Here is a 56,394-nt window from a genome sequence, read left to right on the forward strand (position 1 = left end):
CATTCCTGCCGCCCGGACTCCCGGTCGGGCGGGGCGGGCGGACGCACCGGAGCGCCGGAGAGAGTCCGGAGAAGGATCCGGAGAAGGAGTCAGAGCCTGCCGAAGCACCAGACGCCGAGCAGGAGGAAGAGGGTGCCGAAGAGGCTCGTGACCGCCACGGCCGTCCGCGGGGCGACCCCGTACGCGACGGGCTCACGGTGCAGCGCCCGTACGGTGGTCCACAGCAGCAGCGCGGCCCCGAACAGCGTGAACGCCGCCCCCGCGAAGATCGCCGGCCCGCTCTCCATGCCCGTACCCCGTTCCGTCCACGTGCGGTGTTCGTCTCCCGAGGCCGAGGCTGACACCTCCGGGCATCGAGGGTGCGAATTCCGGGTGAACGACGCGGACCGTCCCGTACGGTTTCACGAAGATGGCCGGTAGTGACCCACCCCTCACTTCCCCTCCTTCTCGTTCGTCACGTCCTCCGTCACATCGTGTCGAGGGTGGCCCGGCGCCGGCTGCCGCGCTCGAAGGCCGCGAGCAGGGCGACGGCGAGCAGGCCCCAGCCGGCACCCACCGCGAGCTCGGTCCCGAGCAGTGACCCGTCCAGACCGCCGCCCGCGGTCAGCTGCCGCGCCGCGTCCGCCGCGTGCGTGAGCGGCAGCAGCTCCCCGGCGAACCGCATCCACTCCGGCAGGGACCCCCGGGGCACGGCCGCGCCCGTCAGCAGGAGCAGCACCGAACTCGCCACGTTGGACACCAGGAACACGTCGCGGAAGCGGAGCCCGAGCGCCCCCAGCGCGAGCCCGAAGGCCGAGCAGGCACCGGCGGCGACGAGCAGCACCAGAGCGAGCCCGGGCAGCGCCCCGGCGGGCACGGGCAGCCCGAGCACGAGCGCGGCGGCGGTGAGCACGAAGGCGCTGACGAACAGCCCGTTGAGGACGTACGGGAGGGCGCGGCCGGTCCAGAGCGGGACCCGGTGCCGCGGCGAGAGCAGGACGGCGCCGAGAGTGCCGTACCGCCGCTCGTTGGCGACGGCCATCGTGCCGCCGTACACGCAGGAGGTGGAAGCTGCGAGGACGGCGTTCCCCACGAGATGGAAACGGTCGTCGGCGACGCCCAGTTCCCGGCCGAGGAAGACGAAGAAGAAAACCTGGAGAAGCGGCCCCACCAGCAGAGTTCCGATGAACATCGGCGGGGTCGTCCAGTTGAAGAGGGCCCGGTAGGAGATCGCGCCGCCGACGACGACGAGCCGGGCGGTGCCGAGGAAACGGAACATCTCTGTCTGGCCTTTCAGGTGAGGGCGAGGGTGGCGGCGGCGCGTGCCCGGCGCTCCACCCGTCCGAGGACGAGGACGGCGGCCAGGGCGTATCCGGCCCCGAGCGCGACGGCGGCGAGCAGCGGCGTGAGCACGTCCCCGCCGGAGGTCGCCGCGTGCACGGCCCGCGCGCCCCAGGTGGTGGGCAGCGCCCAGGACAGCGGGTGCGTCCAGGCGGGCAGCACGGTGACGGGCACGAGGAGCCCGGACAGCAGCCAGACGGGGGTGTCCAGCGGGTTGGCCAGGGCGTTGGCGTTGCGCAGCAGGACGAAGGTGGCGGCGAGGAGGAGCCCCATCATGCCGAGGGCGAGGACGCACACCGGCACGGCGAGCAGGAAGAGCAGCGGGTGCGCGAAGTCGAGCGGGACGCCGAAGAGGACCACGCCCCACAGGACCGTCGCGCCCATCGCGTACGTGCCGATGACGGCGGTCGCGAGGGTGATCGGGAGCAGGACGAGCGCGAGCGGGGCCGGCGCCACGACCAGGGTCTCCAGGGTGCCGAGCCACCGCTGGTTCTGCACGGCGCCGCCCGAACCGAAGAGCACCGAGCCCCAGATGCCCATCAGCCCGGCGCCGACGGAGGCGGTGAGCAGCCGGTCGGGGTCGCCCGCCGCCCGGAAGAGGTAGACGGCGAGGGTCGCGTAGACGAGCGGGACGAGGACGGCGAAGGTGATCTCGATCGGGGAGCGCGACATGTACGAGACATGGGTGCGCACGCCGACGAGGATCAGCCGCAGGACGTGCCTCATACGGCCAACTCCTCTGACACGCCCTCGGACACGTCACCGGTCACGTCACCGGTCACCCCGCCGGACACGCCCTCGGACGCTTCCTCGGCAGGCGCCGCGGACTGGTCCGGGACGGCCGCCGCCGCCGTCGCCGCCGCCTCCTCCACGATCGCGATGTAGGCGTCCTCCAGGGAGGGTTCGCGGCTCGTGACCCGTCCGATCCGTACGCCGTCCAGCGCGGTCAGCACCGGTCCGTGCAGCTCGGCGGAGCCCCGGCCGGTCTGCACGGTGACGATCTGGAGCGCTCCCCGGTCCTCGACCGACGCGCCCCGCACCCCGTCGAGGCGCCGCACCCGGTCGAGCCGCTCCTCGTCCACCCCGTACGCCTCGATCTCCAGCACGTCCCGCCCCCGGACACGGGACTTGAGGCTCTCGGGCGTGCCGAGGGCGCGGATCCGGCCGCCCGCGATCACGGCGATCCGGCCGCAGAGCTCGTCGGCCTCGGCCATGTAGTGGGTGGTGAGCAGGACGGTGGTGCCGCTCGCGGCCAGGTCGGCGACCGTACGGCGCAGGTCGCGGGCGGCGACGGGGTCGACGCCGATGGACGGCTCGTCGAGGAAGAGCACGTCGGGGCGGTGGAGGAGGCCGCGGGCGATGTGGAGGCGCTGCCGCATGCCGCGCGAGTAGCCCTCGACGCGCTCCTTCTCCCGGCCCACGAGGCCGACCAGGTCGAGGAGTTCGGCGATGCGCCGCTTCTGGTCGCGGGCCTCGACGCCGTACAGCTCGGCGAAGTAGCGGAGGTTGTCGAGCGCGGAGAGCCGGTCGTACAGGCCGCGGTCGCCGCCGAAGACGTACCCGATCCTGCGGCGTACGGCGACGGGGTCGCGGGCCACGTCGTGGCCGAACACCCGGGCCGTGCCGGAGGTCGGCAGGAGCAGGGTGTTGAGCATCTTGATGGTGGTGGTCTTGCCGGCGCCGTTGGGGCCGAGCAGGCCGAACAGCTCCCCCGGGGCCACCTCGAAGGTGACCCCGCGCACGGCCTCGGTCTCGGTCCGCCGGGGCTTCAGCCACCCGGCCCTGCTGGTGTAGGTGCGGCGCAGCGCGTCCGCCTCGATTGCGAGCATGCGGCGGACGGTAGAAGCCCGCGCAGGGCCGGGGCCATCGATTCGGGAGCCCCCGAATCGTCGCCCGAGCCCTCGAATCGTCGCCCGAGCCCTCGAACCGTCGCCCAGGCCCCCGGCCCGGCCCGGGCCCGCCCCGCCTCCGCGGCGACGGCTCAGGCGACCGCGCGCAGCACGCCCTCCCCGGCGAGCAGTGCGAGCAGCGAACGGCCGGTGTCCGTGAGCTGGTAGTACACCGAGCGCCCGACGCGGTGCCGCGTGACGACACCGGCCTCCGAGAGCACCGACAGGTGCTCGGAGACGGTGCTGGGCGCGAGGCCGAGCCGGTCGGCGAGCCCGGCCGTGGTGAGCGGCCCGCCCAGCTCGCGCAGGACCGCCGCGCGGCCCCGGCCGAGCATCAGGCCGAGCCGGTCCTCGGCGACGGGCTCGGGCGGTTCGCGCAGGGCGGCGGCGCCCCGGGCCTGGAAGCTGAGCGCGAACACCTCGGGGTCGTCCGTCGAGTACAGCCGGCAGCCCTCGGCGAAGACCAGCGGCACGAGCACGAGCCGCCGCTCCCCGGGCGCGTACTCCGCGTCGATGTACTTGGTCAGTTCGAGTACGGGGGGCTGCCATCGCCCCCGCGTCTCCAGGCCCGCGAACAGCGCGTCGACGCCCTCCGTCGCGAACGTCCTGGCCCGGACGAGCACTTCGTCCTCGACGAGCCGCCGCATCGTCGGCCAGTACGGCTCGACCGCAGCCTCCCAGTAGGCCGCGTACGCGTCGGCGAGCGCCGCGCAGGCCGCCTCCGGTTCCTTCAGATAGGGCTGCAGGAAGGGCGCGTCGTCCATGCCGGGATAGCAGACGGCGGCCTGGGCGCGGACGAACTCCGGGTCGGTGGCCCGGAGCGCGGCCAGCTCCTCGTGGACGTGGACCGTGCCGAACGGCCGGGGCAGCAGGAAGTCGGAGACCTCGGCCCGTCCCACGGCGAACAGCTCCCACAGGGGGCGGAGCCGGTCGTCCTCCCGCCACACCTCGCGCGCCTGCCCGACCCACTCCTGGTACGGCCAGGACGGGTGGCGGTGCGGCAGCGCGAGGTGCATCGAACAGAACGCGTCCCGCAGCGGGCTGATCGCGATCCTGGTCGCCCCGAGGGAGGCCTCGTCCAGCTCGATCCGTATCAAGCGCGGCTCTCCCCGCCGAACTCCCCGTGCTCCCCGAACTCTCCGTACTCCCCGGGCGTCTCCCCGACGGGCAGCAGGAAGCCCTCCTCGACGAGCAGCCGGATCGCCTGCGGGGTGCGGTCCCGCAGTATGACCGGGTCCTCCCCCATCAGCTGCCCGATCGCGTCGAGGATGCGGCCGGCGCTGAGGGTGCCGTCGCACACGCCGGCGAACCCGGCGCCGACGTGGTCGACCTTGGTGGCGCGGCGCATGCCCCGGTTCTGCCGGAGCACGACGTGCTCGGGGTCCTCGGCGCCCGGCAGCCCGACCTGCTCCTGCATCACCTCGGGCGCGAGCGTGAAGCGGTCGGCGAGGAGCGCGGCGTCGTCGTGGGTCCGCAGGTAGTCCTGGCGCGCGAAGTGGGCGCGGATGGTGTCGCCGAGGGGCTGCTCGACCGGGTGCGGCCACTCCTCGATCAGGATCGAGGGCTCGGTCTCGCCGGCCTCCACCGCGGCGTTCCGCCGGATGGTGATCCAGCCGAAGCCGATCGCCCTGGTCTTGCGGGCCTCGAACTCGTCGAGCCAGCGCCCGTACGCCAGGCGGTACGCGTCCGGGTCGCCGCGGTGGTCACCGCTGTCCCGCAGCCAGAGCTCGGTGTACTGGGTGACGTCCTGGACCTCGCGCTGCACGATCCAGGCGTCGCAGCCGCGCGGCACCCAGGCCCGCAGCCGCTCCTGCCAGTCCTCGCCCTCCACGTGCTGCCAGTTGGCGAGGAACTGGGCGTATCCGCCGTCGTTGAGCCGCTCCCCCGCCTGCTGCACGAGCGTGCGGCACAGGTCGTCGCCGCCCATGCCGCCGTCCCGGTAGGTGAGCGAGGCGCCGGGGGAGATGACGAACGGCGGGTTGGAGACGATCAGGTCGTACGTGTCGCCGTCGACCGGCTCGAAGAGCGAGCCTTCGAGGAGCTCGGCCTCGCGGGCCCCGGAGAGGGCGAGCGTGAGCCGGGTGAAGTCCAGGGCGCGCGGGTTGAGGTCGGTGGCGGTGACCAGGGTGGCGTGCTGGGCGGCGTGCAGCGCTTGGATGCCGGAGCCGGTGCCGAGGTCGAGCGCGGAGGACACCGGCGTACGGACGGTGATCCCGGCGAGCGTGGTGGAGGCGCCGCCGACGCCGAGGACGACGCCCTCGGCCTTCTTCCCGATGCCGCCGGCGCCGCCGACGGCGCAGCCGAGGTCGGAGACGATGAACCAGTTTCCGCCGTCCTCGCCTCCGTAGGGCCGGACGTCGACCGTGGCGAGCACGGCGTCGTCCTCGTGGATCACCCAGCCGTCGGCGAGGGCCTCGTCCAGCGGGAGCGCGGCGGCGGCGCTCCCGTACGGGACGGCCCGCTGGAGCAGGAAGAGCCGGACGAGGGTCTCCAGCGGCGAGTCGCCGCGGGTGGCGCGCAGGGCGGGCACGGTCTCGCTGCGGGCGAGCGCCGCGTAGGCGGGGGCGCCGAGCAGGTCGAGCAGTCCGTCGGCGGTGTAGTCGGCGGCGAGCAGGGCCTCGCGCAGACGGTCGGCGTGCGCGGGCACCGGGAGGCGGGGAGGCAGGCTGGTCGTACTCACGGATCCCATTGTGACGGCCGCCACCGACATCCGGGCGGCCGACCCGGCGGCGGACGGCCGATCGCCGCCGCCGGGGTGGGGAAGACCTACTCCGAGGACTTCGGGGAGGACTTCTGGGAGGGCTTGGCGGAGGCCTTCTTGCTCGGCCCCGAGGAGCCCGGGTCGGCGTCGGAGTCCGCGTCGGAGTCCGCGCCCGAACCCGAGCCCGCGTCCGCGCCCTTGTCCGAGGAGGTCGAGCCGGCCTTCGGCGAGGCCGTGGCCGATCCGGAGGTCTTCGGCGGGACCGAGGCGGTGGGCTTCTGGCAGCCGGGCTGCTTGGCCATCGCCTGGCCCAGCTCGCCCTCCTCCAGCTTGGCCAGCGCCGCCTGGTCCATCTTCTCGATCTTGGTCAGCCCGTCGGCGACCTTCTGGAGGCCGTCGGCGAACTTCTGCTGGTTGTTCGGGTCCAGCGCGTCGACCTCCTTCTTGAGGCCCATGTAGGCCACCGCGGTGGCGTTGAGCTCCTTGATCGCGTCCTGCTGGACCTTCTCGCCGTTCTCGACGGGCGGGGCACCGGCGGCCTCGACGGCCTTGGCGAGGGCGCGGTCGGCGTCGGCGATGTCCTGGAACGCCTTCGAGTCGGCGGCCTGGATCTCGGCCGGCTTACTGTCGGCGGCCGTCGAGATGATGATCTGGTGGGCGTTGGCCCGCTTCTGGATCTGAGGCTTCGCCTGGTCGCAGAACGTCTTCGCCCAGTCCTCCACCTTGTTGCCCTCGTCGTCGCTGCAACCGGACAGCGCGAGCACCAGTACCGCACCGCCGGACAGTGCGGCCGCAAGCTTCTTGTTCACCGGATCGGTCCCTTCCAAGGCTCTCGGCCCCGGAACATACACGCCGAACGGGCTACTTCCACCTTTCGTGGGAGGGATTCATCCCACATTGCAGTCATTTGAACCAAGGGAGAAGCCTCCCCGGACACCTCCGGCGCCCGGGGAATGAGACGGACGACACGTCAGGAGACGGTCACCGAACGCCGCTTGGAGAAGCGCACCGCGACGACCACGACGAGGACCGCGAAACCGGCCACCGCCGCCCGCAGCCCGTCGCTGGCGTCGTCCCCGTAACCGAACTTCACGACCGCGGGGGCGATCAGCAGCGCGACCAGGTTCATCACCTTCAGGAGCGGGTTGATCGCCGGTCCCGCCGTGTCCTTGAAGGGGTCGCCGACCGTGTCCCCGATGACGGTCGCCGCGTGCGCCTCGCTGCCCTTGCCGCCGTGGTTGCCGTCCTCGACCAGCTTCTTCGCGTTGTCCCACGCGCCACCGGAGTTGGCGAGGAAGACCGCCATCAGGGCGCCCGTGCCGATCGCCCCGGCGAGGTACGCGCCGAGCGGGCCGACACCGAGCGCGAAGCCGACCGCGATCGGGGCCGTCACGGCGAGCAGCCCGGGCGTGGCGAGTTCGCGCAGCGCGTCCCTGGTGCAGATGTCGACGACCCGCCCGTACTCGGGCTTCTCGGTGTACGTCATGATCCCGGGGTGCTCGCGGAACTGCCGCCGCACTTCGTACACCACCGCACCGGCGGACCGGGACACCGCGTTGATCGCGAGCCCGGAGAAGAGGAACACGACCGACGCTCCGAGGATCAGCCCGAAGAGGTTGTTGGGCTGCGAGATGTCCATCGACAGCGTCAGCAGGTCCGCCGCGCCGCCGATCGCGCCGATCCCGCCGGCCTCGGCGACCGCCGTCGCGATGGCGTCCCGGTAGGAGCCGAAGAGCGCCGCGGCCGCCAGGACGGCGGTGGCGATGGCGATGCCCTTGGTGATGGCCTTGGTCGTGTTGCCCACGGCGTCGAGGTCGGTGAGGACCTGCGCGCCCGCGCCGCGGACGTCCCCGGACATCTCCGCGATGCCCTGCGCGTTGTCGGAGACCGGGCCGAAGGTGTCCATGGCGACGATCACGCCGACGGTGGTGAGCAGGCCCGTCCCGGCGAGGGCGACCGCGAACAGCGCCAGCATGATCGAGGCGCCGCCGAGCAGGAACGCGCCGTAGACGGCGAGCCCGATCAGCAGGGCCGTGTAGACGGCGGACTCCAGGCCGAGGGCGACGCCCGCGAGGACGACGGTGGCGGGTCCGGTGAGCGAGGACCTGCCGATGTCCCGCACGGGACGGCGGCCGGTCTCGGTGAAGTAGCCGGTGAGCTGCTGGATGAGCGCGGCGAGGACGATGCCGATGGCGACCGCGACGAGGGCGAGCACCCGCGGATCGCCGCCGTGGCCGGGGATGCCGGGCTCGGTGACGCCCGTCAGCTCGGCGTACGAGGACGGCAGGTACGCGAAGGCGGCGACGGCCACCAGCACGAGCGAGATGGCCGCCGAGAGGAAGAAGCCCCGGTTGATCGCGTTCATCCCGCTGCGGTCGGCGTGCCGCGGGGCGACCGCGAAGATGCCGATCACCGCCGTGACCACGCCGATGGCCGGCACGATCAGCGGGAACGCGAGGCCGTAGTCGCCGAAGGCGGCCATGCCGAGGATGAGCGCCGCGACCAGCGTCACCGCGTACGACTCGAAGAGGTCGGCGGCCATGCCCGCGCAGTCGCCGACGTTGTCGCCCACGTTGTCGGCGATGGTGGCGGCGTTGCGGGCGTCGTCCTCGGGAATGCCCTGCTCGACCTTGCCGACCAGGTCGGCGCCGACGTCGGCGGCCTTGGTGAAGATCCCGCCGCCCACCCTCATGAACATCGCGATGAGCGCGGCGCCGAGCCCGAAACCCTCCAGGACCTTCGGCGCGTCGGCGGCGTAGACGAGGACGACGCAGGAGGCGCCGAGCAGTCCGAGGCCGACGGTGAACATGCCGACGACCCCGCCCGTACGGAAGGCGATCCGCATGGCCCGGTGCGCGACCTCGGTGAGGTCCTTCTCCGGTTCGCCGGGCGCCGGGGTGGCCTCCCTGGCCGCCGCGGCGACCCGCACGTTGGCCCGGACGGCGAGGCGCATGCCGACGTATCCGGTGACCGCCGAGAACAACGCCCCGACCAGGAAGAACAGGGACCGTCCCGCGCGCTGCGACCAGTCGTCGGCGGGCAGCAGCATCAGCAGGAAGAAGACGGCGACCGCGAAGACGGCGAGGGTACGCAGCTGCCGCGCGAGATAGGCGTTCGCGCCCTCCTGCACGGCGGCGGCGATCTCCTTCATCTTCTCGGTGCCCTCGCCGGCCGCGAGCACCTGGCGGACGAGGAGCTGCGCGACGACCAGAGCGCCGAGGGCGACGGCCGCGACGACGACCACGATCGTCCGGTTCCCGCTCGTGAGCACCGCCGCGGCGAGCGAAGTGGGGTCCATGGGGACGGATCATAGGGAGGCAAACCGGCACGAACGGGGACCCTGTCGAGCCACCGCGCGGATGCACCAAGCGGATGCGCCCTTTCGGGCAACGAGAAGAGGCCCCGCACAGGGCGGGGCCTCTTCTCGTCGTACGTGTACCGGTCGGGCGGCGTCAGGACAGGACATCCGCCGGGCTGGTCGGCCAGCTCATGCGGATGGTGCCGCCGTCCTCGCCGGCGCTCACCTCGACGTCGTCGACGAGCCCGCGGATCACCGCGAGACCCATCTCGTCCTTACCGTCGGCGTCGTCGAAGTCGTCGGCCGGGGCCGAGGACCGCGCACCGGGCACACCGGCGGCATCCGCCGCCGCCACGCCCGCGCCCGGCACCTCGTCGCCGACCTCGATGGAGAACGTCTTCTCCTCCTCGGTCAGCACGACCCTGATGGGGGTCGTGACGCCGTTGCTGCGATGCAGCCCGACCGCACGGGAACAGGCCTCACCGACGGCGAGACGCACCTCGTCGAGGACCGCCTCGTCCACTCCGGCCCTGCGGGCGACCGCGGCCGCCACCAGGCGGGCCGTACGGACGTGCTCGGGCTGAGCGCTGAATCGGAGTTCAACGGTGGCCATGCGATCCCCCTGGGTCAGTCGACCGCGTTGACGGCCTCGTCGACCGACGTGTGGATCGGGAACACCTTGGTGAGCCCCGTGATCCGGAAGATCTTCAGAATGCGCTCCTGGTTGCAGACCAGACGCAGCGAGCCCTCATGCGCGCGGACGCGCTTCAGACCACCGACGAGCACACCCAGGCCGGTGGAGTCGAGGAAGTCCACGCCCTCCATGTCGACAACCAGGTGGTAGCTGCCGTCGTTCACCAACTCGACCAACTGCTCGCGCAGCTTGGGCGCGGTATACACATCAATCTCGCCACCGACCTCGACGACCGTACGGTCACCACCAGCGCCGGACACATTGCGAGTCGACAGGGACAGGTCCACGGATCCTCCAGCACCTTGCTATCGGGCGATCGCCCCCTCGGGCCTCCCAGGCGGAGCCAGGGAACTGATCGCCAGCCGCAATGGCATTCAATCACTTACCGGCTGTCATGCACGACGCCTTGGAAGCATTGTCCGTCCTGGCAGTGACACACTCGGTGCCGATGGCCAAGAATCAGCGCCCCCGTCGTCCAGCCGGGGACACGGGCAGTCGCCCCTCCCCCGGCGTGGTCCTCGCCCGGCTCTCCGCGGGCGAGAGTCGGGCCGCGCGCATCACTCATACGGAGCACATGCCCGCCCGGGAGGGCCGTCATGCCGTCTGGCCGCACCTCATCCGTCCCGAGGTGATCAGCGCGATCCAGGAGGCCGGGATCGAGCACCCCTGGGCCCACCAGGCGGAGGCCGCCGAGGCCGCTCTGAACGGCGAGTCAGTGGTGATCGCCACAGGAACCGCCTCGGGCAAGTCGCTCGCCTACCTCGCCCCGGTCCTCACGACCCTCCTGGACGGCGCGGAGGCCCCCAACGGTCGCGGGGCCACCGCCCTCTACCTCTCGCCCACCAAGGCCCTCGCCGCCGACCAGCGCCGCGCCGTACGGGAACTGGCCGGCCCGCTCGGCACCCGGATCCGCCCCGCCGTCTACGACGGCGACACCCCGGTCGAGGAGCGCGAGTGGGTCCGCCAGTACGCGAACTACGTGCTGACCAACCCCGACATGCTGCACCGGGGCATACTCCCCTCCCACCCCAGGTGGTCCTCCTTCCTGCGCGCCCTGCGCTACGTCGTGATCGACGAGTGCCACACCTACCGGGGCGTCTTCGGCTCCCACGTCGCCCAGGTGCTGCGCCGCCTGCGCCGGATCTGCGCCCGGTACGGCTCCGATCCCGTCTTCCTCCTCGCCTCGGCCACCTCCGCCGAACCCGCCCTCGCCGCCGGCCGCCTCACCGGGCTGCCGGTCACCGAGATCTCCGACGACGCCTCCCCGCGTGGCGAACTGGTGTTCGCCCTGTGGGAGCCGCCGCTGACCGAGCTCCACGGCGAGCGCGGCGCTCCCGTACGCCGCACCGCCACCGCCGAGACCGCCGACCTGCTGACCGACCTGACCCGGCAGGGCGTGCGCTCGGTCGCCTTCGTCCGCTCCCGGCGCGGCGCCGAACTGATCTCGGTGATCGCCCAGGAACGGCTCGCCGAGACCGACCGCGCCCTGGCCCGCCGGGTCGCCGCCTACCGGGGCGGCTACCTGCCCGAGGAGCGCCGCGCCCTGGAGCGGGCCCTGCACTCCGGCGAGCTCCTCGGCCTGGCCGCCACGACCGCCCTGGAGCTGGGCGTGGACGTCTCCGGCCTGGACGCCGTCGTGATCGCCGGCTACCCGGGCACCCGGGCCTCCCTGTGGCAGCAGGCGGGTCGCGCCGGCCGCTCGGGCGAGGGCGCCCTCGCGATCCTCGTCGCCCGGGACGACCCGCTGGACACCTTCCTGGTCCACCACCCGGAAGCGATCTTCGAACAACCGGTCGAGTCGACCGTCCTCGACCCCGACAACCCCTACGTCCTCGCCCCCCATCTGTGCGCCGCCGCCGCGGAGCTCCCGCTGACCGACGCGGACCTGACGCTCTTCGGCCCGGCATCGCCCGGCCTGATGCCCCAGCTGGAGGGCGCCGGACTGCTGCGCCGCCGGTCCACCGGCTGGTACTGGACCCGCCGCGAGCGGGCGGCCGACCTCACCGACATCCGGGGCGGCGGCGGCAGCCCCGTCCGGATCGTGGAGGCCGGCACCGGCCGCCTGCTCGGCACGGTCGACGAGGCCGCCTCCCACACCGCCGTCCACGAGGGCGCCGTCCACCTCCACCAGGGCCGCACCTATCTGGTGCGGGAGCTCGACCTGAAGGACTCCGTGGCCCTCGTCGAGGAGGCCGTCCCGCCGTACTCCACCACCGCCCGCGACACCACCTCCGTCTCCGTCCTCGAAACCGACACCGAGATCCCCTGGGGAGCCGGCCGCCTCTGCTACGGCTCCGTCGAGGTCACCAACCAGGTCGTCTCCTTCCTCCGCCGCCGTCTGATCACCGGCGAGGTGCTGGGCGAGACCAAGCTCGACCTGCCGCCCCGCACCCTGCGCACCCGGGCCGTGTGGTGGACGGTCACCGAGGACCAGCTCGACGCCGCCCGGATCACCCCGGAGATCCTCGGGGGCGCCCTGCACGCCGCCGAGCACGCCTCCATCGGCATGCTGCCGCTCTTCGCCACCTGCGACCGCTGGGACATCGGCGGCGTCTCCGTCCCCCTCCATCCCGACACGCTCCTGCCGACCGTCTTCGTGTACGACGGTCACCCGGGCGGCGCGGGGTTCGCCGAACGCGCCTTCCACACGGCCAGGGCCTGGCTGACGGCGACCCGCGAGGCCATCGCCTCCTGCGAGTGCGAGGCGGGCTGCCCCTCCTGCGTCCAGTCCCCGAAGTGCGGCAACGGCAACGATCCGCTGCACAAGCGCGGCGCGGTCCGGCTCCTCACGGAACTCCTGCGGGAGGCCCCGGAAGCCCCGGAGGCCCCGCCCGAGAGCTGACCTCCGGCCGGTACGGGCCGTGCGCCACCCGCGCGGTCACCTCGGCGAGCTCGCCGCGCACGACGCACCGCAGCAGCTCGGTGCCCTGCGCGGCGGCCACCCGGGAAGCGGCGGCACACGCCTCGGACGCGCCCCACAGGGCCCGGTCGGCCGCGGCGAGGGCGGCCAGATCGGCGGCACCCCCGGCCCGATGCCGGGCCGCCACCGCCTGCCCGAGGGCGAGCACCGCCCCGAACACCACACACAAGGCACAGGCCGCGAACGCCGTCCACACGGTCGCCACCCCCCGATCGCCCCGACCGGCCCCGTCGCCCCAGCCGGCCCCGTCGCCCCGACCGGCCCGACCTGCCCGGACTGCACGACCGGCCCGGACAGCCCGACCTGCCCTGCTGCCCGCGATCACGGCGGGCCCCCGCTCTCCAGGCCCTCGCCCACCGTGTCCTCCGCGAGAGCCGCCGCGCCCGCCCGCAAGGTCACTCCCATGCCCCCGGGGCCCGGGGCCGCCACCTCCACCGTCACCCGCCACAGCTCCCCCGACCGCGTCACCGACACCCGGGCCCCCTCGGGCGCGGCGGCCCTGGCGGCCCCCTCGGCGGCTGCGACCGGCTCGGAGCGGGCCGCCGCCCTGGCCCCGGCCCGCGCCGCGTCCACGCACCGGATCTGGGCGCCGGCCGCGGCCAGCGCCCAGAGCAGGGTCACCGCGAACAGTGCGAGGACGGGCAGGACCATCGCCGCCTCCACGGTCACGAACCCCCGGTCAGAACGGCGCATCGAGGGCCTTGCCGATCATCGACTCGAGCGCTCCCGAGACGGTCCCGCTCGTCACGATCTTGTAGAGCACGGCCGCGAAGGCCGCCGCGGCGATCGTGCCGACCGCGTACTCGGACGTCGTCATCCCGGTGTCGGACCGCGCGCCCCGCCGCCGAACCCGCCACCACCCACTCACCGCGCCCCTCACCCCGCCCATCGCCGCACACTTCCCCGCGCCCATCGCCGCGCCCTTCGCCGAACGGGTCGCCGCCGTCTTGTCCGTCATGCCGATCTCCTTCTCCTCGTCTCGCCCTGTCGTCGCGTTCATCGATCCATCAGTCCCGCCGCGAGCCCGATCACCACGGGCGCCACCCCCACCGCCAGGAACGCCGGCAGGAAGCAGAGCCCCACGGGTGCGCTGATCAGCACCTGTGCCCGGCGCGCCCGGGCCGCGGCCGTCCGGGCGCGGCCCGCCCGCAGGCCGGCCGCGTGCCGGGCGACGGCCTCCGCTGCGGGCGCGCCCGAGGAACCGGCCCGTTCCATGCAGCGGGCCAGCCCTTCGGCGCCCGGTATCGCCCCGAACCTCCGCCACACCTCGGCCGGTTCACCCCCGAGCCGAAGTTCGGCCGCAGTGCGGGTCAGGCGCTCGCCCAGCGGGCCGCCGAGCGACCTGCCCACCGCCTCCGCCGCCTCTCCCGGACCCGCCCCGGCGGAGGCGCAAGCGGCCAACAGATCGGCCGCGAGCGGAAGGTGACGAGCCGCCGCCTCGCCGCCGGACGAGGCGGCCGACCGCTTCCGGACGGCTCGTCTCCAGCGCGCCCCGCAGACCGCCAGGGCCCCCGCGCCCAGGCCGCCGAGCCCGCCGAGCAGCGCCCAGCCGACGAGCGCCGCCGCGAGCGGCACCGCCCAGCGCTTCCCCCGGGTCGGCCACCCGCCGCCGGCCTTCCGGGCCACCCGCTTCCCGGGCCGTGGCGCGGGCGTCGCCAGCAGGTTCTCCACCCGGCGCCGCACCCCGCGCGCCCGCCGCTCGCGCACCACCTCCCGGACGGCCTGCGCGCACAGCACCATCACCAGGATCAGGAGCGCCGCGATCCGAAGGGCCTCCGTCATGCCCGCTCCCCTCCCCGGACGATCCGCGCGGCCCACCACAACCCGGCCGCCTCCAGCGCACCGCCCACGACCAGGCACCCCAGGCCCGCCGGCGTGTGCAGGAGCACCCGCAGCGGATCGGCGCCCAGGGCCGAGCCGAGGGCGAGCCCGGCCGCCGGCAGCACCGCGAGGACCGTGACCGTCGCCCAGGCCCCGGCCAGTTCGGCCCGCAGCCGCTCCCGCTGCTCGTGGTGGTCCCGCAGGGCCGCCTCCAGCCGGTCGAGCCCGGCGGCCAGACCCGCACCACCGTCCACGGCCACCTGCCAGCAGGCCGCGAGGCCGGCGAGCCCGTCGGCGCCGTCCCGCCCGGCCGCCCGCCGCAGCGCCTCGGGCACGTCCCCGCCGAACCGGGCCGCCGCGAGCACCACCGCCTCCTCGTCGCCCAGGGCGCCCGTCTGCCGGGCCGCGAAGGACAGGGCCTGCGCGGGCTGCCACCCGGCCCTCAGCTCACCGGAGACGGCCCCGCACAGGGCCACGACCCGCTCTGCGCGCGCCTCCCGCTCCTTCCGCCGCTCGGCCGCCCGCAGCCGCCGCGCCACCAGCGGCACCGCGACCACCCCGGCGAGCAGCGGCAGCGGCGACCCGCCCAGCAGCGCCACCGCCCCCGCCACCGGCAGGCACAGCCATGCGCGCCGGCCCCGGACCAAGGCCCGCCACCGCGCGGCCGCCGCCCACCCCACGCGGCGCCCGTCCCGCTCTCCCGGCTCGTCCAGGACGGCGCCCGCGAGCACCGCCCGGGCGCGGACGGTCCCGCGCCGCCACTCGACGAGCCACCACAGGGCGAGCCCCGCGCAGAAGACCGCCGCCCCTTCCGCCACGGCCCGTACCGACACCAGCTCCACGATCACCACGTCCCGCCTCCGATCAGCGACCGCAGCCGCTCCCAGCCCCGCTCCCGCTCGAATCCGGCCGCACCCCACCGCAGCGCGGGAACCGTCCGTACGAGCCCGTCCCGGTCCCGCTCCAGGACATGGATCTCGGCGATCCGCCGCCGCCCGTCCCGGTCCCGTACGAGGTGGAGCACCACGGACAGGCCGGCGCCCAACTGGCTGTGCAGGGCCGCCCTGTCGAGCCCGGCCGCCGTCCCGAGCGCCTCAAGACGGGCCGGTACGTCCGCCGCGGTGTTGGCGTGGAGAGTCCCGCAGCCGCCTTCGTGGCCTGTGTTGAGGGCGGCGAGCAGGTCGACGGCCTCACCGCCCCTGACCTCGCCGACCACCAGTCGGTCGGGCCGCATCCGCAGCGCCTGGCGGACCAGGTCCCGCAGGGTCACGAGACCGGCGCCCTCCTGGTTCGGGGGCCGCGCCTCCAGCCGCACCACGTGCGGGTGGTCCGGTCGCAGCTCCGCCGAGTCCTCGGCGAGCACGATCCGCTCGCGCTCCCCCACGAGACCCAGCAAGGAGGCGAGCAGGGTGGTCTTCCCCGTCCCCGTGCCGCCGCTGACCAGGTACGACACTCGGGCGTCGATCAGCGCCCGCAGGACCCGGTCGCCGCCCGGCGGCACGGTGCCCGCCTCGGCCAGCTCCTCCAGGGAGTAGGCGCGTGGCCGCACGACCCGCAGCGACAGGCAGGTCGAGCCGACCGCCACCGGAGGCAGCACCGCGTGCATCCGGGTGCCGTCGGGCAGCCGCGCGTCCACCCAGGGCCGGGCGTCGTCGAGCCTGCGTCCCGCCACCGCCGCGAGCCGCTGCGCGAGCCTGCGGACGGCGGTCGCGTCGGGGAAAGACACCGGGGCCCGTTCGAGCCCGGTGCCCCGGTCCACCCACACCCGGTCGGGCGCCGAGACCAGGACGTCGGTGACCGCCGGATCGGCGAGCAGCGGCTCCAGCGGCCCGGTCCCGATCAGTTCGGACCTGAGCCGATCGGCCGCGCCGAGCACCTCCGCGTCGCCGAGGAGCCGCCCCTGGGCCCGCAGCGCCGCCGCCACCCGCGCCGGCGTGGGTTCGGCGCCGCTCGCGGCGAGCCGCTGCCGCACGGCGTCGAGCAGCCCCGCCCCGCCGGCCCCGAACCCGCCGCCACCCGCGGCGTCGGGCCCGGTCATGCCGCACCGCCGGGGGCGAGGGCGCGCTCCCAGAAGGCCGCGCAGAACCGGCCGAGCGCCCCGCGGGGCTCCGCGCCCGGCGGTACGCCCGCGTCCTGGTCGGCGACGATCCCCGGGTCGTAGGGGAGTTCACCGGCGAGCGGCAGCCGCAGCGCGTCGGCGACCCAGCGCTCGTCGAGCCCCGCCGCGTACGGCCCGCGGACCACGGCCCGGAGGTCGCGCACGGCCATGCCGAGGATCGAGGCGACCCGGTGGGCCGCCGCGACGGCCCTCAGCTCCCCCGGGACGACGAGCAGCCCGAGGTCGAGTTGGGCCAGGGCCTCGGTGGCCGCCTCGTCGGTCCCGCGCGGCAGGTCGACCACGACGACCCCGCCGCGGCGGCGTGCGGCGGCGAGCACGGACCGCACGGCCTCGGGCGGCACCGGCGCCGCGGGCTCCCTGCCCCAGCTGAGCACCCGCACACCGCGCACGGCGGGCAGGGACTCCTCCAGGGCGCCGCCGGCGAGCCGTCCCTTCGAGGCGGCGAAGTCGGGCCAGCGTCTGCCGTCCTCCCGCTCGCCGCCGAGCAACACGTCGAGTCCCCCGCCCAGCGGGTCGCCGTCGACGAGCAGGGTGCGCCGCCCGGTCCGCGCGGCGGCCAGCGCGAGGCCGCAGGCCAGGGTGGAGGCACCGGCGCCGCCCCGGCCGCCGACGATCCCGACGGTCAGCGCCTGCCGCCCCACGCCCTCCGCCGCGTCGGCGATGCGGTCGACGAGGACGCTCTCGGCCTCCGGCAGCCGCAGCACGCACTCCGCGCCGACCTCGACGGCCAGTCGCCAGACCCCCGGATCGTCCTGCTCGCGGCCGACGAGGACGACTCCCGGACGACGCGCCGCCGCCCGGCAGCGGGCCGCCGCGTCGTCGCCGACCAGGACGAGCGGCGGGTCGGTCCAGCTCGCCCGCCGCTCCGGCACCCGGTGGTGCACCTGGGGCTCGACTCCGGCCGCCGCGCACAGCCGGAGGAGGTCGTCGAGGAGCGCGAGGTCCTCGGTGACGATCAGCGGACCGGCGCGGCGCGCCTCGTCCGTCCCGCCCGGCGCCGCCGTGCTCCCCGAAGTCCTCCCCGCAGCCCTCGCCGCGCCCCCGGCTCCGGCCCCGGAAGTAGTTGTTCCCTTCACGGCACCCACCCCTCTCGTGATTCCTGTCGTCCGCGAACTTCGCGACAGGAATCACCGTGGGGCCATGCGGGAAATCTTGGAGATCTCACCGAAAAACTGTGGATAACCAAGGCCCTGTGAATATCCGGGCCACCCCTCCGGGGACTCCCCGGAACGCATCCTGCCGGTTACTCTGAGTGATGAATCGAGTGCTCGACGGCAGACCGGCCGGATCGCGGCCGAGGCACAAGGAGAGAGGAGTCGACGATGACGCGGAGGGCCAAAACGGCTCCGGACATGCGACGACCCCCGCCGGGGGGGAGAGCGGGGGTCGTCTTTCCGGCCGACTCGGGGGGGGAGGAGCCGGACCGGGTTAGCACGGTCGCGAACGATCCGTGACTTCCATGGTGTACCCGAGAGCCTTCTCAGGCAAACCCACGCGCCCCAGCGTACGCCGAATGGCGGGCACCTATGCTCTGGCTTGTGGAAAACCACTCCTTGCCGCGCACAGCCGCCTTCTTTGACCTGGACAAGACGGTCATTGCGAAGTCCTCGACGCTGACCTTCAGCAAGTCCTTCTACCGGGGCGGACTGATCAGCCGCCGCGCCGCCCTGCGGACGGCCTACATCCAGTTCGTGTTCCTGGTGGGCGGAGCCGATCACGACCAGATGGAGCGGATGCGCGAATATCTTTCCGCGCTCTGCAAAGGCTGGAACGTCGCCCAGGTCAAGGAGCTCGTCGCCGAGACCCTGCACGACCTGATCGACCCGATCATCTACGACGAGGCCGCCTCCCTCATCGAAGAGCACCACGCCGCCGGCCGCGACGTCGTGATCGTCTCCACGTCGGGCGCCGAGGTCGTCGAGCCGATCGGCGAGATGCTCGGAGCCGACCGCGTCGTCGCCACCCGGATGGTGGTCGGCGAGGACGGCTGCTTCACCGGCGAGGTGGAGTACTACGCCTACGGGCCGACGAAGGCCGAGGCCGTCCGCGAGCTCGCGGAGTCGGAGGGGTACGACCTCTCCCGCTGCTACGCCTACAGCGATTCGGCGACCGACATCCCGATGCTGGAGGCCGTCGGCCACCCGTTCGCCGTCAATCCCGACCGGACGCTGCGCCGCGAGGCCACGGCGCGCGAATGGCCGGTCCTCTCCTTCGACAAGCCGGTGCGCCTCAAGCAGCGACTGCCGGAATTCCGGATGCCGCCCCGGCCCGCACTCGTCGCGGCGGCGGCCGTGGGCGCGGCGGCGGCGGCCGGACTCGTCTGGTACGCCTCCCGGCGCCGCCAGGCCGCGCTCGCCCATCGCCTCGCCGGCGACTTTGCCCGGATTTGAGCAATACGGAAAGAAGCGGAGCCAGCACTTTCGCTTCCCCGCCGACAGGAGTAGAAAGGAATCAGGCCCGCGAGACCGAGGACATCCGAGAGGATCACCTGTTGAGCATGAAGGCCCCACGGACCTAGCACAGAAGCCGAGCACCCACGCGACGTCGACCCGTCGATTACGGGCCAGCCGCACCAGGCCAAGGGCAAAGTTCCCGGCCTGATGGGCACTTATCGAGGACGCATGGTAACTGGGTAGACGTGCCAGCGGCGGTACCAGACCTGGTGCCGCCGCAACCCGTTTCCGGCCCGACTCTGGATCGCAACTGGAGCCGGGCCGGGAGCGGTTCCGGGACCGGACCGCTCCCGTATCGGAACCGGTCCGGCCCCCGGAAGCGGAACCAGAAGCGGAACCGGATTCCGCGTCAGGCCGCGCCGCGCTGGAGCGCCTCGCAGACGGCCGTCGACTCCCGGACTCCCAGCTCGACCGAGCGTCCGCAGTGCGCGATCCAGGCACCCACGCCCTCCGGGGTGCCCGACAGGTACCCCTCGAACGCGGCGAGGTACGCCGCCCGCCCCTGCTCGGCGTGGCCGACCTCGGCCGGGCAGATCGCCTTGGGGTCGAGGCCACTGCCGACCAGCGCGATCCGCTCCGCCGCCCGCGCGACCAGGCCGTTATACGAGGTGAAGGGGCGCAGTGCGAGGAGTTCGCCGTGCACCACCGCGGCCGTCACGAGCGCCGGGGCCTCGCCGCCCGCGACGATCAGCTCCGAAAGCCCTTCGAGACGGCCGGCCACCTCGGAAGGCAGCGGCAGCGGCGCCTCGATCAGCGGCTCGTCGACCGCCTCGCCGTCCAGCCGGGGGCGCCCGACCGAGTCGGCCGAGCTGTCGGCACCGCCCGAGCCGACCGCGAAACCCGTGTCGCCCGAGATCCCCGTGTCGCCCGCGGCGACCAGGTGGAGCCGGGCGAGTACCCGCATCGGCGACTGGCGCCAGATGGAGAGGAGCTGGCCGGCCTCCGCGCCGAGGCGCAGGGCGGCGCCGACCGTGCGGGCCTCGGCGTCGGCGCTGAAGTCGGTGCGCCGCCGGACCTCTTCCAGGGCCCAGTCGGCGCCGGACAGGGCGGCCGAGCCGCGCGCCCCGCGCAGCGCCGCCTCGGAGGAGATCTCGTTGCTGCGGCGGCGCATCACGCGGTGGCCGTAGACCCGGTCGACGGCCTTGCGTACGGAGTCCACCGCGTCGGCGACGCCCGGCAGGGAACTGAGGGCGGCCAAGGGGTCAGAGGCGTGCGTACTCATAAGTAGGGAGGCTACGCGCCCCGGCGGCCCGCCCCACGATGGAGTGGTCTTCTTCACGCACCTTGACCACACCGTGCATTCATGCCGCTACGCTAGGTGAACATGAAGATCGCTTTCGTGGGGAAGGGCGGCAGCGGCAAGACCACGCTGTCCTCGCTCTTCATCCGCCACCTCGCCGCCAACGAGTCCCCGGTCGTCGCCGTCGACGCCGACATCAACCAGCACCTGGGCGCCGCGCTCGGGCTGCCCGAGCCCGAGGCAGCCGCGCTGCCCGCGATGGGCGCGCACCTGCCGCTCATCAAGGAGTACCTGCGGGGCTCCAACCCGCGGATCGTCTCCGCCGACACGATGATCAAGACGACGCCGCCCGGGGAGGGTTCGCGGCTCCTCCGGGTCCGTGAGGACAACCCGGTCTACGAGGCCTGCGCGCGCACGGTCGGGCTCGACGACGGCGAGATCCGGCTGATGGCGACCGGCCCCTTCACGGAGTCGGACCTGGGGGTGTCGTGCTACCACTCGAAGGTCGGCGCGGTGGAGCTCTGCCTCAACCATCTGGTCGACGGGGTCGACGAGTACGTGGTCGTCGACATGACGGCGGGCTCGGACTCCTTCGCCTCCGGCCTCTTCACCCGCTTCGACATGACCTTCCTGGTCGCCGAGCCGACCCTCAAGGGCGTCTCGGTGTACCGCCAGTACAAGGAGTACGCGCGGGACTTCGGCGTCGCGCTCAAGGTCGTCGGGAACAAGGTGCAGGGCCAGGACGACCTCGACTTCCTGCGTGCGGAGGTCGGCGACGACCTGCTGGTGACGGTGGGCCACTCGAACTGGGTCCGCGCGATGGAGAAGGGCCGCCCGCCCCGCTTCGAACTCCTGGAGGCGGAGAACCGCATGTCGCTCCAGGCCCTCCAGGACGCGGCCGACGACTCGTACGCCCACCGCGACTGGGAGCGCTACACCCGCCAGATGGTCCACTTCCACCTGCGCAACGCGGAGAGCTGGGGCAACGCCAAAACGGGGGCCGACCTGGCGGCGCAGATCGATCCCGACTTCGTCCTCGGCGAACCACTGGCCGTCCCGCAGCTCGGCTGACGAAGCCCGGCGCCACACGCCGCCGGACGGAGTCCGGCGCAGCGCCCCGAAGCCCGTGAGGCGCCCCCGGCGCCGAGCGGCGCGAGCGGCGCAAGGACAAAGGGGCCGGGGGCCGACCTGGCGGCGCAGGTCGACCCCGGGTTTGTTCTGGGCGAAGGGGTCAGTGTCGTTCAGCCTGCTTGACGCCGGTCGCCGGGGCGGGCGGCCGGGCGGCCAGGAAGGCCGGCCAGCCGCCCTGCGGGGTCTCGCCGACCTTCAGGGTGCGCATCTTGGCGATGACGTCGGGGTCCTGGGCGTCGAGCCAGTCGGCGAGCTGGCGGAAGGACACGCACTTGACGTCCTTCTGCACGCAGACCGTCGCGATGGTCTCCTCGATGGCACGCATGTACGTGCCGCCGTTCCAGGACTCGAAGTGGTTGCCGATGATGAGCGGCGCGCGGTTGCCCCGGTAGGAGCGCTCGAAGGCCTGCACCAGGCCGTCCCGCATCTGGTTGCCCCAGTACTCGTGCTGCGAGGCGTCGCCCTGGGTCGTGCCGGGGGACTGGTTGACCAGGAAGTTGTAGTCCATGGACAGCGTCTGGAAGGCGCGGCCGGGGACCGGCACGAGCTGCATCGACAGGTCCCACAGGCCCAGGTCCTTCTTGGGCCAGATCTGGTCGTTGACGCCGCTCGTGTCGTAGCGGAAGCCCATCTCGCTCGCCGCCTGGACGAAGTTCTTGCGCCCCTCCAGACAGGGGGTGCGGGCGCCGACGAGCTCCTTGTCGTAGTCGAAGGGCAGCGGCTGCTCCGCACGGAGCCCGGCGTTCGTCTTCCAGTTCTTGACGAAGGACTTCGCCTGGTTGATCTCGCTCTTCCACTCCTCGGGCGACCAGTTGCCGACCCCGGACTCCGGCCCGCAGAAGTGCCCGTTGAAGTGGGTGCCGATCTCGTTGCCCTCCTGCCACGCCGCACGCAGTTCGCGAACGGTGGCACGGATGCCCTCGACGTCGTTGAAGCCGATGTCGGAGCGGCCCGCGCTGTGCTGCGGCGGGTCGTAGAGCTTCCGCTTCTCCTCGGGCAGCAGGTACACGCCGCTGAGGAAGTACGTCATGGTCGCGTCGTACTTCTTGCCGACCGAGCGGAAGTGGGAGAACAGCTTCTGGCTGTCCTCGCCCGCCCCGTCCCACGAGAAGACCACGAACTGCGGCGGGGTCTCCCCCGGCTTGAGCCGCTGCCAGACCGGCTGGTGCGGCTGGGCGCCGGTGAAGGCCGTGGAGCCGTCGCCGATCAGGCGCACCGCGTTCTGTGGAGCCGCGGCCGGGCCCTTCTTGGCACCGGCGCCGGCACCGGCACCCGCATCCGCACCGGCACCCGCCCCGGCCCCGCCCGGCACGCCCTTCGTCGCGGCGCCGTCGGAGCCCGAGCAGCCGGCGAGGCCGGTGATCAGGGCGACAGCGAGGGCGCCGGCGGCGAGCGCCCTCTTGTGGACTGCCTTGTGGACTGCGGTCCTTCTCCCGGCGGCTGGCATCCGCCCACCTCTCCTCAGAGCACGTTCCGTACGAGCGGCGTCAACGTCGCACCGCACCCGCCGGGGAGATGAAACGACAAGCGGCAATCCGTTCGTCTATCACCGGAACCGGTGAATCATTGCCCTGTTTGCCCCGAAAATAATGCCGGAGACTTTACTCTCCATTACGATCCATTTACCGAGCGTTGATCCCACCCCTCCCGGGATCCCGCCGGAATCCCGCCGCTGCACGCCGTGACCCACGGCCGCGACCCCCACGTTCGTCCCGCACGAGCCGCGACCGCGCTGCCCCGGAGGAGACGGGAAACATGACCCTCTGCACCCCTGCCCGCAAGACCACCCGACCCGAGACCACCCGACCCCGAGTCCAGCGGCCCCACAGCCCGCCGGACGGCCCGCGCCGCTTCCGCGTCGCCGGCGCGGACCTGTCCGCCTCGGTCGCCGTCTTCCTGATCGCCCTGCCGCTCTCGCTCGGCATCGCCCTCGCCACCGGAGCCCCGCTCCAGGCCGGCCTGGTCGCCGCGGCCGTCGGCGGCATCGTCGCCGGCCGGTTCGGCGGCTCCCCGCTCCAGGTGAGCGGCCCCGCCGCCGGCCTCACGGTCGTGACCGCGGAGCTCATCCAGCGGTACGGCTGGCGCACCACCTGCGCCATCACCGTCCTCGCCGGACTCGCCCAACTCGCCCTGTCCGCCCTCCGCGTGGCCCGCTCGGCCCTGGCCGTCTCGCCCGCGATCGTGCACGGCATGCTGGCCGGGATCGGCGTCACCATCGCCGTCGCCCAGCTGCACATCGTGCTCGGCGGCACCCCGCAGAGCTCCACCGTGGACAACGTCCTCGGCCTGCCCGCCCAGTTGGCGCGCATCCACCCGTCCGCGCTCGCCATCAGCGCCCTCACCGTGACGGTGCTGCTGTCCTGGCCGAAGCTCCCTGGGCGGGTCGGCCGGCTCGTACGGAAGGTCCCCGCCGCACTCGTCGCGGTGGCCGGGGCGACGGCGGTGGCCGTCGTCGCCGGGCTCGCCGTGCCCCGCGTCGACCTGCCCTCCTGGAGCAGCCACGCGCTGCCCGGCCTGCCCGAGGGCCCGGTCCTCGGCATCGCCGCCGGGGTGCTCACGATCACCCTGGTCACGAGCGTGCAGTCGCTGCTCTCCGCCGTCGCGGTCGACAAGCTGGTCGCCGCCCGCGCGGACCTCGGCCGGAGCGTCCCGCGCTCCCACCTCGACCGCGAGCTCGCCGGACAGGGCGCGGCCAACGTGGTCTCCGGGGTGCTCGGCGGACTGCCGGTCGCCGGGGTCGCCGTCCGCAGCGTCGCCAACGTGTCGGCGGGCGCGGTGAGCCGAGCCTCCACCATGCTCCACGGCCTGTGGGTCGTGCTCGCGGCCCTGCTGCTCGTCCCGGTGCTCGACCTGATCCCGTTGGCCGCGCTCGCCGCCCTCGTCATGGTGGTCGGCATCCAGATGGTCAGCATCACCCACATCCGCACGGTCACCCGGCACCGCGAGGTCGTCGTCTACGCCGTGACGCTGGCCGGTGTCGTCCTCGTCGGCATCCTGGAGGGCGTCGCCCTGGGCATCGCCGTGGCCATCGCCGTCGCGATGCACCGGCTGGCCCGCACCCGGATCAGCCGCGAGGAGCGGGACGGCAGGCAGCTGCTGCACGTACGGGGCCAGCTGACCTTCCTCGCCGTCCCCCGGCTGAGCCGGGCCCTGCACCAACTGCCCCAGGGGTCCCACGTGGTGGTCGAGCTGGACGGCTCGTTCATGGACCACGCCGCCTACGAGACGCTGAGCGAGTGGACGGCCGGGCACCTCGCCCGCGGCGGCACGGTCGAGACGACCGGCCCGTCCGGCGCCCGGATCGCCGAACCCTCCGCCCGTACGGCCGCCGACTCGGCCCCGCCGACCTGCTGCCGGCCCTGGACCCCGTGGCACAACCACCAGTGCGGGGAGCGGCCCGCCGCCGAGCAGGACCGGGCCGCCCCCGAGCCCGCCGCCGAGCCCCGGCGGACGTCGGGGCTGCGGTTGGCCAGCGGCATCGGGAAGTTCCAGCGGAACACCGCCCCGCTCGTGCGGGACGAACTCGCCCGGCTCGCCCGCGAGGGCCAGAGCCCCTCGCAGCTCTTCCTGACCTGCGCGGACTCCCGCCTGGTCACGAGCATGATCACCTCCAGCGGCCCCGGCGACCTCTTCACCGTGCGGAACGTCGGCAATCTCGTCCCCCTCCCCGGCGAGGAGAGCGGTGACGACTCGGTGGCGGCGGCGATCGAGTACGCGGTGGACGTGCTGCGGGTCGAGTCGATCACCGTGTGCGGCCACTCCGGCTGCGGCGCGATGCAGGCCCTGCTGGGCAGCGGCCCGGACGATCCGGCGACACCGCCGACCCCGCTGCGGCGCTGGCTGCGGCACGGCCGGCCGAGCCTGGAGCGGATGGCGAGCCGGCGGCACGCCTGGGCCCGGATCTCCGGGCGGCTGCCGGCCGACGCGGTCGAGCAGCTCTGCCTGACCAACGTGGTGCAGCAGTTGGAGCACCTCAGGGCGTACGAGTCGGTGGCGCGCCGGCTGGCCGAGGGCAGCCTCACGCTGCACGGCATGTACTTCCACGTGGGCGAGGCGCAGGCGTACCTGCTCGCCGGCACGGACGAGGTGCACAGCTACGACGACGTCTTCACCCAGGTCATGCCGACGGACCACTGGGAGCCGGAACGTCCCGAGACGGACCGCCCGGATTCAGCCCGCCCGGAGACAGTCCACCCGGATTCAGCCCACCCGGAGACAGCTCACCCGGAGACGGTTCGTCTGGAGACCGCGCGCGCGTCCTGAACCATCGGCTCCGCCCGTCCGTGAGACTGTGTGGCCCCTTCTCCCACCCGCTCGGGAAGAAGGGGCCACCGCACGTCGATCAGCTCACAGGTCTAAACCAATTCCCTGGAGGCTCTTGTCACCCGGGCCTCTGACTGATGAGCTATGACGCGGGACACATACGCACAGAGGACGCCCTGGGAAAGGGAGATGTCGTGAGCAACGAATCCTTGGCCAACCTGCTCAAGGAAGACAGGCGGTTCGCGCCGCCTGCCGAGCTGGCCGCGGACGCCAATGTGACGGCGGAGGCGTACGAGCAGGCCAAGGCGGACAGGCTGGGCTTCTGGGCCGAGCAGGCCAAGCGCCTGACCTGGGCCACCGAGCCGACCGAAACGCTCGACTGGTCGAACCCGCCGTTCGCCAAGTGGTTCGCGGACGGCGAGCTGAACGTGGCGTACAACTGCGTCGACCGTCATGTCGAGGCCGGGCACGGCGACCGGGTCGCCATCCACTTCGAGGGCGAGCCGGGCGACAGCCGCGCCATCACCTACGCCGAGCTGAAGGACGAGGTCTCCAAGGCGGCCAACGCCCTGACCGAGCTGGGCGTCCGCAAGGGCGACCGCGTCGCCGTCTACCTGCCGATGATCCCCGAGGCGGCCATCACGATGCTGGCCTGCGCCCGCGTCGGCGCCGCCCACTCGGTGGTCTTCGGCGGCTTCTCGGCCGACGCCGTGGCCTCCCGCATCCAGGACGCCGACGCCAAGCTGGTCGTGACCGCCGACGGCGGCTACCGCCGCGGCAAGCCGAGCGCCCTGAAGCCGGCCATCGACGAGGCCGTCGCCAAGTGTCCGCAGGTCGAGCACGTCCTCGTGGTCCGCCGCACGGGCCAGGACACCGCCTTCACCGAGGGCCGCGACGTCTGGTGGGACGACATCGTCGCCCGCCAGTCCGCCGAGCACACCCCGGAGGCCTTCGAGGCGGAGCACCCGCTCTTCATCCTCTACACCTCCGGTACGACGGGGAAGCCGAAGGGCATCCTGCACACGTCCGGCGGCTACCTCACCCAGGCCGCGTACACGCACCACGCGGTCTTCGACCTCAAGCCGGAGACCGACGTCTACTGGTGCACCGCCGACATCGGCTGGGTCACCGGGCACTCGTACATCGTCTACGGCCCGCTGGCCAACGGCGCGACGCAGGTCATGTACGAGGGCACCCCGGACACCCCGCACCAGGGCCGGTTCTGGGAGATCGTGCAGAAGTACGGCGTCACGATCCTCTACACGGCGCCCACCGCGATCCGCACGTTCATGAAGTGGGGCGACGACATCCCCGCGAAGTTCGACCTGTCCAGCCTCCGCGTGCTGGGCTCGGTCGGCGAGCCGATCAACCCCGAGGCCTGGGTCTGGTACCGCGAGCACATCGGCGCCAACAAGACCCCGATCGTGGACACCTGGTGGCAGACCGAGACCGGCGCGATGATGATCTCGCCGCTGCCGGGCGTCACCGAGACCAAGCCGGGCTCCGCCCAGCGCGCGCTGCCCGGCATCTCCGCGACCGTCGTCGACGACGAGGCGAACGAGGTGCCGAACGGCGGCGGCGGCTACCTGGTCCTCACCGAGCCGTGGCCGTCCATGCTCCGCACGATCTGGGGCGACGACCAGCGGTACATCGACACGTACTGGTCCCGCTTCGAGGGCAAGTACTTCGCCGGTGACGGCGCCCAGAAGGACGAGGACGGCGACATCTGGCTCCTCGGCCGGGTCGACGACGTCATGCTCGTCTCGGGCCACAACATCTCGACCACCGAGGTCGAGTCGGCGCTCGTCTCGCACCCGGCCGTGGCCGAGGCGGCCGTCGTCGGCGCCGCCGACGAGACCACCGGACAGGCCATCGTCGCCTTCGTCATCCTGCGCGGCTCCGCGAGCGAGGACGAGAACCTCGTCGCCGACCTGCGCAACCACGTCGGCGCGACCCTCGGCCCGATCGCCAAGCCGAAGCGGGTCCTGCCGGTCGCGGAGCTGCCGAAGACCCGCTCGGGCAAGATCATGCGCCGCCTGCTGCGCGACGTGGCGGAGAACAGGGAGCTCGGGGACGTCACGACGCTCACCGACTCCTCGGTCATGTCGCTCATCCAGACGCAGCTGCCGACCACGTCCACCGAGGACTGAGCCTCAGCAGCCGCGTACGACAGGAACGACGTGAACGCCCGCCCCGAACCGTTCGGGGCGGGCGTTTCCCGTGCCGGGGCACGCCCGGCCCCGATGGGACGAATGCCACAGATATCCATAAAGTGATTCTCGCCGGACACAACCCTCGCTCGTTAGGTAAAGTAAGGACCGCGTCAGGAACGCGACAGAAATACCTAGGTGCGCCGGGAAGTCTGGTCGGCATGTGCTTCGCCCTGCCCGCCCGACGGAGGTTTCCCACGTGTCCGCACCCACCGACCGCAAGTTTCTCGGCCGGCTCTCCCTGCCCGAGCGGCGCTACCTCACGGATGCCCTGCGCACCGAGACCGTCGGCGGCGTGCTCCTCCTCCTCGCCGCCGTGGCCGCCCTCATCTGGGCCAACACCCCCGCGGCCGAGAGCTACAAGACGGTCCAGGACTTCCACATAGGCCCCAGCGCCCTCGGGCTCGACCTGTCGATCCAGCACTGGGCGGCCGACGGGCTCCTCGCGATCTTCTTCTTCGTCGCCGGCATCGAGCTCAAGCGCGAGCTCGTCGCGGGCGAGCTCCGCGACCCCAAGGCCGCCGCGCTCCCCGTCATCGCCGCGATCTGCGGCATGGCCGCGCCCGCCCTCGTCTACGCCCTGGTCAACACCCTCGGCAACGGCTCGATGGACGGCTGGGCCGTACCCACCGCGACCGACATCGCGTTCGCGCTCGCCGTCCTCGCCGTCATCGGCACCTCGCTGCCGTCCGCGCTGCGCGCCTTCCTGCTGACCCTCGCCGTCGTCGACGACCTCTTCGCAATCCTGATCATCGCGGTCTTCTTCACCAGCGACCTGAACTTCGCCGCGCTCGGCGGCGCCGTCGCCGGACTCGTCCTCTTCTGGGTCCTGCTCCGCGCGAACGTCCGCGGCTGGTACGTGTACGTCCCGCTGGCCCTCGTCATCTGGGCCCTGATGTACAACAGCGGCGTCCACGCCACCATCGCCGGCGTCGCGATGGGCCTGATGCTGCGCTGCACCACCCGCGAGGGTGAGAAGCACTCCCCCGGCGAGCACATCGAGCACCTCGTACGCCCGCTCTCGGCCGGCCTCGCCGTACCGCTGTTCGCGCTCTTCTCCGCCGGTGTCAGCATCTCCGGCGGGGCGATCGGCGACGTCTTCACCCAGCCGGTCACCCTCGGCGTCGTCCTCGGCCTCGTCGTCGGCAAGGCCATCGGCATCTTCGGCGGCACCTGGCTCGCCGCCCGCTTCACCAAGGCCGAGCTCAACCCCGACCTGACCTGGCCGGACGTCTTCGCCGTCGCCTCCCTCGCCGGCATCGGCTTCACCGTCTCCCTGCTCATCGGCGAGCTCGCCTTCGTCGGCGACGAGGCCCTCACCGACGAGGTGAAGGCCGCCGTCCTCATCGGCTCCCTCATCGCGGCCGTCCTCGCCTCCGTCCTGCTGAAGCTCCGGGTCCGCAAGTACCAGGCGCTCATCGCCGACGAGGAGCGCGACGAGGACCACGACGGCATCCCGGACATCTACGAGCAGGACAACCCGGCGTACCACCTGCGCATGGCGGAGATCTACGAGCGGAAGGCCGCCGAGCACCGCGAGCGCGCCCAAGCGGCGGGGGCATCGCGCGACGAGGCCGACCGTCCGGCATGATCTGACTCGGACCGTAGAAGAGGACTCGCACCGTAAGAAGAGAACCTCGGACCGCAGAAGAGAAGAGGGAGCAGCGATGAGCGACCCGTTCGACGGGACCGAGCGCAGCCTGGGCCAGCTGGTCGCCTCGGCGACCGCCGAGATGTCCGCGCTGGTGCACGACGAGATCGCCCTGGCCAAGGCCGAGATCAGGCAGGACGTCAAGCGTGGCGCGATCGGCAGCGTCGCGGGCATCACCGCCGGCGTGATGCTGCTGTTCTCGCTGCCGATGCTGAGCTTCGCCCTCGCGTACGCCATCAACACCTGGACCGGCGGGCACAACGGCAACGGGGGCTGGAACCTCGTCTGGTGCTTCCTGCTCTCCTTCGCGGCGAACGTACTGATCGCCGGGCTCCTCGGCTTCATCGCGTACGCCAAGTTCCGCAAGGTGAAGCCGCCGGAGAAGTCCATCGCCTCCGCGAAGGAGACGGCCGCCCTGCTGTCCACGGTGAAGCCCCACCCGCGCCCGGAGCCGGCCAAGGCGCTGGACAAGGCCTCCGCTGTGGCACGCTCGTCCGTATGACCCTCCCCGAGAGCAGCAGCGGCAACGGCGGGCCCGTCCGGCTCGACGGGCCGTGGACCCATCGCGACGTGGCCGCCAACGGCGCCCGCTTCCACATCGCCGAGATGGGCGACGGCCCGCTGGTGCTGCTCCTCCACGGCTTCCCGCAGTTCTGGTGGACCTGGCGCCACCAGCTGCCGGCCCTCGCCGACGCGGGGTTCCGGGCCGTGGCGATGGACCTCCGCGGGGTGGGCGGCAGCGACCGCACGCCCCGGGGTTACGACCCCGCCAACCTGGCCCTCGACATCACCGGCGTCATCCGCTCCCTCGGGGAGCCGGACGCGGCGCTCGTCGGCCACGACCTGGGCGGCTACCTCGCCTGGACGGCGGCCGTGATGCGGCCCAAGCTGGTGCGCCGCCTGGCCGTCTCGTCGATGCCGCACCCGCGCCGCTGGCGGTCGGCGATGCTCGCCGACTTCTCCCAGTCGCGGGCCGGCTCGCACATCTGGGGCTTCCAGCAGCCGTGGCTCCCGGAGCGCCGGCTCGTCGCGGACGACGCGGCGCTCGTCGGGGAGCTCATCCGGGACTGGTCGGGGCCGCGCCCCGCCGACGAGGAGGCCGTCGAGGTCTACCGGCGGGCGATGCTGGTCCCGTCGACGGCGCACTGCTCGATCGAGCCGTACCGCTGGATGGTGCGCTCCCTGGCCCGCCCCGACGGCATCCAGTTCAACCGGCGCATGAAGCGGCCCGTACGGGTGCCGACGCTGCACCTCCACGGCTCCATGGACCCGGTGATGCGGACCCGCAGCGCGGCCGGCTCGGGCGAGTACGTGGAGGCGCCGTACCGCTGGCGGCTCTTCGACGGACTCGGCCACTTCCCGCACGAGGAGGACCCGGTGGCCTTCTCCACGGAGCTCGTCAACTGGCTGAAGGACCCCGAGCCCGACCGCTGACACACCGTCTGAACAGCGGTCCGGCCACGCTTCTGACGCACAGGCATCCGTCGAACGGCCATGTGCCCGGCGCATACTCCAATTGGCGGGCCCCCGGGCGGTTACCGACCTTGGGCCACGGGCAGACGTCGAGGTATGGGCTGGACGCACGACTACGGTGACACAGCACGCAACCGCCGCTCGGCCGCTGGGCCGGGCTCCCGAGAGAGGGGTGGCCCGCAGGACCAGGGCCACGCGCACGCCGTGCAAGGGGTAGGGATCTCGCGCATCCTGCGCCGCCGGGCCCGGTGGGTCTCGGCCCGGCTCCGGCATCCACGCGACACCCCCTAGGGGGTACGCGGCGTACGCGGGGAACGGGCGATTCAAGCGGTACGAGCGGGATCAGAGGGCGCAGGCCTGGGTGTCGACCTCCTGGACGGCGGTCCGGCCGCGCTCGATGTCCTCGCGGATCTCGTCGACCGTCAGGGCGTACCCCGTGTTCACGTCGTCGAGGGAGCGGGCGAAGATCACGCCGTACACCTCGCCGTCGTCGGTGAGGAGCGGGCCGCCGGAGTTGCCCTGGCGGACCGTCGCGTACAGCGAGTACACGTCCCTGCGCACCTCGTCCCGCTGGTAGATGTCGGGGCCCTTGGCGCTGATACGGCCCCGGACGCGTGCCGATCGCACGTCGTACGCGCCGTTCTCCGGGAAGCCGGCGACGATCGCGCCGTCGCCGCTGCGGGCGTCCTCCTCGGAGAAGGTCAGCGGCTCCGCCTTGAGGGCCGGCACGTCCAGGACGGCGATGTCGCGCTGCCAGTCGTAGAGGACGACCTTCGCGTCGTAGAGCTTGCCCTCGCCGCCTATCTGGACGGTCGGCTCGTCGACCCCGCCGACGACATGGGCGTTGGTCATGACCCGGCGGTCGGCGAAGACGAAGCCGGTGCCCTCGAAGACCTTGCCGCAGCTCTGCGCGGTGCCGACGACCTTCACGATAGAGCGCTGGGCGCGGTCGGCGACCGGGCTGTCGGCGAGCGCCGGGTCGGGCGGGGTGACCGGGGTGATCGGCTCGTTGGCGAAGGGGCTGAAGACCGGCGGGAAGCCGCTGCGGGCCAGGGTGGAGCTGAAGTCGTCGAACCAGCCGGACGCCTGATCCGGCATCACCTGCTCGACCCCGAGCAGGACCTTCGAGTTCCGCACCTCCTTGCCCAGGGTGGGCAGCGAGGTACGGGCGAGGGCGGAGCCGATCAGCCAGGCCACGAGGAGCATCGCGACGACGTTCACGAGGGCGCCGCCGGTGGCGTCCAGGGCGCGCACCGGTGACCAGGTGATGTGCCGGCGCAGTTTGTTGCCGAGGTGGGTGGTGAACGCCTGGCCGACCGAGGCGCAGACGATGACCACCATCACGAAGACGACCGTCGCCGTGGTCGAGACCTCGCTGTCGTCCGTCAGCTGCTCCCAGAGGACCGGGAGCAGCAGCACGGCGACGAGACCGCCGCCGAGGAACCCGATCACCGACAGGATGCCGACCACGAATCCCTGGCGATATCCGATGACGGCGAACCACACGGCGGCGAGCAGCAACAAGATGTCCAGCACGTTCACCGTCGTTAGCCTCGCAAATTCGTTTCGGTCGCCCGGGGTCAGCCTGTCATGAGCGCCAGTCGAGCGGGACCTGCTTGGCCCGGTCCCAGGGACGCTCCCAGCCGGAGAAGTGCAGGAGCCGGTCGATCACTCCGGCGGTAAAACCCCAGACCAGAGCGGACTCGACCAGGAACGCGGGGCCCTGGTGGCCGCTCGGGTGGACGGCCGTCGCACGGTTCGCGGGATCCGTGAGATCCGCCACGGGCACGGTGAAGACACGGGCGGTCTCGCCGGGGTCGACGACCCCGACCGGGCTCGGGGCCCGCCACCAGCCGAGGACGGGGGTGACGACGAAGCCGCTGACCGGGATGTAGAGCTGCGGGAGCACGCCGAAGATCTGGACCCCCGCCGGGTCGAGCCCGGTCTCCTCCCGGGCCTCCCGCAGGGCGGCGCGCAGCAGCCCGCCGTCCGCCGGGTCGCCGTCCTCCGGGTCGAGGGCGCCGCCCGGGAAGGAGGGCTGCCCGGCGTGCGAGCGCAGGCTGCCGGCGCGCTCCATGAGGAGCAGCTCGGGACCGCGCTCGCCCTCGCCGAAGAGGACGAGGACGGCGGACTGGCGGCCGGCGCCGCTCGCGGGCGGCAGGAAGCGGCTCAGCTGCTCGGGCGCGACCGTGCGGGCGGCCCGGTCGACGGGGCCGAGCCAGCCGGGCAGCCCGGCCCGGTCGACCAGGCCGCCGGTGCCGGGGCCGCGGCCCTCTCGGCCACGGACGTGCTCGCCGTGGATGTCTTCGTCAGTGCGCGTCATAGGCACCCCGTGTTTCACAACGCGATCGGTGGACGGGTTCGTTCCCGGCGGCTCGGTCCCGGGGGCCGGTCTCAGCCACTCGCGCCCAGCGGGGGCGCGGGGCGGCCCGGGTAGCCGGGCGGCGGGTCGAGCCGCTGGCCCGGGAAGCCGCCCATCTCGTACTTGAGCAGCTTCTTCGCCTTCTCCGGGTCCGTCTCGCCCTCGCCGTACGAGGGGCAGAGGTGGGTGATGGGGCAGGCGCCGCACGCGGGCTTGCGGGCGTGGCAGATCCGGCGGCCGTGGAAGATCACCCGGTGCGAGAGCATGGTCCACTCGCTCTTCGGGAAGATCTCGGCGATCTCCGCCTCGATCTTGACCGGGTCCTCCTGCTCGGTCCACTTCCAGCGCCGCACGAGGCGCATGAAGTGGGTGTCGACGGTGATGCCGGGGACCCCGAAGGCGTTCCCGAGGACGACGAACGCGGTCTTGCGGCCGACGCCGGGGAGCTTGACGAGGTCCTCCAGGCGGCCCGGCACCTCTCCGCCGAAGTCGTCCCTGAGGGCAGCGGCCAGGCCCATGATCGACTTGGTCTTGGCCCGGAAGAAGCCGGTCGGGCGGATCAGCTCCTCGACCTCCTCCGGCACGGCGGCGGCGAGGTCCTCGGGCGTGGGGTACTTCGCGAAGAGGGCGGGAGTGGTCTGGTTGACCCGCAGGTCGGTGGTCTGCGCGGAGAGGACCGTGGCGACGAGCAGCTCGAAGGGGTTCCGGAAGTCGAGCTCCGGGTGGGCGTACGGGAAGACCTCGGCGAGCTCGCGGTTGATCTTCCGCGCCCGCCGGACCATCGCGAGCCGCGACTCGGGCTTGGCCGCCTTGGTCGGCCTCGCCGACTTGGCTGATCCCGCCGACTTGGCCGCCTTGGCCGATTCCGCGGGCTCGGTCGCCTTGGCCGACCCCGCCGGCTTGGCTGCCCTGGCCGACCCCGCCGCCTTGGCCGCCGACTTGGCCGACCCTGCCGACTTGGCCGTTTCGGAGCCCACAACTGTCCGATTCGAGGCTTTCGCCCGCTTCGACACGCCGTGTTCGCCCACAGCGGAATAACCTTCGCCCGACACTCTTTCAGCCCCCTTGGCCTGCGCTCTCACCGGCGAGTTGGACACCCGGCCAGCCTAGGGGCCACCACCGACATCCGCCCCGGGCATGGCCGATCGGACCTCAAACGGGCCCCTGCCGTACGCGCGGGTAGCCAAGTGCGTCAAACTTGTTGTGATTGATCGCACTGTTTTGTGCGTCCGGCATCATGGGACCCAGGTCCTTTGAGCAGGTCGACAGTATGGAGAGAACTCGTGGACGACGTTCTGCGGCGCGCCCCGCTCTTCGCGGCGCTCGATGACGAGCAGGCCGCCGAGCTGCGCGCCTCGATGAGTGAGGCGACGCTCGCCCGTGGCGACGCGCTGTTCCACGAAGGCGACCCCGGTGACCGCCTGTACGTGGTCACCGAGGGCAAGGTGAAGCTGCACCGCACCTCCCCCGACGGCCGCGAGAACATGCTGGCGGTCCTCGGCCCCGGCGAGCTCATCGGTGAGCTCTCCCTCTTCGACCCGGGCCCGCGCACCGCGACCGCCACGGCGCTGACCGAGGTCAAGCTGCTCGGTCTCGGCCACGGCGACCTCCAGCCCTGGCTGAACGCCCGCCCCGAGGTGGCCACCGCGCTGCTCCGCGCGGTCGCCCGCCGGCTGCGCAAGACCAACGACCAGATGTCCGACCTGGTCTTCTCCGACGTGCCGGGCCGTGTCGCCCGCGCGCTCCTCGACCTGTCGCGCCGCTTCGGCGTGCAGTCGGAGGAGGGCATCCACGTCGTGCACGACCTCACCCAGGAGGAGCTGGCCCAGCTGGTCGGCGCCTCCCGCGAGACGGTCAACAAGGCGCTCGCCGACTTCGCCCAGCGCGGCTGGCTGCGTCTTGAGGCCCGCGCGGTGATCCTGCTGGACGTGGAGCGCCTCGCGAAGCGCTCGCGGTAGGCACCTCCGTACGTAAGCGAAAGGCCGCCCCGGTCGTCGGACCGGGGCGGCCTTTCGCGTACGTGCGGGGACGGTCAGCGCTTCGAGCCGTCCACGATCACGGGGGCCGAGGCGCCGTTCGCGCAGGGCACGGTGTAGATCGGGTTCTTCGCCGCGGCCTCCTTGAACGCGTCGATGCACTGGTTCATCAGGACCTTGTCCGTCAGCGAGTCGTTGAGGATCCTGTTGGCGCGGGCGATGCCCTCCGCCTCGATCCGGCGCCGGTCGGACTCGGCCTTGGCCGTACGGGCGGCCTCAAGGGCACGCTCGGTCGACTGCTGCTGCTGGATCTTGCGGTCGATCTGGCCCTGGAGCGAGTCCGAGGGCTTCACGTTGCGCAGGTTGACCGTGGTCACGTCGATCCCGCGCGGGACGAGGCGCTCCTTGATCAGGGCGCCGATCTCGGCGTTGATCTTCTCGCGGTCGGAGGCGTACCCCTGCTCGCTGGTGTAGCGGGCGAAGACGTTACGGACGATCTCCCGGCTGTCCGGGTAGACGAGCCGCTGCTGGATGGCGTCCTCGCTGCCCGCGAGCTTGTACAGCTCGACGGACTTGGCCGGGACGACGGCCCACTTCACCGTCACCTCGGCGTACATGACACCGCCCTGCGAGGAGCGGACCTCGACCACGTCCTTGTCGGAGAGGTTGAGGTCGACGGGGCGGGTGGAGAAGGTCGTGACGTCGGTGAACGGCGACTTCACGTGCATGCCCGAGGTCATGGGCGAGCCCACCTTGCCGAAGGCGACCGGCACACCGACCTCGTACGCGCTGATCACGTAGGTCATGCTCACGATCAACGAGAACACACCGGCCAGGACGGCGCCGAGGGCACCGAACTTCAGCCCCTTGGAGTCGTTGGCGCGGCCGACGAAGAAGAGCACCACTGCGGCTATGACCAGCAGGATGGCGATGACGAACACGGGCGTTCCCCCCGAGAGCTACGGCCAGAAGTAAGCGGAGCGTAAAGCACAGGTCAAGACGACCGACGCGGCGGGGGCTCGCTCGGTTCCGGATCGTGACAACTCCACCCGCCGCTCAGACCAGGCCGCGCTCCCGCAGGTACTCCAGCTGCGCCCGTACGGACAGCTCCGCCGCGGGCCACAGCGAGCGGTCCACGTCCGCGTACACGTGCGCGACGACCTCCGCCGCCGTCCGGTGGCCGCTCTCGACCGCCGTCTCGACCTGGGCGAGCCGGTTCGCCCGGTGCGCCAGATAGAACTCCACGGCCCCCTGCGCGTCCTCCAGGACCGGCCCGTGCCCCGGCAGGACCGTGTGCACCCCGTCGTCGACGGTGAGCGAGCGCAGCCGCCGCAGCGAGTCCAGGTAGTCGCCGAGCCGCCCGTCCGGATGCGCGACCATCGTCGTGCCGCGCCCCAGGATCGTGTCCCCCGTCAGCACCGCCCGGTCGGCGGGCAGATGGAAGGAGAGCGAGTCCGAGGTGTGCCCGGGCGTCGGGACGACCCGTACCTCCAGGCCGCCGACCGCCACCACGTCCCCCTCGCCGAGCCCCTCGTCGCCGAGCCGCAGCGCCGGGTCGAGGGCCCGCACGGCGGTCCGGGTCAGCTCGGCGAAGCGGCCCGCACCCTCGGCGTGGTCCGGGTGGCCGTGGGTGAGCAGGGTGAGCGCGACCCGCTTGCCGAGCTTCTCGGCGGTCTCGACGACATGGCGCAGATGGCCCTCGTCGAGCGGACCCGGGTCGACGACGACGGCGAGGTCCGAGCCGGGCTCGGAGAGGAGCCAGGTGTTCGTGCCGTCGAGGGTCATCGCCGACGGGTTCGGCGCGAGGACGTTCACCGCGCGGTCGGTCGCGGGACCGGAGACGACGAGCCCGCGCGGCTGCCCGGGCAGGGCGGCGGCGTCGCTCATCACGCACCCCCGACCGGGATGATCTTGGTGAACTCCTCGTGCCCCGGCCAGCTCAGGACCAGCTCGTCGCCCTCCAGGCGCGCCTGTGCGAGCACGGGGGCCAGGTCCTGGTCCCCGGCCGCTCCCAGCGCCTCGGCGGCCGTGCCGTACGGCTCCAGGGCGCGCAGGGTCGAGATCGTCGGCGGCATCATCGTCAGCTCGCCGCGGTCGTAGCCGGCCGCGGCCTCCGCCGGGCGGATCCAGACGGTCCGGTCGGCCTCCGTGGAGGCGTTGCGGGTGCGCTGCCCGGCCGGGAGCGCGGCCACGAAGAACCACGTGTCGTACCGGCGCTGCTCGAACTCGGGCGTGATCCAGCGGGCCCACGCGCCGAGCAGGTCCGAGCGCAGGACGAGCCCGCGCCGGTCGAGGAAGTCGGCGAAGGACAGCTCCCGGGCGACGAGCGCCTCCCGGTCCCGCTCCCAGTCCTCGCCGGTGGTGTCGCCGACCACGGTGTCCGCGGTCTCCCCGGCGAGCAGGACGCCCGCCTCCTCGTACGTCTCGCGCACGGCGGCACAGACCACGGCCTGGGCCTGCGCGGCGTCGCCCTCGTCGAACCCGAGGCGCGCGGCCCAGGCACCGAGGGAGGGCCCCGCCCAGCGGACCGGCTGCTCGTCACGCGGGTCGACCCCGCCGCCGGGGTAGGCGTACGCGCCGCCCGCGAAGGCCATCGAGGCGCGGCGGCGCAGCATGTGCACATCCGGCCCCGCGGCCCCGTCCCGCAGGAGGAGCACGGTGGCGGCGCGCCGGGGGCTCACCGGGGTGAGCTCGCCCGCGGCGAGGGCGCGGATGCGGTCGGGCCATTCCGGCGGGTACCACTGACCGTTCGGCTGAGCATTCGACATGGGCGGATGCTATGCGCAAGCACGCAATTGCACGAGAGCCGGTTCCCTCCGACGCGCGCCGACGCGCGAGAGCCGGTTCCGTCTCACGTGCGAGAGCCGGTTCCGTCTCACGTACGAGAGCCGGTCCCCTCCCACACACGAGAGAGAGCCGGTTCCCTCCCACGAAGGAACCGGCTCTTCACGCACTGTGCGGGGTTACGGGCGGTCAGGCCTCCAGCTCCACCTGGACCTCGACCTCGACCGGCGCGTCGAGCGGCAGCACGGCCACGCCGACGGCGCTGCGCGCGTGCACGCCCTTGTCGCCGAGGACCGCGCCGAGCAGCTCGCTCGCGCCGTTGATGACGCCCGGCTGCCCGGTGAAGTCGGAGGCGGAGGCGACGAAGCCCACGACCTTCACGACCCGCTTGATCCGGTCCAGGTCACCGGCGACCGACTTCACGGCCGCGAGGGCGTTCAGCGCGCAGGTGGCCGCGAGCTGCTTGGCCTCCTCGGCGGTGACCTCGTCGCCGACCTTGCCGGTCACCGAGAGCTTGCCCCCCACCATCGGGAGCTGGCCCGAGGTGTAGACGTACACGCCCGACTGCACGGCCGGCTGGTACGCGGCCAGCGGCGGCACGACCTCCGGCAGGGTCAGGCCGAGCTCGGCGAGCTTCGCCTCGACGGCCCCGCTCACGACTTGGCCCGCTTCAGGTAGGCCACGAGCTGCTCGGGGTTGTTCGGCCCGGGCACGACCTGGACGAGCTCCCAGCCGTCCTCGCCCCAGGTGTCCAGAATCTGCTTCGTCGCGTGCACCAGAAGCGGCACCGTGACGTACTCCCACTTGGTCATGGAGGCGACTGTATCCGCTGCCGCGGGGCGGCCTCCTGATTGGGCGCCGCCGCCAGTGGTTAGGCTCGACAGCGTGAGCAGGCTCCAGGTCGTCAGCGGCAAGGGCGGTACCGGTAAGACGACGGTCGCCGCCGCCCTCGCGCTCGCCCTCGCGACGGAGGGCAAACGCACCCTCCTCGTCGAGGTCGAAGGCAGACAGGGCATCGCACAGCTCTTCGAGACGGAAGCGCTTCCGTACGAAGAACGCAAGATCGCCGTCGCGCCGGGCGGCGGCGAGGTGTACGCGCTGGCCATCGACGCCGAGCGCGCGCTCCTCGACTACCTCCAGATGTTCTACAAACTGGGCAGCGCGGGGCGGGCCCTGAAGAAGCTCGGCGCGATCGACTTCGCGACGACGATAGCCCCGGGGGTACGGGACGTCCTGCTGACCGGCAAAGCGTGCGAGGCGGTCAGACGGCGCGAGAAGCACGGCGGCCACACCTACGACCACGTGGTCATGGACGCGCCGCCCACCGGCCGCATCACCCGCTTCCTCAACGTCAACGACGAGGTCGCGGGGCTCGCCAGGATCGGCCCGATACACAACCAGGCGCAGGCCGTCATGCGGGTCCTCAAGTCGCCCGAGACGGCGGTCCATCTGGTGACGCTCCTGGAGGAGATGCCGGTCCAGGAGACGGCGGACGGCATCGCGGAGCTCCGCGCGGCCGAACTGCCGGTGGGGCGGGTCGTGGTGAACATGGTCCGCCCGCACGTCCTCGACGAGGCGGCGGTACGGGCCGCCTCCGGCGACCACCGGGACGCGATCGCGCGGAGCCTGGCCTCCGCCGGCGTCACGGGCGGCACGCGGCTCGTCGAACCGCTCCTCGACCAGGCGGCCGAGCACGCCCGGCGGGTGGAGCTGGAGCGGGAGCAGCGGGCGGTCCTGGACGGCATCGGCGTGCCCGCGTACGAGCTCCCCTTCCTCGGGGACGGCGGGGACATCGCGGGGCTCTACCGGCTGGCGAAGGAACTGCGGAAGCAAGGGGTGGGCGCGTGACGGAGAAGGCGACCGCCGAGGGGACTCCCGGCCCGACCGGTATCGACACGGCCGGCCTCGACGTGACCGGTGTCGCCACGACCGGCCTCGACGCATCCGGTATCAACGCGACCGGTCTCGACACGGCCGGCCTCGACACGGCCGGCCTCGACGCGGTCCCCGTGCTGGAGCTCGACCCGCTCATCGACGACCGGGGCACCCGCATCATCGTCTGCTGCGGCGCGGGCGGGGTCGGCAAGACGACCACGGCGGCGGCCCTCGGCGTACGGGCGGCGGAGCGCGGCCGGCGCGTGGTCGTGCTCACCATCGACCCTGCGCGGCGGCTGGCGCAGTCGATGGGCATCGACTCCCTCGACAACACGCCCCGCAAGGTCGACGGGATCAAGGGGTCCGACGGCGGCGAACTGCACGCCATGATGCTCGACATGAAGCGGACCTTCGACGAGATCGTCGAGGCGCACGCGGACCCCGAGCGGGCCCGGGCGATCCTGGAGAACCCCTTCTACCAGTCCCTGTCGGCCGGATTCGCCGGTACGCAGGAGTACATGGCGATGGAGAAGCTGGGGCAGCTCCGGGCGCGCGACGAGTGGGACCTGATCGTGGTCGACACGCCGCCGTCCCGTTCGGCCCTGGACTTCCTGGACGCGCCGAAGCGGCTGGGGTCCTTCCTCGACGGGAAGTTCATCAAACTGCTCATGGCCCCGGCGAAGGTGGGCGGCCGGGCCGGGATGAAGTTCCTCAACGTCGGCATGTCGATGATGACGGGGACGCTCGGGAAGCTCCTCGGGGGCCAGTTCCTCAAGGACGTGCAGACCTTCGTGGCGGCGATGGACACGATGTTCGGCGGTTTCCGGACCCGCGCCGACGCCACGTACCGACTGCTCCAGGCCCCGGGCACGGCCTTCCTCGTCGTCGCCACGCCGGAGCGGGACGCGCTGCGCGAGGCCGCGTACTTCGTGGAGCGGCTCGCGGCCGAGGAGATGCCGCTGGCGGGTCTCGTCCTCAACCGCGTCCACGGCAGCGGCGCGGCCGGCCTCTCGGCCGAGCGGGCGCGGGCCGCCGCGGAAAATCTTGACGAGGGGCGCATGACGGATCAGGGGGGCGGGAAGACTGCTCGAAGTGGCTCCCCGGCCACGTCGCCCGAGCTGTCAGACCTCGCCACCACCGCCGCCGCCGTACCTTCCGTACCCGAGGCTGCCCCCACAGCCGAACCGGCCGCACAGCACCCAGACGTACGCACACACGCACACGCACATGACGACGTAGACGTAGACGTACGACATCTCACCGCGGGACTTCTGCGCCTGCATGCCGAGCGCATGCGGGTGCTCGCGCGTGAGCAGCGCACGCGCGACCGCTTCACCGCGCTCCACCCCGAGGTGGCGGTGGCCGAAGTGGCCGCCCTGCCCGGCGATGTGCACGACCTCGCCGGGCTGCGGGCCATCGGTGACCGGCTCACGGCCGGGCGCATGCCCTCGGCCTGAGCCTCTGCTGTTCCCGTTCCCGTCCCCGTACGCGCTCGGGGACTAGCCGACCGCGGCGTACGCCTCGTACGTCGCGTCGTCCTCGATCGCCACGGGCAGCAGGCCCGCACCCCGCTCGTACTCCGTCCGCGCGGTCTCCAGGAGCCGGCGCCACGAGGTGACGGTCGGCCGTCGGCGCAGCAGGGCGCGTCGCTCGCGCTCCGTCATGCCGCCCCACACACCGAACTCCACGCGGTTGTCGAGGGCGTCGGCGAGGCACTCGGTCCGCACCGGACATCCGGTGCACACCGCCTTTGCCCTGTTCTGTGCCGCTCCCTGCACGAAAAGTTCATCCGGATCGGTAGTGCGGCAGGCCGCCTGCGCACTCCAGTCAGCTACCCAGCCCATACCGGCGCCGTCCTCTCCCGAATCGAGGCTCCCCCACGGCGGCAGCGGCATATTCACCGCTGCCAGTTGGGACGTTACGGAAGGTGGGCACAGCGCAACACCCCCTTCGGGCCCAATCTTGAATGGCCCGAACGGACTATGCGTGCGCGTCAGATCACCCAGGGGAGTGATCGAAGGACATGCGTGTGATAGGGGACATACCGCCTGGATACGCCCTTCCTCACCGGCTCCATTTCAGACACCGGGTGACGCATGGTCCGGAAACGGACACGAGCTTCCCGTGTTTCGGGGTCACGGGAATTCATGTCGATGTCACGCACGGGTCTTGATGCGAGACCGCACTGCTGTGACAGTTGTGAGCAGCTTAGGCCAAGGCATATACGCGTGTCCGGCGAATGAGAACGTAGGCTGCCCCCATGGCAAAGAAGCGCTCGGGCGGTGGTCTGACCGGGACCCAGCAGGCCGCCAAGTTCCTCGGTGTCAGTGTGCTCTCCGGAGCCGTGCTGGCGGGCATCGCCCTGCCCGCGGCCGGAGCACTCGGCTTGGCCGCGAAGGGCACGGTCGAGGGATTCGACGAGATCCCCTCCAACCTGAAGACCCCGCCGCTGAGTCAGCGCACCACCATTCTCGACGCCGAGGGCGGTCTCCTCGCCACGGTGTACTCGCGGGACCGGAAGGTCGTCCCGCTGGACAAGATCTCCCCGTACATGCAGAAGGCGATCGTCGCGATCGAGGACGGCCGCTTCTACGAGCACGGGGCGATCGACCTCAAGGGCGTGCTGCGCGCGATCAACCGCAACGCGCAGTCGGGCGGGGTCTCGCAGGGCGCGTCCACGCTGACCCAGCAGTACGTGAAGAACGTCTTCGTCGAGGAGGCCGGCGACGACCCCGAGAAGGTCGCGCAGGCCACCCAGCAGACCATCGGCCGCAAGGTCCGCGAGCTGAAGTTCGCGATCCAGGTCGAGGAGGAGCTGGGCAAGAAGAAGATCCTCGAGAACTACCTCAACATCACGTTCTTCGGGCAGCAGGCGTACGGCATCGAGGCCGCCTCCCAGCGGTACTTCTCCAAGCCGGCCGCCGACCTGACCCTGGGCGAGGCGGCGATGATGGCCGGTCTCGTCCAGTCGCCGAGCCGCTACGACCCGATCAACGACATCCAGGAAGCCACCAAGCGCCGCAACGTGGTCCTCCAGCGGATGGCCGACGTGAACGACATCAGCCAGGCGGAGGCGGACAAGGCGAAGGCCACGCCGCTCAAGCTGAAGGTCAAGACGCCGAAGAACGGCTGCATCACCGCCGTCGACGGCGCCGGCTTCTTCTGCGACTACGTCCGCAAGACGATCCTCAGCAGCCCGGTCTTCGGGAAGACGGCCGAGGAGCGGCAGAAGCTGTGGAACCTCGGCGGTCTCACCGTCAGGACCACGCTCGACCCGAAGGCGCAGGCGGCGGCCAACGAGGCCGCCGTGGCCAAGGTCAACAAGGACGACGGGGTCGCGACCGCCGTCGTCCAGGTCCAGCCCGGCACCGGCAAGATCCTGTCGATGGGCCAGTCCCGCCCGTACGGCCTGGACCAGAAGCAGCACCAGACGACGCTCAACCTCGCCGTCGGCAGCAAGATGGGCGGCACCACGTACGGCTTCCCGGTCGGCTCGACCTTCAAGCCGATCACGGCCGCCGCCGCCCTGGAGAAGGGGCTGAGCCCGGCGCAGAGCTTCGACACGCCGTGGAAGATCAACATGAAGGAAAACGACTTCACGCGCTGCGACGGCAAGCCGGCGGGCTACGCCGACTGGTCCGTCCAGAACGAGCTCGAGTCGGAAAAGGGCATGTACGACATGACGAGTGCCCTCGGCAAGTCCATCAACACGTACTTCGCCAAGCTGGAGCAGATGGCCGGCCTGTGCGAGACGCTGACGATGGCGAAGAACGTCGGCTACGAGCGCGAGCTGGGCAAGCACATCATGCAGAGCCCGTCGGCCACGCTCGGCAGCCTCGAGAGCACCCCGCTCGACATGGCCTCCGTCTACGCCACCTTCGCCAACCGCGGCATGTACTGCACCCCGGTCGCCATCGAGTCGATCAAGGCCGCCAACGGCGACAAGCTGAACGTGCCGCAGAGCAAGTGCTCGCGGGCGATGTCCGACCGCACCGCCGACACCATCAATCAGATGCTGAAGGGCGTGGTCGAGGACGGCACCGGTACGCGGGCGGGTCTGACCGACCGGGACAACGCGGGCAAGACCGGTACCACCGAGGGCCGCAAGGACGCCTGGTTCGTCGGCTACACGCCGGACCTGTCCACCGCCGTCTGGGTCGGCGACGACGTCGGCAAGCGCGACGAGATGTTCGACCTCACCATCGGCGGCGTCTACTACGACAAGGTCTGCGGTGGCTGCCTCCCCGGCCCGATCTGGCGGATCGCGATGACGGGCGCCCTGGGCGACGAGAAGCCGGGCTTCAACACCATCTCCGTACCGCGGGCCGAGAAGCCCAAGGACAAGGAGAAGGAAGGCGACGAAGGCCCGAACAAGCCGAAGAAGCCGGGCGACGCCAAGCCGGGCGAGACGAAGCCGCCGAAGAACCCGTTCCCCGGGATCACGATCCCGCCGGACATGTTCGGCGACGGCAACGCCAACCGCCGCGGCGGAAACCGCTGACGCGGAGACAGACAGACGGATACGAGGAAGGGCGCCCCACCAGGAGTGGGGCGCCCTTCCTCGTACGTGTTCCGTGTACGTACTCCGTGTACGTGATCCGCGGCGGCTGATCAGCCCGCGAGCAGCTTCTTCACCGAGGCGGCGACACGCCCGCCGTCGGCCTGGCCGGCCACCTTCGGGCTCACGATCTTCATGACGGCGCCCATGGCACGCGGCCCCTCGGCGCCCGCCGCCTTCGCCTCCTCGACGGCCGCGGCGACGATCCCGTCGAGCTCCTCGTCGCTGAGCTGCTTCGGCAGGTACGCGTCGAGGAGGACGCCCTCGGCCCGCTCCCGCTCGGCCGACTCGGCGCGGCCGCCCTGGGCGAAGGCCTCCGCGGCCTCGCGGCGCTTCTTCGCCTCCTTGGCGATCACCTTCAGCACCTCGTCGTCGGAGAGTTCGCGCTTGGACTTGCCCGAGACCTCCTCCATGGTGATCGCGGTGATGGTCAGCCGCAGGGTCGAGGAACGCAGTTCGTCGCGCCCCCTGATCGCGGCGTCGAGGTCGGCCTTGAGCTTCTCCTTGAGCGTGGTCATGGGGTCAAGTGTGGCAGGTGCCCCACCCCACCCGCCCGCACATTTCCACCCGCCGGGTCTGCGACGATGGTGCGATGCGCGCACGGTACGGGCTCCCCCTGAAGGTCACGGCAGGTCTCACGGCGACAGCCGCGGCAGGAATCGTCTACGCGGCCGGCTTCGAAGCCCGCTCGTTCCGGCTCCGCCGCGTGACCGTGCCCGTACTCCCGCGCGGCATGCGCGACCTGCGGGTCCTTCAGGTCTCCGACATCCACATGGTGAGCGGCCAGCGCAAGAAGCGGGCCTGGCTCCAGTCGCTCGCGGGGCTCCGCCCGGACTTCGTCGTCAACACCGGCGACAACCTCTCCGACACCGAGGCCGTCCCGGAGGTCCTGGACGCGCTCGGCCCGCTGATGGAGTTCCCGGGCGTGTACGTCTTCGGCTCCAACGACTACTACGGGCCGACGCTGCGCAACCCCGGCCGCTACCTGAGGGAGAAGGTCCAGGGCCGCCACGGCCTCAACGGCAACAAGCCGGTCGTCGGCGCCGTCCACAACCCGTGGGAGGGCATGCGGGACGCCTTCGACGCGGCCGGCTGGGTGAACCTCACCAACACCCGCGGCACGCTCAAGCTGCCCGAGGCCGAACTGGCCTTCACCGGCCTGGACGACCCGCACATCAAGCGCGACCGGTACGAGCGGGTGGCCGGCGGCCCCGACACGGAGGCCGACTTCACGGTGGGCGTCGTCCACGCCCCGTACCTGCGCTCGCTCGACGCCTTCACGGCGGACGGCTACGAGCTGATCCTCGCCGGGCACACCCACGGCGGCCAGCTGTGCATCCCCTTCTACGGGGCGCTCGTCACCAACTGCGACCTGGACACGGACCGCGTGAAGGGGCTCTCCACGCACACGGTCGGCGACCACACCTCGTACCTGCACGTCTCGGCGGGCTGCGGCACCAACCGCTTCACCCCGGTCCGCTTCGCCTGCCCGCCCGAGGTCACCCTGCTCACGCTGACGGCGCGCACCTAAGCACCTACGGTGGGGAGATGCTCACGCCCCACTCCGCCGGCTCGTCGGCCGTACCGGCCTCCGCCGTCCTGCCTCCCGCCCCGCGCCGCCCCTTCGTGGCGGCGTTCCGGGGTCTGATCGCCCTGTGCGCGGCGACGGGATTCGTCATCGAGTGCGTCCACGGGAGCGTGCTCGTCGTCCTGAGCTTCTTCACGATCTGGTCGAACCTGCTGGTCGCCGTGGTGTTCGGCTGGGGCGCCGTCCGCGCCTGGAACCGCCGCCCGCCGCTCCCCGCCCTGTGGACCGGCGGCGTCCTGCTCTGCATCTCGGTGGTCGGCCTCGTCTTCCACCTGGTCCTCGACAACGAGGCGAGCGAGTTCAACCAGGCCGCCGAGATCGCCCGCCTCACCGGCGCGAAGGCCGTCGCCAACCAGCTGCTCCACACGGTCACCCCGATCGGCGCGGCGCTCGACTTCCTCCTCCTCACCCTCCCCGGCGCCCTCCGGTGGCGCCACGCCGCCCAGTGGCTCGCGGCCCCGGGCGCCTACTTCGCCTTCGCCCTGATCCGCGGCGAACTGATCTCCCCGGACGCCCCCACCCGCTACACGTACCCGTTCCTCGACGTCACCGTCCACGGCTACGCCGGCGTCCTCGTCAACGCGGTCGTCCTGGGCGCGGCCTTCTACGTCCTGGGCCTCGCGATCGTCGGCCTCGACCGCGTCCGACCTGCGGTGCGGCTCTCCGAAAACCGGATTTCGCCTCAGCGCGCGCGTGGGCTAAAGTAAGCGATGTCGCCGCGACGTGAAGAACAGAGCAGCGACATCGGGGTGTAGCGCAGCTTGGCAGCGCGCTTCGTTCGGGACGAAGAGGTCGTGGGTTCAAATCCCGCCACCCCGACAGCCGTAAGACCAGTTCAGGGGCCTGATCCGCGAAAGCGGGTCGGGCCCCTGAGTGGTTTCCGGGGGTCTTTTCGGGGGCTCTTTTTCGGGGGCTCTCTTTCGGGAGCCCGGTGGGGAGCCGCGGGGGGAGCCGGGTTCGGGTCGCTAGGGCCTATCCGACCGCCGACCCTGATCGACAAGACACCCCCTAGGGCTTCGTCGAGCCGGGCTGGACCGTCGGGATGCGCTGGGTGAAGAACAGGGCGACGAGCGCGGCGAAGGCGAGGATCGCGAGTGCGGCGCGCAGCCCGTCGAGGCGCGCCTCGACGTTCGCGTCCATGACCTGCTGCGTCTGTTCCTCGTCGGCGCCCGCCTCTTCGAGGGCGCTCTGCAGCTGGGCGTCCGAGAGGAACGGGACGCCGCTCTGGAGTTCGGTGGTCGCCTGGGTCTTCACGCTCTCCGGGACCGCCGGGTTCTGCTCGACGCTTGCCAGGAAGGACGAGGTGAGCGAGGCGATCAGGAGCGATCCGGCGAGTGCGGTGCCGATCGAGGCGCCGAGGTTGGTGACGGCGTTCTGGACACCGCCGACCTCCGCGCTCTTCTCCTCCGGCATCGCGGAGACAGTGACGGACCCCAGCTGGGAGGCGAGCGCGCCCATCCCGAGCCCGATCAGGAGCATCGGGATCGTGACCACTTCCGCGCCGGCGTCCGCGTCGAGTGCGGCCATGAGGATCACCGCGCCGAGGAGCAGGGCGACGACCCCGAGGCGTACCACTCGGCGGGGCGAGACATCCGGGAGGAAGCGCGGGATGAGGACCGCGGCGGCGAGCAGGGTCACCGAGAGCGGCAGGAGCCGGGCGCCCGTGGCGAGCGCGGACAGGCCCAGGGCGACGGACAGGTAGAGCGGGACGACGAAGAACACGCCCATCTGGACGAGGTACTGGAAGAAGAACATCGTCAGCCCACCGGTCAGCTGCGTGTTCCGCAGCATGGCGGGGTCGAGGAGGGGTTCCTTGCGCTGCCCGACCAGGCGGGCCTCCCAGCGGAGGAACAGCCAGATCAGCCCGATGCCCAGGAGCATCAGCCACACGGTCAGGGAGATCCCGAACAGGGCGGGGGCGTCGGGCTTGGGCTGGAACCAGCCCCACTCGTCGGAGCGGAGCACACCGTAGACGAAGGTCCCGAGGCCGAGGGCCGAGAGCACGACACCGAGGGCGTCGATGCGCGGCTGTTCCTCGCTCACCGCGTCGGCGATCGAGCGGGAGAAGATGAGGATGCCCAGGACCACGAGGACCTCGCCGGCGAACACCCACCGCCAGGAGAAGTACGCGGTCGCGACGCCGCCGATCAGCGGGCCCACGGCGATCGCCACCGCGGCGGCCGCGGCGACGAGACCGTAGGCGGCGGGGCGCCGCTCCACGGGGAAGTTGCCCGCCACGAGCGCCACGATCGCCGGCAGGATCAGCGCGGCCCCGATGCCCTCCAGGAACGACCAGCCGATCAGCAGCACGGTGAGGTTGGGTGCCAGGGCGGTGGTCAGGGAGCCGCATCCGTAGATGACGCAGCCGATGACGAAGGCGCGTTTCCGGCCGATCATGGCCCCGATCTTCCCGCCGGGGATCATGAACATCGCCATCACCAGGGTGTACGCGGTGATGGCCCCCTGGATCCCCACCACGGTGGTGCCGACGTCCTCGGCCACCGTCGCGATCGAGACGTTCATGACGGAGCTGTCGAGCGCCATCAGGAACTGGCCTGAGGCCAGTACCAGCAGAACGAGTCGCGCCTTCGCGGAGCCTTCGGCCGTGCCTGTTCCCGGTGCCATCCCGGTAGCGTCCCAGCCGCCCGCGAGGTCCGCGCGGCACGACCCGCCGCGCGGACCGATCAATCGACAATTACGGAGCGGGGGCGACCGCGCGCGTTCACGAGCCGAGGATCCGGCTCTTCTGAGCCTCGAACTCCTCCTCGGTCAGTACGCCTTGCTCCTTCAGCTGTCCGAGGTCCTTGAGCTGAGCGATCTTGCTGCTCATGTCGTCGGCCGGTGCGGCGGGCGGAGGAGGGGGCGGCGGCGGAGGTGCCTGCTGGGCCTGCTGCGCTTCCTGCTGCTGGGACCAGCGGCCCGCCTGGCGCCGGGAGACCCGGTTGGAGACCGCGGTCGCCGTCCCGGCCACCACGGCCGTGCGTGCCACCCCTCGAAGAAGTCCTGGCATGTCGGGTTCTCCTTGCTTCAGGGACGTCGGCGTCAGGCGGCGGGCGGGTCGCCCTCGGCCGTCTCCGCGGTGTCGAGCGAGGCCAGCAGGGCTTGCACGGGGATGCGTCCGCCCGCGACGAGCTGCGCACCGTCGCGCCGCAGCACCCGCGCGAGGGGAGCGGCCCAGAGGTTCTCGTACACCAGGATTCCGGCCGCACTGCCGGGTTCGAGCGCCACGCCCGCCTCGTCGATGTCGTCCTGGCCCAGAAGTCCGGACGACACTCCCTCGAACACGGACAGGTCGAGCCGGCCGTCACCGTCCAGGTCCGCCAGCTCCAGCGCGACGACGCTCCCGTCGTCGTCCTTCCGTACGAAGAGGAGGTCGAGGAGGCGGATGACGCCTCGGTCGACGAGGTCGAGAAGGAGAGGGAAGGCCTCACCCGTCATGCGCTTGCCCGGGAACTCGATGACCAGGAAGTCGACGGGTCCCATGTCTTCGATTGCGTCGCTCATGTCTGCTCCATTCCGTACACGCCGCTCGCTGGACGTGGCCGAATCCGGTCTCATCCGGCAAGGCATGGCCGAACAGAGCCCTTCTTCCATGGCAGCACTCTCCGGAACGCTTCGCATCCCGTGGCGGTCCCGCCGGACAGGCCCTAGATGATCGGCGGGCGGCCCAGGCGGGTCATGCGGGCGACCGTGGACCAGCGCATGGGGCGGCGGGGGCCGCAGGGGCGGCGGACGCCTTCGGCGAAGCCGGCGAACCAGGCCGCGAGGCCCGGGAGGGAGCGGGTGCGGGCCAGGGTCAGGAGGGTCCAGACGCCGAGGTAGACGGGGACCAGGAGGACGGGCAGGTTGCGCTTGGCCAGCCAGACGCGGTTGCGGGCGGTCATCCGGTAGTAGACGGCGTGCCGGGCCGGGCTGGTCTTCGGGTGCTGGAGGAGGAGCTCCGGCGCGTACAGGACCTTCCAGTCCGCGTCGAGGGCCCGCCAGGCGAGGTCGGTCTCCTCGTGGGTGAAGAAGAAGTCCTCCGGCCAGTCGCCGATCCGGTCGAGCATCGGCATCGACAGGCCGTGGCCGCCGCCGAGGAACGTCGTCACCTCGCCGCCGAGCAGCGGGTCCTTCGCCCCGAGGCGGGGGACGTGGCGGCGCTGCGTCTCGCCGGTCTCGTCGGCGATGCGGAACGAGACGATCCCGAGGGCCGGGTCGGCCTCGTACAGGTCGGCGAGGCGGCGCAGGACGTCCGTTTCGACGAGCAGGCCGTCGTCGTCGAGGTCCACCACGACGTCGACGTCGCCGCACGCCCGCAGCGTCTCGATGGCCACGTTCCGGCCGCCCGACACTCCCCTGTTCTCGGGGAGTTCGACTCCGGTGACGCCCTCGGGGAGCTCCGGGAGCGAGCCGGTGCCGTTGCCGACCACGACGATCCGGGTGGCCGGTTCGTCCTGTCCCGCCACGGCGTCGAGCAGGGCCCGCAGCTCGGCGGGGCGCGTGCCCATCGTCAGTACCGCCACACCCATACGCGGTCGTGCCACGACCCACTCCGTCCCACGCTCAGCGACAACGCCGTGATGCTAACGGTCGGGGGACACCTTCCGTTCACCCGCGTCACAGGTGTCGTCCACCGGGCGAGGCGGGCGCGAGAGCGGGCGGTCGAGCGGGCGTGAGAGCGGGCCGTCGAGCGGGCGTCAGAGCGGGCGGTCGTCGCGGTGGCGGGCCAGCGCGCGGCCGTAGCGTTCGGAGACGGCCGGCATGAGGCTCTCCCCCTCCTCCGGGCGGTCCAGTCCGAAGACGTAGCCGGGGAAGTCCAGGTCCCTCTGCGTCTCCCAGATCTCGCCGTGGTCGTTCGGCGGGAGGATCCGGGCCGGGTCGCCGACCGCCACCCAGCCGATCGGGACGGTCGAGTCGGCGGGGAGCACCGTCCGCAGGTGCACGATGCCGTTGATACGGACCTCCGAACGCGTACCGACCCTCGCCCCGTTGAACACCCGGCTGCCGGTGGCGAGGAAGACCTCGTCCTCCACCGTGCAGCCGGCGAGGGAGGAGGTCGGTCCGACCAGGACGTGCCGGCCCAGGGTCAGGGGGTCGCGGCGGGTGCCGCGCAGGACCGCGTTCTCCATGACGATGCAGCCCTCGCCGAGCTCCACCGGGCCGCCCTCGGAGGTCAGTACGGCTCCGAAGAGGATCCGGCAGCCGGCGCCGACGCGCACGTCGCCGGAGAGCGTCGCCGTCGGGGCGACGTACGCGGTCGGATGGACGGTCGGCGCATGGCCGTCGTGTTCGATCAGCATCCCGCCATCATGCCCAGGAGCGGAGGCCGGAGGGTGGGAGGCTGTCCGGAGGGTGGGAGGCTGTCCGGAAGGGGGAGCGCGGCGAGGCGCGGCGCCGGGCGGCTCTACGCTGGTTCCCTTCCGTCAAGTTGATCGATCGTCGAAAGGGTGGTCTCCCGGTGCTGGTCGCGGACCGATATCGGCTTCATGTGTGTATCGGCCGGGGCGGCATGGGCGAGGTGTGGCAGGCCACCGACGAGGTCCTCGGGCGGCCGGTGGCCGTGAAGCTGATGCTGGGCCACGGCTCCGACCCCTCCGCGAGCGACCGCTTCCGGCTGGAGGCGCAGACCGCGGCCCGGCTGAGCCACCCGCACGTCGTGGGCGTCTTCGACTTCGGTACGTGGGACGGAAAGCTGTTCCTCGTCATGGAGTTGGTCGAGGGCGACAGCCTCGCGGGCAACCCGTCAGATCCGCTGGTCCTGCCGCCCGAGCGGGTCGCCGTGGTCGCCGCCCACGCCGCCGCCGGGCTCGCGGCCGCCCACCGGCAGGGGGTCGTGCACCGCGACATCAAGCCGGGGAACCTGCTGGTCGACGCCGAGGGCACGGTGAAGCTGGCCGACTTCGGCATCGCGCGGTTCGTCGACGACCCTTCCGGGGCGCTCACCACGACGGGCCAGATCGTCGGCACCGGGCTCTACCTGGCTCCCGAGCGGGCCCTCGGGCAGTCGGCGTCGTCGGCGTCCGACGTGTACTCGCTGGGCTGCGTGCTGTACCAACTCCTCACCGGGCGCCCGCCGTTCCGTGCCGACACGGCCACGGCCCTGCTGTACCAGCACATCGACACCGCGCCGATGCCGCCCGGCCGGCTGGGCGTGGCGCTGCCGCCCGCCTTCGAGACGTACCTGCTGAGCCTGCTGGCCAAGCAGCCCGAGCAGCGGCCCTCGGCGCAGGCGATCGCCGACTGGTTCTCCTCTGGCGCCTGGCGCGGCTATCCGCAGCCCGCCGCCCATCAGCCTCACCAGTCACAGCAACCGCATCCGTCACAGCAACCGCATCCGTCGCATCAGCCTCAGCAGACGTATCAGTCGCCTCAGCCCCATCAGCCTCAGCAGTCGCAGCAGCATGCGCCTGCGCCGCACGCCCCTCAGCAGCACGTGCCCGCGCACCAGCCCGCGCACCAGCCCGCACCTCGTCACGTGCCCCCCACCGCCCCCGTCTCGCGGCGGCGCGAGCGTCCTGCGGCCGGCGTGGGCACGGCCACCGGCGGCCTCGCCGAGCTGTCCCGGCGCCGCCCCCGCAAGACGGCGGCCGTCGCCGGGGCCATCGCCTTCGTCGTCTTCCTGATCATCGGCATGGCCTGGCTCTCCTGACCCGGCCCGGGGCGGAGGGCCCCGTCCTCAGTACAGCCTCGGCGGCATGACGTGCGGCTCCCCGTCCGCCGTCGCGAGCAGCAGGCAGCGCGGTACGCCGGGCCCCGGGGTCGCCCGTACGGACATGGCCGTCGGCGGGTCGGTCGGCAGCTCGATCGGGACGGTGACCGGACGGTCGTCCTTCGTCGTGGCGTGCCCTGTCTCCTTGCCGTCGACGAGGACCTCGACGACGGGTGCGTGCCCGGTCTCGACGGTCGCGGAGACCGAATGTCCCAGGTAGTCGATGTGGAAGTGGTGGCGTCGCCTCATGGGGCACCTCCGTAGGTCACCGCCGTACCGCCGTACCGCCGTCCCTCCTCCAGAGTAGGTACACCCCGCTGCTCCCGCCGCTCCGAAGTGCGGTCGTAGTGCCCCGGTGGTCAGATGGATCGGAACGCCGATCACCGCCCCCGCGGAACGGAGCACCCCGTACATGAGCGACACCCTGCCCTCCTTCGAGGACACCACCGACTTCGAGAACGCCGACCGGGGCTTCATCGGCTCCCTGGTCCCCGGCACGGTGACCGACGCCACCGGCCGGACCGTCTGGGACGGCGACGTCTACGACTTCCTCAAGGCGGACTGCCCCGACACCGCGCATCCCAGCCTCTGGCGCCAGGCCCAGCTCTGCTCCCGCCAGGGCCTGTACGAGGTCACCGAGGGCATCTACCAGGTGCGGGGGCTCGACCTGTCGAGCATGACGATCGTCGAGGGCGAGCGCGGGATCATCGTCATCGACCCGCTCATCTCCACGGAGACCGCCGCCGCCGCGCTCGCGCTCTACACGGAGCACCGCGGCGACCGGCCCGTCACCGGCATGATCTACACCCACTCGCACGGCGACCACTTCGGCGGCGCCCGCGGCATCCTGCCGCACGGCACCGAGGGCGGCGTGCCGATCATCGCCCCCGTCGGCTTCCTGGAGCACGCGGTCAGCGAGAACGTGTACGCGGGCAACGCGATGACCCGCCGCGCGGCCTACATGTACGGGGCGAACCTCCCCAAGGCCCCCGACGCCCAGATCACCGCCGGGCTCGGCCAGACCACCTCCCTCGGCACCATCAGCCTCATCCCGCCGACCGTGGACATCACGGACACCGGCCAGGAGGTGACGGTCGACGGCGTACGGATCGTCTTCCAGCTCACCCCGGGCACCGAGGCACCGGCCGAGATGAACTTCCTCTTCCCCGACCTCCGTGCCCTGTGCCTGGCCGAGAACGCCACGCACAACATGCACAACATCCTGACCCTGCGCGGGGCCGTCGTCCGCGACTCCCGCGTCTGGTCCGTCTACCTCGACGAGGCGATCGAGTACTTCCACGGGATGTACGACGTCGCCTTCGCCTCCCACCACTGGCCGACCTGGGGCCACGACAACGTGGTGCGGTTCCTGACCGAGCAGCGGGACCTCTACGCGTTCATGCACGACCAGACCGTGCGGCTGCTCAACGAGGGCCTCACCGGCCCGGAGATCGCCGAGCGGATCGAGCTGCCGCCCGCCCTGGCCACGTCCTGGCACGCGCGCGGCTACTACGGCTCGCTGAGCCACAACTCCAAGGCGATCTACCAGCGCTACCTGGGCTGGTTCGACGGCAACGTGGCCCACCTCTGGGAGCACCCGCCGGTCGAGACCGCGAAGCGGTACGTGGCGCTGGCCGGCGGGCCCGCCGAGATGCTCGTGAAGGCCCGCGAGTACGTCGACGCGGACGACCTGCGGTTCGCGGCGACGCTGCTCAACCACCTGGTCTTCGCCGAGCCCGGGAACGTCGAGGCGAAGGAGGCCCTGGCCGCGGTCTACGACCGGCTGGGGTACGGCGCCGAGAACGGCACCTGGCGCAACTTCTACCTCACCTCGGCGCTGGAGCTCCGCCAGGGCATCGTCAAGACGGATCTCGACACGTCCAACCCCGAGATGGCGATGGCCCTCACCGTCCCCATGCTCCTCGACTCGATCGCCGTACGGATCGACGGGCCGCGCGCCTGGCACGAGGAGCTGACCGTCGACCTGGTCCTGACGGACGGACCGACGGGCGCGGGGACGCGCCGCCGCCTCACCCTCCACAACGGCGCTCTCACGCACCGGGAGATCTCCGAGCCCCGCACCCCCGCCGGGCTCACGCTCACGCTGGCCAAGGTCCAGCTCCTCGGCCTGCTGGCGGGCAAGAGCGTCGAGGAGGTCGGGGTCGGCGTGGAGGGCGACCCGGCGCTGCTCACACGGCTCTTCTCGTACGTGACGACGCCCGACCCGCAGTTCCCGATCGTCACCCCGTGAGCCGTACGAGCTCCGCGAGCCGCGTCGGCCGCGACGGTCAGCGGACGAACCACGCCAGTACGCCGAGCAGGATCAGCGCCGCGCAGATCCCGAGGTTCACCACCTTGTACTGGAGGAAGACGGCGACGAACTCGCGCATGGTCGCCGACGGCCAGAAGTAGGCAGCGGTGGGCGAGCCGACGACCTGGCCGTCCACCCCGGCCTTCCGGGCCATCAGGGCGGCCCGGAAGGCGTGGAAGTTGTTGGTGACGATCACGCAGGCGGAGCCGGGGCTGTCCCGCTCCATCAGCTCCTTGCTGAAGAGCATGTTCTCCTCGGTCGTGCGCGAGCGGTCCTCGCGCACGACCGCCCCGGCCGGAAAGCCCCGCTCGACCAGGTAGTCGGCCATCGCGTGGGACTCGGGCAGCTCCTCGTCGGGGCCCTGGCCGCCCGAGGCGATGAGGACGGGTGTGTCCCCGCCGCGCGCGGCCAGCGTCTCGTACACCTGCCGGCCCCGGTCCAGCCGGCTCGCGAGGAGCGGCGGCACCCGGCGCCCGCCGACGAGGCCGGAGCCGAGGACCACCACGTAGTCGGCGTCGCGGCGGAGCCGCATGCGGCCGTACAGGAACGCGTAGCCGACGAAGCACAGGAACAGGAACGAGACGTAGCCGAGCACGAGCAGGGTCGTGACGGCGATCAGGCCCAGGGCCCGCGAGTGCGTGACGACCGCCGCCGCCATCAGGCCCATCACCCCGAACATGCCGAGGCCCGCGAGGAGCGAGAGCAGGTTCGCCGGGCGTCTGCCCTCCTTGCGGACCATCTTCACGCCGTTCACGCAGAGCAGGCCCGCGAGCACCACGGGGCCGAGGCCGAGCACGAGCAGCACGAGGATCATCGCGGTCTCGGAGACGCCGGGCGGGGCGGCGTCGATCTCCGCGAGGAGACCGATCCCGAGGAAGGTGACGGCCAGGCCGAGGTACACGGCGTTGCCGAAGCGGCGCCGGTCGCGCAGCACACCGGCCCCGCAGAGCAGCAGGAAGAAGGCGGCCACGACGAAGGCGAACATTCCGACATCGTAAACACCGCGACTGACAATCCGACTGACGAACCAGCGGTCTGTGGAGGAGGCCTACTCCTCGCTCGCCAG

The 56,394-nt window shown here is 72.1% G+C and carries 54 protein-coding genes and 1 tRNA gene (1 of these 55 only partly in view); 18 read left to right on the top strand and 37 right to left on the bottom strand.

The genetic code is table 11. The features are described from left to right. Positions 1-89: 89 nt before the first annotated feature. From ACFC0G_RS25330 to ACFC0G_RS25375, 10 genes are all read right to left on the bottom strand, one after another. Complete coding sequence (locus ACFC0G_RS25330; protein WP_376406969.1) at positions 90-287, bottom strand: hypothetical protein; 198 nt, start codon at positions 285-287, stop codon at positions 90-92. A 179-nt stretch (positions 288-466) separates the two neighbouring features. Then, on the bottom strand, positions 467-1,258 hold the full coding sequence (locus ACFC0G_RS25335; RefSeq protein WP_376406971.1) for an ABC transporter permease: 792 nt from the start codon (positions 1,256-1,258) through the stop codon (positions 467-469). A gap of 14 nt (positions 1,259-1,272) precedes the next feature. Continuing rightward, positions 1,273-2,046, bottom strand: a complete 774-nt coding sequence (locus tag ACFC0G_RS25340; RefSeq protein ID WP_376406973.1) for an ABC transporter permease — start codon at positions 2,044-2,046, stop codon at positions 1,273-1,275. After that, positions 2,043-3,149, bottom strand: coding sequence for an ATP-binding cassette domain-containing protein (locus ACFC0G_RS25345; protein ID WP_376406975.1), 1,107 nt, complete (start codon positions 3,147-3,149; stop codon positions 2,043-2,045). Before ACFC0G_RS25345 ends, ACFC0G_RS25340 begins: the two co-directional genes overlap by 4 nt. Positions 3,150-3,301: 152 nt before the next feature. Continuing rightward, positions 3,302-4,306: an ArsR/SmtB family transcription factor gene (locus ACFC0G_RS25350; RefSeq protein WP_376406977.1), complete on the bottom strand. Its 1,005-nt coding sequence runs from the start codon at positions 4,304-4,306 to the stop codon at positions 3,302-3,304. Further along, complete coding sequence (locus ACFC0G_RS25355) at positions 4,303-5,889, bottom strand: methyltransferase (protein WP_376406979.1); 1,587 nt, start codon at positions 5,887-5,889, stop codon at positions 4,303-4,305. The genes ACFC0G_RS25350 and ACFC0G_RS25355 overlap by 4 nt, the downstream gene beginning before the upstream one ends. Positions 5,890-5,975: 86 nt before the next feature. Next, complete coding sequence (locus ACFC0G_RS25360; RefSeq protein ID WP_376406981.1) at positions 5,976-6,719, bottom strand: small secreted protein; 744 nt, start codon at positions 6,717-6,719, stop codon at positions 5,976-5,978. Positions 6,720-6,880: 161 nt separating this feature from the next. Further along, the gene (locus tag ACFC0G_RS25365; protein WP_376406983.1) at positions 6,881-9,208 is read right to left on the bottom strand and encodes a sodium-translocating pyrophosphatase; all 2,328 of its coding nucleotides are present in this window, start codon (positions 9,206-9,208) and stop codon (positions 6,881-6,883) included. A gap of 154 nt (positions 9,209-9,362) precedes the next feature. After that, the gene (locus ACFC0G_RS25370; RefSeq protein ID WP_376406985.1) at positions 9,363-9,821 is read right to left on the bottom strand and encodes an ATP-binding protein; all 459 of its coding nucleotides are present in this window, start codon (positions 9,819-9,821) and stop codon (positions 9,363-9,365) included. Positions 9,822-9,835: 14 nt separating this feature from the next. Further along, entirely contained in the window at positions 9,836-10,189 is a 354-nt protein-coding gene (locus tag ACFC0G_RS25375; protein ID WP_015034520.1) for an STAS domain-containing protein, read from the bottom strand. Positions 10,190-10,269: 80 nt separating this feature from the next. Between ACFC0G_RS25375 and ACFC0G_RS25380 the strand changes: the two genes are divergently transcribed. Then, on the top strand, positions 10,270-12,744 hold the full coding sequence (locus tag ACFC0G_RS25380) for a DEAD/DEAH box helicase (protein ID WP_376406987.1): 2,475 nt from the start codon (positions 10,270-10,272) through the stop codon (positions 12,742-12,744). On the opposite strand, the gene ACFC0G_RS25385 is transcribed toward ACFC0G_RS25380, so the two are convergent. The 7 genes from ACFC0G_RS25385 to ssd form a co-directional block, all read right to left on the bottom strand. Continuing rightward, positions 12,689-13,027 (bottom strand): Rv3654c family TadE-like protein, encoded by a 339-nt coding sequence (locus ACFC0G_RS25385; RefSeq protein WP_376406989.1) that lies wholly within the window; start codon positions 13,025-13,027, stop codon positions 12,689-12,691. The two genes, ACFC0G_RS25380 and ACFC0G_RS25385, sit on opposite strands and share 56 nt — an antisense overlap. A gap of 116 nt (positions 13,028-13,143) precedes the next feature. Then, entirely contained in the window at positions 13,144-13,515 is a 372-nt protein-coding gene (locus tag ACFC0G_RS25390; protein WP_376406991.1) for a TadE family type IV pilus minor pilin, read from the bottom strand. Then, positions 13,502-13,711: a DUF4244 domain-containing protein gene (locus tag ACFC0G_RS25395; protein WP_376407220.1), complete on the bottom strand. Its 210-nt coding sequence runs from the start codon at positions 13,709-13,711 to the stop codon at positions 13,502-13,504. Before ACFC0G_RS25395 ends, ACFC0G_RS25390 begins: the two co-directional genes overlap by 14 nt. Positions 13,712-13,818: 107 nt before the next feature. Then, complete coding sequence (locus tag ACFC0G_RS25400; RefSeq protein ID WP_376406993.1) at positions 13,819-14,604, bottom strand: type II secretion system F family protein; 786 nt, start codon at positions 14,602-14,604, stop codon at positions 13,819-13,821. Further along, positions 14,601-15,494: a type II secretion system F family protein gene (locus tag ACFC0G_RS25405; RefSeq protein WP_376406995.1), complete on the bottom strand. Its 894-nt coding sequence runs from the start codon at positions 15,492-15,494 to the stop codon at positions 14,601-14,603. Before ACFC0G_RS25405 ends, ACFC0G_RS25400 begins: the two co-directional genes overlap by 4 nt. Then, positions 15,488-16,681, bottom strand: coding sequence for a TadA family conjugal transfer-associated ATPase (locus ACFC0G_RS25410; protein WP_376406997.1), 1,194 nt, complete (start codon positions 16,679-16,681; stop codon positions 15,488-15,490). Before ACFC0G_RS25410 ends, ACFC0G_RS25405 begins: the two co-directional genes overlap by 7 nt. Further along, a complete protein-coding gene (gene ssd, locus ACFC0G_RS25415) occupies positions 16,678-17,721 on the bottom strand; it encodes a septum site-determining protein Ssd (protein WP_376407222.1) in 1,044 nt (347 codons plus the stop codon). The genes ACFC0G_RS25410 and ssd overlap by 4 nt, the downstream gene beginning before the upstream one ends. A gap of 567 nt (positions 17,722-18,288) precedes the next feature. On the opposite strand from ssd, the gene ACFC0G_RS25420 reads away from it, so the two are divergent. Then, complete coding sequence (locus ACFC0G_RS25420) at positions 18,289-19,152, top strand: HAD family hydrolase (protein ID WP_376406999.1); 864 nt, start codon at positions 18,289-18,291, stop codon at positions 19,150-19,152. Between the two features lie 412 nt (positions 19,153-19,564). On the opposite strand, the gene ACFC0G_RS25425 is transcribed toward ACFC0G_RS25420, so the two are convergent. Beyond that, on the bottom strand, positions 19,565-20,437 hold the full coding sequence (locus ACFC0G_RS25425) for an oxidoreductase (protein WP_376407001.1): 873 nt from the start codon (positions 20,435-20,437) through the stop codon (positions 19,565-19,567). Positions 20,438-20,539: 102 nt separating this feature from the next. Here ACFC0G_RS25425 and ACFC0G_RS25430 point away from each other — a divergent pair, with 102 nt between their 5' ends. Further along, a complete protein-coding gene (locus tag ACFC0G_RS25430) occupies positions 20,540-21,526 on the top strand; it encodes an ATP-binding protein (protein WP_376407003.1) in 987 nt (328 codons plus the stop codon). Between the two features lie 160 nt (positions 21,527-21,686). Here the strand turns inward: ACFC0G_RS25430 and ACFC0G_RS25435 are convergent, their stop codons facing one another. Next, on the bottom strand, positions 21,687-23,033 hold the full coding sequence (locus tag ACFC0G_RS25435; protein WP_376407005.1) for a hypothetical protein: 1,347 nt from the start codon (positions 23,031-23,033) through the stop codon (positions 21,687-21,689). Positions 23,034-23,341: 308 nt separating this feature from the next. Between ACFC0G_RS25435 and ACFC0G_RS25440 the strand changes: the two genes are divergently transcribed. The 6 genes from ACFC0G_RS25440 (at position 23,342) to ACFC0G_RS25465 (ending at position 31,474) form a co-directional block, all read left to right on the top strand. Beyond that, on the top strand, positions 23,342-25,849 hold the full coding sequence (locus ACFC0G_RS25440) for a SulP family inorganic anion transporter (RefSeq protein WP_376407007.1): 2,508 nt from the start codon (positions 23,342-23,344) through the stop codon (positions 25,847-25,849). 194 nt (positions 25,850-26,043) lie between these two features. Continuing rightward, the gene (gene acs / locus ACFC0G_RS25445; protein ID WP_376407009.1) at positions 26,044-27,999 is read left to right on the top strand and encodes an acetate--CoA ligase; all 1,956 of its coding nucleotides are present in this window, start codon (positions 26,044-26,046) and stop codon (positions 27,997-27,999) included. 259 nt (positions 28,000-28,258) lie between these two features. Further along, positions 28,259-29,650, top strand: coding sequence for a Na+/H+ antiporter NhaA (gene nhaA, locus ACFC0G_RS25450; RefSeq protein ID WP_376407011.1), 1,392 nt, complete (start codon positions 28,259-28,261; stop codon positions 29,648-29,650). Between the two features lie 76 nt (positions 29,651-29,726). Further along, on the top strand, positions 29,727-30,212 hold the full coding sequence (locus ACFC0G_RS25455) for a phage holin family protein (protein WP_376407013.1): 486 nt from the start codon (positions 29,727-29,729) through the stop codon (positions 30,210-30,212). Next, on the top strand, positions 30,209-31,144 hold the full coding sequence (locus tag ACFC0G_RS25460) for an alpha/beta fold hydrolase (protein ID WP_376407015.1): 936 nt from the start codon (positions 30,209-30,211) through the stop codon (positions 31,142-31,144). Before ACFC0G_RS25455 ends, ACFC0G_RS25460 begins: the two co-directional genes overlap by 4 nt. Before the next feature lie 135 nt (positions 31,145-31,279). Beyond that, positions 31,280-31,474, top strand: coding sequence for a hypothetical protein (locus ACFC0G_RS25465; RefSeq protein WP_376407017.1), 195 nt, complete (start codon positions 31,280-31,282; stop codon positions 31,472-31,474). Between the two features lie 51 nt (positions 31,475-31,525). On the opposite strand, the gene ACFC0G_RS25470 is transcribed toward ACFC0G_RS25465, so the two are convergent. The 3 genes from ACFC0G_RS25470 to nth all read right to left on the bottom strand — a co-directional run bounded on the left by ACFC0G_RS25470 (position 31,526) and on the right by nth (position 34,522). Beyond that, positions 31,526-32,725, bottom strand: coding sequence for a MarP family serine protease (locus tag ACFC0G_RS25470; RefSeq protein WP_376407019.1), 1,200 nt, complete (start codon positions 32,723-32,725; stop codon positions 31,526-31,528). Positions 32,726-32,771: 46 nt separating this feature from the next. Then, complete coding sequence (locus ACFC0G_RS25475) at positions 32,772-33,506, bottom strand: NUDIX hydrolase (RefSeq protein WP_376407021.1); 735 nt, start codon at positions 33,504-33,506, stop codon at positions 32,772-32,774. A gap of 71 nt (positions 33,507-33,577) precedes the next feature. Then, positions 33,578-34,522, bottom strand: a complete 945-nt coding sequence (gene nth, locus ACFC0G_RS25480; RefSeq protein ID WP_376407023.1) for an endonuclease III — start codon at positions 34,520-34,522, stop codon at positions 33,578-33,580. A 306-nt stretch (positions 34,523-34,828) separates the two neighbouring features. Between nth and ACFC0G_RS25485 the strand changes: the two genes are divergently transcribed. Then, positions 34,829-35,503 carry a Crp/Fnr family transcriptional regulator gene (locus tag ACFC0G_RS25485; RefSeq protein ID WP_015034542.1) on the top strand — a complete coding sequence of 225 codons (675 nt, stop codon included), beginning with the start codon at positions 34,829-34,831 and terminating at the stop codon, positions 35,501-35,503. Positions 35,504-35,577: 74 nt separating this feature from the next. On the opposite strand, the gene ACFC0G_RS25490 is transcribed toward ACFC0G_RS25485, so the two are convergent. The 5 genes from ACFC0G_RS25490 to ACFC0G_RS25510 form a co-directional block, all read right to left on the bottom strand. After that, the gene (locus tag ACFC0G_RS25490; RefSeq protein ID WP_376407024.1) at positions 35,578-36,462 is read right to left on the bottom strand and encodes a prohibitin family protein; all 885 of its coding nucleotides are present in this window, start codon (positions 36,460-36,462) and stop codon (positions 35,578-35,580) included. Positions 36,463-36,577: 115 nt separating this feature from the next. After that, complete coding sequence (locus ACFC0G_RS25495) at positions 36,578-37,408, bottom strand: MBL fold metallo-hydrolase (protein WP_376407026.1); 831 nt, start codon at positions 37,406-37,408, stop codon at positions 36,578-36,580. Then, the gene (locus tag ACFC0G_RS25500; RefSeq protein ID WP_376407028.1) at positions 37,408-38,289 is read right to left on the bottom strand and encodes an NUDIX hydrolase; all 882 of its coding nucleotides are present in this window, start codon (positions 38,287-38,289) and stop codon (positions 37,408-37,410) included. The genes ACFC0G_RS25495 and ACFC0G_RS25500 overlap by 1 nt, the downstream gene beginning before the upstream one ends. A gap of 205 nt (positions 38,290-38,494) precedes the next feature. Next, positions 38,495-38,962 carry a RidA family protein gene (locus ACFC0G_RS25505; protein WP_024760179.1) on the bottom strand — a complete coding sequence of 156 codons (468 nt, stop codon included), beginning with the start codon at positions 38,960-38,962 and terminating at the stop codon, positions 38,495-38,497. Next, positions 38,959-39,117, bottom strand: coding sequence for a DUF4177 domain-containing protein (locus ACFC0G_RS25510; protein ID WP_015034547.1), 159 nt, complete (start codon positions 39,115-39,117; stop codon positions 38,959-38,961). Before ACFC0G_RS25510 ends, ACFC0G_RS25505 begins: the two co-directional genes overlap by 4 nt. A 73-nt stretch (positions 39,118-39,190) precedes the next feature. Here ACFC0G_RS25510 and ACFC0G_RS25515 point away from each other — a divergent pair, with 73 nt between their 5' ends. Both ACFC0G_RS25515 and ACFC0G_RS25520 read left to right on the top strand, forming a co-directional pair. Then, a complete protein-coding gene (locus ACFC0G_RS25515; RefSeq protein WP_376407031.1) occupies positions 39,191-40,153 on the top strand; it encodes an ArsA family ATPase in 963 nt (320 codons plus the stop codon). A 101-nt stretch (positions 40,154-40,254) separates the two neighbouring features. Beyond that, positions 40,255-41,637, top strand: a complete 1,383-nt coding sequence (locus ACFC0G_RS25520; RefSeq protein ID WP_376407224.1) for an ArsA family ATPase — start codon at positions 40,255-40,257, stop codon at positions 41,635-41,637. 42 nt (positions 41,638-41,679) lie between these two features. On the opposite strand, the gene ACFC0G_RS25525 is transcribed toward ACFC0G_RS25520, so the two are convergent. Next, positions 41,680-42,024 (bottom strand): WhiB family transcriptional regulator, encoded by a 345-nt coding sequence (locus ACFC0G_RS25525; RefSeq protein ID WP_015034550.1) that lies wholly within the window; start codon positions 42,022-42,024, stop codon positions 41,680-41,682. A gap of 416 nt (positions 42,025-42,440) precedes the next feature. Between ACFC0G_RS25525 and ACFC0G_RS25530 the strand changes: the two genes are divergently transcribed. Next, positions 42,441-44,681: a transglycosylase domain-containing protein gene (locus tag ACFC0G_RS25530; RefSeq protein ID WP_376407033.1), complete on the top strand. Its 2,241-nt coding sequence runs from the start codon at positions 42,441-42,443 to the stop codon at positions 44,679-44,681. A gap of 110 nt (positions 44,682-44,791) precedes the next feature. Here the strand turns inward: ACFC0G_RS25530 and ACFC0G_RS25535 are convergent, their stop codons facing one another. Beyond that, positions 44,792-45,256 carry a GatB/YqeY domain-containing protein gene (locus tag ACFC0G_RS25535; protein ID WP_376407035.1) on the bottom strand — a complete coding sequence of 155 codons (465 nt, stop codon included), beginning with the start codon at positions 45,254-45,256 and terminating at the stop codon, positions 44,792-44,794. A 74-nt stretch (positions 45,257-45,330) separates the two neighbouring features. Between ACFC0G_RS25535 and ACFC0G_RS25540 the strand changes: the two genes are divergently transcribed. From ACFC0G_RS25540 to ACFC0G_RS25550, 3 genes are all read left to right on the top strand, one after another. Next, positions 45,331-46,269, top strand: coding sequence for a metallophosphoesterase (locus ACFC0G_RS25540; RefSeq protein ID WP_376407037.1), 939 nt, complete (start codon positions 45,331-45,333; stop codon positions 46,267-46,269). A gap of 17 nt (positions 46,270-46,286) precedes the next feature. Further along, entirely contained in the window at positions 46,287-47,033 is a 747-nt protein-coding gene (locus ACFC0G_RS25545) for a Pr6Pr family membrane protein (RefSeq protein WP_376407039.1), read from the top strand. A 38-nt stretch (positions 47,034-47,071) separates the two neighbouring features. Then, positions 47,072-47,145 (top strand) — tRNA-Pro (locus tag ACFC0G_RS25550). Between the two features lie 189 nt (positions 47,146-47,334). On the opposite strand, the gene ACFC0G_RS25555 is transcribed toward ACFC0G_RS25550, so the two are convergent. The 5 genes from ACFC0G_RS25555 to ACFC0G_RS25575 form a co-directional block, all read right to left on the bottom strand. After that, positions 47,335-48,951, bottom strand: coding sequence for an MFS transporter (locus tag ACFC0G_RS25555; protein WP_376407041.1), 1,617 nt, complete (start codon positions 48,949-48,951; stop codon positions 47,335-47,337). A gap of 97 nt (positions 48,952-49,048) precedes the next feature. Further along, a complete protein-coding gene (locus ACFC0G_RS25560) occupies positions 49,049-49,336 on the bottom strand; it encodes an SHOCT domain-containing protein (RefSeq protein ID WP_376407043.1) in 288 nt (95 codons plus the stop codon). A gap of 32 nt (positions 49,337-49,368) precedes the next feature. Next, complete coding sequence (locus ACFC0G_RS25565; RefSeq protein WP_376407045.1) at positions 49,369-49,830, bottom strand: DUF6325 family protein; 462 nt, start codon at positions 49,828-49,830, stop codon at positions 49,369-49,371. A gap of 143 nt (positions 49,831-49,973) precedes the next feature. After that, on the bottom strand, positions 49,974-50,852 hold the full coding sequence (locus tag ACFC0G_RS25570; RefSeq protein ID WP_376407047.1) for a glycosyltransferase family 2 protein: 879 nt from the start codon (positions 50,850-50,852) through the stop codon (positions 49,974-49,976). A 153-nt stretch (positions 50,853-51,005) separates the two neighbouring features. Beyond that, entirely contained in the window at positions 51,006-51,608 is a 603-nt protein-coding gene (locus ACFC0G_RS25575) for a gamma carbonic anhydrase family protein (RefSeq protein WP_376407049.1), read from the bottom strand. Between the two features lie 188 nt (positions 51,609-51,796). Between ACFC0G_RS25575 and ACFC0G_RS25580 the strand changes: the two genes are divergently transcribed. After that, positions 51,797-52,957, top strand: a complete 1,161-nt coding sequence (locus ACFC0G_RS25580) for a serine/threonine-protein kinase (protein WP_376407051.1) — start codon at positions 51,797-51,799, stop codon at positions 52,955-52,957. A gap of 27 nt (positions 52,958-52,984) precedes the next feature. On the opposite strand, the gene ACFC0G_RS25585 is transcribed toward ACFC0G_RS25580, so the two are convergent. Then, positions 52,985-53,266: a hypothetical protein gene (locus tag ACFC0G_RS25585; RefSeq protein WP_376407053.1), complete on the bottom strand. Its 282-nt coding sequence runs from the start codon at positions 53,264-53,266 to the stop codon at positions 52,985-52,987. Between the two features lie 163 nt (positions 53,267-53,429). Between ACFC0G_RS25585 and ACFC0G_RS25590 the strand changes: the two genes are divergently transcribed. Next, on the top strand, positions 53,430-55,268 hold the full coding sequence (locus ACFC0G_RS25590) for an alkyl/aryl-sulfatase (protein WP_376407055.1): 1,839 nt from the start codon (positions 53,430-53,432) through the stop codon (positions 55,266-55,268). Positions 55,269-55,305: 37 nt separating this feature from the next. Here ACFC0G_RS25590 and ACFC0G_RS25595 read toward each other — a convergent pair whose 3' ends face one another. Both ACFC0G_RS25595 and ACFC0G_RS25600 read right to left on the bottom strand, forming a co-directional pair. Beyond that, complete coding sequence (locus ACFC0G_RS25595) at positions 55,306-56,313, bottom strand: YdcF family protein (RefSeq protein ID WP_376407057.1); 1,008 nt, start codon at positions 56,311-56,313, stop codon at positions 55,306-55,308. A 63-nt stretch (positions 56,314-56,376) separates the two neighbouring features. After that, on the bottom strand, positions 56,377-56,394 hold the 3' end of the coding sequence (locus ACFC0G_RS25600; RefSeq protein ID WP_376407059.1) for a tetratricopeptide repeat protein. It continues 1,479 nt past the right edge of the window; only the last 18 of its 1,497 coding nucleotides appear in the window; its start codon lies off the right edge, out of view — the gene reads right to left on this strand; the stop codon is at positions 56,377-56,379.

The organism is Streptomyces sp. NPDC056169 (assembly GCF_042268445.1).
Taxonomy (GTDB): Bacteria; Actinomycetota; Actinomycetes; order Streptomycetales; family Streptomycetaceae; genus Streptomyces.

Bases quoted from the DNA above. Each gene is read 5' to 3' on its own strand.
- ACFC0G_RS25530 (WP_376407033.1), top strand. From the start codon at position 42,441: ATGGCAAAGAAGCGCTCGGGCGGTGGTCTGACCGGGACCCAGCAGGCC.
- ACFC0G_RS25460 (WP_376407015.1), top strand. From the start codon at position 30,209: ATGACCCTCCCCGAGAGCAGCAGCGGCAACGGCGGGCCCGTCCGGCTC.
- ACFC0G_RS25345 (WP_376406975.1), bottom strand. From the start codon at position 3,149: ATGCTCGCAATCGAGGCGGACGCGCTGCGCCGCACCTACACCAGCAGG.
- ACFC0G_RS25440 (WP_376407007.1), top strand. From the start codon at position 23,342: ATGACCCTCTGCACCCCTGCCCGCAAGACCACCCGACCCGAGACCACC.
- ACFC0G_RS25435 (WP_376407005.1), bottom strand. From the start codon at position 23,033: ATGCCAGCCGCCGGGAGAAGGACCGCAGTCCACAAGGCAGTCCACAAG.
- ACFC0G_RS25465 (WP_376407017.1), top strand. From the start codon at position 31,280: ATGGGCTGGACGCACGACTACGGTGACACAGCACGCAACCGCCGCTCG.
- ACFC0G_RS25535 (WP_376407035.1), bottom strand. From the start codon at position 45,256: ATGACCACGCTCAAGGAGAAGCTCAAGGCCGACCTCGACGCCGCGATC.
- ACFC0G_RS25590 (WP_376407055.1), top strand. From the start codon at position 53,430: ATGAGCGACACCCTGCCCTCCTTCGAGGACACCACCGACTTCGAGAAC.
- ACFC0G_RS25560 (WP_376407043.1), bottom strand. From the start codon at position 49,336: ATGCCAGGACTTCTTCGAGGGGTGGCACGCACGGCCGTGGTGGCCGGG.
- ACFC0G_RS25555 (WP_376407041.1), bottom strand. From the start codon at position 48,951: ATGGCACCGGGAACAGGCACGGCCGAAGGCTCCGCGAAGGCGCGACTC.
- ACFC0G_RS25545 (WP_376407039.1), top strand. From the start codon at position 46,287: ATGCTCACGCCCCACTCCGCCGGCTCGTCGGCCGTACCGGCCTCCGCC.
- ACFC0G_RS25595 (WP_376407057.1), bottom strand. From the start codon at position 56,313: ATGTTCGCCTTCGTCGTGGCCGCCTTCTTCCTGCTGCTCTGCGGGGCC.
- ACFC0G_RS25575 (WP_376407049.1), bottom strand. From the start codon at position 51,608: ATGCTGATCGAACACGACGGCCATGCGCCGACCGTCCATCCGACCGCG.
- ACFC0G_RS25430 (WP_376407003.1), top strand. From the start codon at position 20,540: ATGAAGATCGCTTTCGTGGGGAAGGGCGGCAGCGGCAAGACCACGCTG.
- ACFC0G_RS25420 (WP_376406999.1), top strand. From the start codon at position 18,289: ATGCTCTGGCTTGTGGAAAACCACTCCTTGCCGCGCACAGCCGCCTTC.
- ACFC0G_RS25335 (WP_376406971.1), bottom strand. From the start codon at position 1,258: ATGTTCCGTTTCCTCGGCACCGCCCGGCTCGTCGTCGTCGGCGGCGCG.
- ACFC0G_RS25365 (WP_376406983.1), bottom strand. From the start codon at position 9,208: ATGGACCCCACTTCGCTCGCCGCGGCGGTGCTCACGAGCGGGAACCGG.
- ACFC0G_RS25540 (WP_376407037.1), top strand. From the start codon at position 45,331: ATGCGCGCACGGTACGGGCTCCCCCTGAAGGTCACGGCAGGTCTCACG.
- ACFC0G_RS25475 (WP_376407021.1), bottom strand. From the start codon at position 33,506: ATGACGCGCACTGACGAAGACATCCACGGCGAGCACGTCCGTGGCCGA.
- ACFC0G_RS25370 (WP_376406985.1), bottom strand. From the start codon at position 9,821: ATGGCCACCGTTGAACTCCGATTCAGCGCTCAGCCCGAGCACGTCCGT.
- ACFC0G_RS25585 (WP_376407053.1), bottom strand. From the start codon at position 53,266: ATGAGGCGACGCCACCACTTCCACATCGACTACCTGGGACATTCGGTC.
- ACFC0G_RS25410 (WP_376406997.1), bottom strand. From the start codon at position 16,681: ATGACCGGGCCCGACGCCGCGGGTGGCGGCGGGTTCGGGGCCGGCGGG.
- ACFC0G_RS25565 (WP_376407045.1), bottom strand. From the start codon at position 49,830: ATGAGCGACGCAATCGAAGACATGGGACCCGTCGACTTCCTGGTCATC.
- ACFC0G_RS25495 (WP_376407026.1), bottom strand. From the start codon at position 37,408: ATGAGCGACGCCGCCGCCCTGCCCGGGCAGCCGCGCGGGCTCGTCGTC.
- ACFC0G_RS25395 (WP_376407220.1), bottom strand. From the start codon at position 13,711: ATGGGCGGGGTGAGGGGCGCGGTGAGTGGGTGGTGGCGGGTTCGGCGG.
- ACFC0G_RS25330 (WP_376406969.1), bottom strand. From the start codon at position 287: ATGGAGAGCGGGCCGGCGATCTTCGCGGGGGCGGCGTTCACGCTGTTC.
- ACFC0G_RS25400 (WP_376406993.1), bottom strand. From the start codon at position 14,604: ATGACGGAGGCCCTTCGGATCGCGGCGCTCCTGATCCTGGTGATGGTG.
- ACFC0G_RS25340 (WP_376406973.1), bottom strand. From the start codon at position 2,046: ATGAGGCACGTCCTGCGGCTGATCCTCGTCGGCGTGCGCACCCATGTC.
- ACFC0G_RS25425 (WP_376407001.1), bottom strand. From the start codon at position 20,437: ATGAGTACGCACGCCTCTGACCCCTTGGCCGCCCTCAGTTCCCTGCCG.
- ACFC0G_RS25390 (WP_376406991.1), bottom strand. From the start codon at position 13,515: ATGCGCCGTTCTGACCGGGGGTTCGTGACCGTGGAGGCGGCGATGGTC.
- ACFC0G_RS25525 (WP_015034550.1), bottom strand. From the start codon at position 42,024: ATGGGCTGGGTAGCTGACTGGAGTGCGCAGGCGGCCTGCCGCACTACC.
- ACFC0G_RS25380 (WP_376406987.1), top strand. From the start codon at position 10,270: ATGGCATTCAATCACTTACCGGCTGTCATGCACGACGCCTTGGAAGCA.
- ACFC0G_RS25510 (WP_015034547.1), bottom strand. From the start codon at position 39,117: ATGACCAAGTGGGAGTACGTCACGGTGCCGCTTCTGGTGCACGCGACG.
- ACFC0G_RS25455 (WP_376407013.1), top strand. From the start codon at position 29,727: ATGAGCGACCCGTTCGACGGGACCGAGCGCAGCCTGGGCCAGCTGGTC.
- ACFC0G_RS25500 (WP_376407028.1), bottom strand. From the start codon at position 38,289: ATGTCGAATGCTCAGCCGAACGGTCAGTGGTACCCGCCGGAATGGCCC.